Origin of the sequence: Streptomyces sp. NRRL F-6676, from assembly GCF_000725625.1 — a bacterium.
Classification (GTDB): domain Bacteria; phylum Actinomycetota; class Actinomycetes; order Streptomycetales; family Streptomycetaceae; genus Streptomyces.
Map to the genome: position 1 here is coordinate 1 of NZ_JOHS01000035.1, position 56,604 is coordinate 56,604.

The 56,604-nt window shown below is 69.8% G+C and carries 55 protein-coding genes (1 of these 55 only partly in view); 10 read left to right on the forward strand and 45 right to left on the reverse strand.

The window, feature by feature from the left end; all coding sequences use genetic code 11:
* Positions 1–151 precede the first annotated feature (151 nt).
* Positions 152–1,387 (forward strand): IS701 family transposase, encoded by a 1,236-nt coding sequence (locus tag IO29_RS21025; protein WP_078618375.1) that lies wholly within the window; start codon positions 152–154, stop codon positions 1,385–1,387.
* Between the two features lie 206 nt (positions 1,388–1,593).
* Here IO29_RS21025 and IO29_RS40380 read toward each other — a convergent pair whose 3' ends face one another.
* From IO29_RS40380 to IO29_RS21115, 20 genes are all read right to left on the reverse strand, one after another.
* Positions 1,594–1,899 (reverse strand): DNA glycosylase family protein, encoded by a 306-nt coding sequence (locus tag IO29_RS40380; RefSeq protein ID WP_051707811.1) that lies wholly within the window; start codon positions 1,897–1,899, stop codon positions 1,594–1,596.
* Between the two features lie 93 nt (positions 1,900–1,992).
* On the reverse strand, positions 1,993–2,316 hold the full coding sequence (locus IO29_RS40385; RefSeq protein WP_411572614.1) for a DNA glycosylase family protein: 324 nt from the start codon (positions 2,314–2,316) through the stop codon (positions 1,993–1,995).
* The gene (locus IO29_RS39570; protein WP_233435921.1) at positions 2,303–2,542 is read right to left on the reverse strand and encodes a hypothetical protein; all 240 of its coding nucleotides are present in this window, start codon (positions 2,540–2,542) and stop codon (positions 2,303–2,305) included. The genes IO29_RS40385 and IO29_RS39570 overlap by 14 nt, the downstream gene beginning before the upstream one ends.
* A 116-nt stretch (positions 2,543–2,658) precedes the next feature.
* On the reverse strand, positions 2,659–4,101 hold the full coding sequence (locus tag IO29_RS21035; RefSeq protein WP_030381020.1) for a DUF2637 domain-containing protein: 1,443 nt from the start codon (positions 4,099–4,101) through the stop codon (positions 2,659–2,661).
* 195 nt (positions 4,102–4,296) lie between these two features.
* Positions 4,297–8,127, reverse strand: coding sequence for a LysM peptidoglycan-binding domain-containing protein (locus IO29_RS40065; RefSeq protein WP_267881993.1), 3,831 nt, complete (start codon positions 8,125–8,127; stop codon positions 4,297–4,299).
* A gap of 5 nt (positions 8,128–8,132) precedes the next feature.
* Positions 8,133–8,570 carry a TadE/TadG family type IV pilus assembly protein gene (locus IO29_RS21045; RefSeq protein WP_030381018.1) on the reverse strand — a complete coding sequence of 146 codons (438 nt, stop codon included), beginning with the start codon at positions 8,568–8,570 and terminating at the stop codon, positions 8,133–8,135.
* A 12-nt stretch (positions 8,571–8,582) separates the two neighbouring features.
* Positions 8,583–9,020: a TadE/TadG family type IV pilus assembly protein gene (locus tag IO29_RS21050; RefSeq protein ID WP_030381017.1), complete on the reverse strand. Its 438-nt coding sequence runs from the start codon at positions 9,018–9,020 to the stop codon at positions 8,583–8,585.
* Positions 9,017–9,439, reverse strand: coding sequence for a TadE/TadG family type IV pilus assembly protein (locus IO29_RS21055; RefSeq protein ID WP_030381016.1), 423 nt, complete (start codon positions 9,437–9,439; stop codon positions 9,017–9,019). The genes IO29_RS21050 and IO29_RS21055 overlap by 4 nt, the downstream gene beginning before the upstream one ends.
* Positions 9,436–9,633: a hypothetical protein gene (locus IO29_RS21060; RefSeq protein ID WP_030381015.1), complete on the reverse strand. Its 198-nt coding sequence runs from the start codon at positions 9,631–9,633 to the stop codon at positions 9,436–9,438. The genes IO29_RS21055 and IO29_RS21060 overlap by 4 nt, the downstream gene beginning before the upstream one ends.
* 27 nt (positions 9,634–9,660) lie before the next feature.
* A complete protein-coding gene (locus IO29_RS21065; RefSeq protein WP_051707810.1) occupies positions 9,661–10,560 on the reverse strand; it encodes a type II secretion system F family protein in 900 nt (299 codons plus the stop codon).
* Complete coding sequence (locus tag IO29_RS21070) at positions 10,557–11,486, reverse strand: type II secretion system F family protein (protein ID WP_030381013.1); 930 nt, start codon at positions 11,484–11,486, stop codon at positions 10,557–10,559. Before IO29_RS21070 ends, IO29_RS21065 begins: the two co-directional genes overlap by 4 nt.
* Positions 11,483–13,048 carry a TadA family conjugal transfer-associated ATPase gene (locus IO29_RS21075; RefSeq protein WP_030381012.1) on the reverse strand — a complete coding sequence of 522 codons (1,566 nt, stop codon included), beginning with the start codon at positions 13,046–13,048 and terminating at the stop codon, positions 11,483–11,485. The genes IO29_RS21070 and IO29_RS21075 overlap by 4 nt, the downstream gene beginning before the upstream one ends.
* The gene (locus tag IO29_RS21080; protein ID WP_030381011.1) at positions 13,045–13,866 is read right to left on the reverse strand and encodes a CpaE/TadZ family protein; all 822 of its coding nucleotides are present in this window, start codon (positions 13,864–13,866) and stop codon (positions 13,045–13,047) included. Before IO29_RS21080 ends, IO29_RS21075 begins: the two co-directional genes overlap by 4 nt.
* Positions 13,866–14,555, reverse strand: a complete 690-nt coding sequence (locus IO29_RS21085) for an SAF domain-containing protein (RefSeq protein ID WP_030381010.1) — start codon at positions 14,553–14,555, stop codon at positions 13,866–13,868. The genes IO29_RS21080 and IO29_RS21085 overlap by 1 nt, the downstream gene beginning before the upstream one ends.
* A gap of 17 nt (positions 14,556–14,572) precedes the next feature.
* The gene (locus tag IO29_RS38590; protein ID WP_030381009.1) at positions 14,573–15,538 is read right to left on the reverse strand and encodes a hypothetical protein; all 966 of its coding nucleotides are present in this window, start codon (positions 15,536–15,538) and stop codon (positions 14,573–14,575) included.
* Positions 15,532–16,113: a hypothetical protein gene (locus tag IO29_RS21095; RefSeq protein WP_030381008.1), complete on the reverse strand. Its 582-nt coding sequence runs from the start codon at positions 16,111–16,113 to the stop codon at positions 15,532–15,534. The genes IO29_RS38590 and IO29_RS21095 overlap by 7 nt, the downstream gene beginning before the upstream one ends.
* 61 nt (positions 16,114–16,174) lie before the next feature.
* Positions 16,175–16,396 (reverse strand): hypothetical protein, encoded by a 222-nt coding sequence (locus tag IO29_RS21100; protein ID WP_030381007.1) that lies wholly within the window; start codon positions 16,394–16,396, stop codon positions 16,175–16,177.
* Positions 16,397–16,565: 169 nt separating this feature from the next.
* Entirely contained in the window at positions 16,566–17,096 is a 531-nt protein-coding gene (locus IO29_RS21105) for a hypothetical protein (protein WP_030381006.1), read from the reverse strand.
* Between the two features lie 306 nt (positions 17,097–17,402).
* Positions 17,403–18,374, reverse strand: a complete 972-nt coding sequence (locus tag IO29_RS21110; RefSeq protein ID WP_033226118.1) for an MBL fold metallo-hydrolase — start codon at positions 18,372–18,374, stop codon at positions 17,403–17,405.
* A gap of 69 nt (positions 18,375–18,443) precedes the next feature.
* Complete coding sequence (locus IO29_RS21115) at positions 18,444–19,316, reverse strand: MmyB family transcriptional regulator (protein ID WP_030381004.1); 873 nt, start codon at positions 19,314–19,316, stop codon at positions 18,444–18,446.
* 98 nt (positions 19,317–19,414) lie between these two features.
* Between IO29_RS21115 and IO29_RS21120 the strand changes: the two genes are divergently transcribed.
* Together IO29_RS21120 and IO29_RS21125 are read left to right on the forward strand one after the other, a co-directional pair.
* Complete coding sequence (locus tag IO29_RS21120) at positions 19,415–20,293, forward strand: helix-turn-helix domain-containing protein (protein WP_234307581.1); 879 nt, start codon at positions 19,415–19,417, stop codon at positions 20,291–20,293.
* Positions 20,294–20,337: 44 nt separating this feature from the next.
* A complete protein-coding gene (locus IO29_RS21125; RefSeq protein ID WP_030381002.1) occupies positions 20,338–21,042 on the forward strand; it encodes a beta-ketoacyl-ACP reductase in 705 nt (234 codons plus the stop codon).
* Between the two features lie 289 nt (positions 21,043–21,331).
* Here the strand turns inward: IO29_RS21125 and IO29_RS21130 are convergent, their stop codons facing one another.
* Complete coding sequence (locus IO29_RS21130) at positions 21,332–22,576, reverse strand: IS110 family RNA-guided transposase (RefSeq protein WP_051707809.1); 1,245 nt, start codon at positions 22,574–22,576, stop codon at positions 21,332–21,334.
* 693 nt (positions 22,577–23,269) lie between these two features.
* Here IO29_RS21130 and IO29_RS35625 point away from each other — a divergent pair.
* Positions 23,270–24,514 carry a helix-turn-helix domain-containing protein gene (locus IO29_RS35625; protein WP_030381000.1) on the forward strand — a complete coding sequence of 415 codons (1,245 nt, stop codon included), beginning with the start codon at positions 23,270–23,272 and terminating at the stop codon, positions 24,512–24,514.
* 107 nt (positions 24,515–24,621) lie between these two features.
* On the opposite strand, the gene IO29_RS21140 is transcribed toward IO29_RS35625, so the two are convergent.
* The 6 genes from IO29_RS21140 to IO29_RS21160 form a co-directional block, all read right to left on the reverse strand.
* On the reverse strand, positions 24,622–24,999 hold the full coding sequence (locus tag IO29_RS21140) for a hypothetical protein (RefSeq protein WP_051707808.1): 378 nt from the start codon (positions 24,997–24,999) through the stop codon (positions 24,622–24,624).
* Positions 24,992–25,987, reverse strand: a complete 996-nt coding sequence (locus tag IO29_RS39010; protein ID WP_051707807.1) for a hypothetical protein — start codon at positions 25,985–25,987, stop codon at positions 24,992–24,994. Before IO29_RS39010 ends, IO29_RS21140 begins: the two co-directional genes overlap by 8 nt.
* Entirely contained in the window at positions 25,984–26,697 is a 714-nt protein-coding gene (locus tag IO29_RS21145; RefSeq protein ID WP_030380999.1) for an HNH endonuclease family protein, read from the reverse strand. Before IO29_RS21145 ends, IO29_RS39010 begins: the two co-directional genes overlap by 4 nt.
* 242 nt (positions 26,698–26,939) lie before the next feature.
* A complete protein-coding gene (locus tag IO29_RS21150) occupies positions 26,940–27,497 on the reverse strand; it encodes a hypothetical protein (RefSeq protein ID WP_030380998.1) in 558 nt (185 codons plus the stop codon).
* Between the two features lie 32 nt (positions 27,498–27,529).
* Entirely contained in the window at positions 27,530–27,976 is a 447-nt protein-coding gene (locus IO29_RS21155) for a hypothetical protein (protein WP_030380997.1), read from the reverse strand.
* A 73-nt stretch (positions 27,977–28,049) separates the two neighbouring features.
* Complete coding sequence (locus IO29_RS21160) at positions 28,050–28,262, reverse strand: hypothetical protein (RefSeq protein WP_030380996.1); 213 nt, start codon at positions 28,260–28,262, stop codon at positions 28,050–28,052.
* Between the two features lie 438 nt (positions 28,263–28,700).
* On the opposite strand from IO29_RS21160, the gene IO29_RS21165 reads away from it, so the two are divergent.
* A complete protein-coding gene (locus IO29_RS21165; protein WP_030380995.1) occupies positions 28,701–30,191 on the forward strand; it encodes a hypothetical protein in 1,491 nt (496 codons plus the stop codon).
* Between the two features lie 489 nt (positions 30,192–30,680).
* On the opposite strand, the gene IO29_RS21170 is transcribed toward IO29_RS21165, so the two are convergent.
* The 8 genes from IO29_RS21170 to IO29_RS21205 form a co-directional block, all read right to left on the reverse strand.
* On the reverse strand, positions 30,681–31,799 hold the full coding sequence (locus tag IO29_RS21170) for a hypothetical protein (protein ID WP_030380994.1): 1,119 nt from the start codon (positions 31,797–31,799) through the stop codon (positions 30,681–30,683).
* 280 nt (positions 31,800–32,079) lie between these two features.
* Complete coding sequence (locus IO29_RS21175) at positions 32,080–33,066, reverse strand: hypothetical protein (RefSeq protein ID WP_030380993.1); 987 nt, start codon at positions 33,064–33,066, stop codon at positions 32,080–32,082.
* A 289-nt stretch (positions 33,067–33,355) separates the two neighbouring features.
* Positions 33,356–33,610, reverse strand: a complete 255-nt coding sequence (locus IO29_RS21180; RefSeq protein WP_030380992.1) for a hypothetical protein — start codon at positions 33,608–33,610, stop codon at positions 33,356–33,358.
* 88 nt (positions 33,611–33,698) lie between these two features.
* Positions 33,699–34,055, reverse strand: a complete 357-nt coding sequence (locus IO29_RS21185; RefSeq protein ID WP_030380991.1) for a hypothetical protein — start codon at positions 34,053–34,055, stop codon at positions 33,699–33,701.
* A 28-nt stretch (positions 34,056–34,083) separates the two neighbouring features.
* On the reverse strand, positions 34,084–34,482 hold the full coding sequence (locus tag IO29_RS21190) for a hypothetical protein (RefSeq protein ID WP_158709360.1): 399 nt from the start codon (positions 34,480–34,482) through the stop codon (positions 34,084–34,086).
* Positions 34,483–34,590: 108 nt separating this feature from the next.
* Complete coding sequence (locus IO29_RS21195) at positions 34,591–34,971, reverse strand: hypothetical protein (RefSeq protein ID WP_030380989.1); 381 nt, start codon at positions 34,969–34,971, stop codon at positions 34,591–34,593.
* 47 nt (positions 34,972–35,018) lie between these two features.
* Positions 35,019–35,633 carry a TetR/AcrR family transcriptional regulator gene (locus IO29_RS21200; protein ID WP_030380988.1) on the reverse strand — a complete coding sequence of 205 codons (615 nt, stop codon included), beginning with the start codon at positions 35,631–35,633 and terminating at the stop codon, positions 35,019–35,021.
* A gap of 493 nt (positions 35,634–36,126) precedes the next feature.
* Positions 36,127–36,585, reverse strand: a complete 459-nt coding sequence (locus tag IO29_RS21205; RefSeq protein ID WP_030380987.1) for a hypothetical protein — start codon at positions 36,583–36,585, stop codon at positions 36,127–36,129.
* A gap of 211 nt (positions 36,586–36,796) precedes the next feature.
* Here IO29_RS21205 and IO29_RS21210 point away from each other — a divergent pair, with 211 nt between their 5' ends.
* Complete coding sequence (locus tag IO29_RS21210) at positions 36,797–37,999, forward strand: IS110 family RNA-guided transposase (RefSeq protein ID WP_030380986.1); 1,203 nt, start codon at positions 36,797–36,799, stop codon at positions 37,997–37,999.
* A gap of 108 nt (positions 38,000–38,107) precedes the next feature.
* Here the strand turns inward: IO29_RS21210 and IO29_RS21215 are convergent, their stop codons facing one another.
* From IO29_RS21215 to IO29_RS39015, 10 genes are all read right to left on the reverse strand, one after another.
* Positions 38,108–39,856 (reverse strand): hypothetical protein, encoded by a 1,749-nt coding sequence (locus tag IO29_RS21215; protein WP_030380985.1) that lies wholly within the window; start codon positions 39,854–39,856, stop codon positions 38,108–38,110.
* Positions 39,857–40,095: 239 nt separating this feature from the next.
* On the reverse strand, positions 40,096–42,156 hold the full coding sequence (gene ligA / locus IO29_RS21220; RefSeq protein ID WP_030380984.1) for an NAD-dependent DNA ligase LigA: 2,061 nt from the start codon (positions 42,154–42,156) through the stop codon (positions 40,096–40,098).
* A gap of 89 nt (positions 42,157–42,245) precedes the next feature.
* The gene (locus tag IO29_RS21225) at positions 42,246–42,644 is read right to left on the reverse strand and encodes a hypothetical protein (RefSeq protein ID WP_030380983.1); all 399 of its coding nucleotides are present in this window, start codon (positions 42,642–42,644) and stop codon (positions 42,246–42,248) included.
* Positions 42,641–43,489: an IS5 family transposase gene (locus IO29_RS21230; protein ID WP_030380982.1), complete on the reverse strand. Its 849-nt coding sequence runs from the start codon at positions 43,487–43,489 to the stop codon at positions 42,641–42,643. The genes IO29_RS21225 and IO29_RS21230 overlap by 4 nt, the downstream gene beginning before the upstream one ends.
* Positions 43,490–43,770: 281 nt before the next feature.
* On the reverse strand, positions 43,771–44,739 hold the full coding sequence (locus tag IO29_RS21235; protein WP_030380981.1) for an SAV_2336 N-terminal domain-related protein: 969 nt from the start codon (positions 44,737–44,739) through the stop codon (positions 43,771–43,773).
* Between the two features lie 346 nt (positions 44,740–45,085).
* Positions 45,086–45,745, reverse strand: a complete 660-nt coding sequence (locus tag IO29_RS21240; protein WP_030380980.1) for a hypothetical protein — start codon at positions 45,743–45,745, stop codon at positions 45,086–45,088.
* Positions 45,746–45,814: 69 nt separating this feature from the next.
* Positions 45,815–46,720 (reverse strand): N-6 DNA methylase, encoded by a 906-nt coding sequence (locus IO29_RS21245; RefSeq protein ID WP_030380979.1) that lies wholly within the window; start codon positions 46,718–46,720, stop codon positions 45,815–45,817.
* On the reverse strand, positions 46,717–47,280 hold the full coding sequence (locus IO29_RS21250) for a hypothetical protein (RefSeq protein ID WP_234307580.1): 564 nt from the start codon (positions 47,278–47,280) through the stop codon (positions 46,717–46,719). The genes IO29_RS21245 and IO29_RS21250 overlap by 4 nt, the downstream gene beginning before the upstream one ends.
* A 369-nt stretch (positions 47,281–47,649) precedes the next feature.
* Positions 47,650–48,231, reverse strand: a complete 582-nt coding sequence (locus tag IO29_RS21255; RefSeq protein ID WP_051707805.1) for a hypothetical protein — start codon at positions 48,229–48,231, stop codon at positions 47,650–47,652.
* 103 nt (positions 48,232–48,334) lie between these two features.
* Complete coding sequence (locus IO29_RS39015) at positions 48,335–48,856, reverse strand: hypothetical protein (RefSeq protein ID WP_199808929.1); 522 nt, start codon at positions 48,854–48,856, stop codon at positions 48,335–48,337.
* A 578-nt stretch (positions 48,857–49,434) separates the two neighbouring features.
* Between IO29_RS39015 and IO29_RS21265 the strand changes: the two genes are divergently transcribed.
* The 4 genes in view from IO29_RS21265 to IO29_RS21280 are tightly spaced (at most 49 nt apart) and all read left to right on the forward strand, a layout consistent with a single transcriptional unit that may run on beyond the window.
* The gene (locus tag IO29_RS21265) at positions 49,435–50,589 is read left to right on the forward strand and encodes an ATP-binding protein (protein WP_030380975.1); all 1,155 of its coding nucleotides are present in this window, start codon (positions 49,435–49,437) and stop codon (positions 50,587–50,589) included.
* Positions 50,586–53,822 carry a helicase-related protein gene (locus tag IO29_RS21270; protein ID WP_234307579.1) on the forward strand — a complete coding sequence of 1,079 codons (3,237 nt, stop codon included), beginning with the start codon at positions 50,586–50,588 and terminating at the stop codon, positions 53,820–53,822. The genes IO29_RS21265 and IO29_RS21270 overlap by 4 nt, the downstream gene beginning before the upstream one ends.
* On the forward strand, positions 53,819–56,539 hold the full coding sequence (locus IO29_RS21275; protein WP_030380973.1) for a DUF1156 domain-containing protein: 2,721 nt from the start codon (positions 53,819–53,821) through the stop codon (positions 56,537–56,539). Before IO29_RS21270 ends, IO29_RS21275 begins: the two co-directional genes overlap by 4 nt.
* A gap of 49 nt (positions 56,540–56,588) precedes the next feature.
* On the forward strand, positions 56,589–56,604 hold the beginning of the coding sequence (locus IO29_RS21280) for a DUF499 domain-containing protein (protein WP_030380972.1). 2,987 nt of this gene lie beyond the right edge of the window; 16 of the gene's 3,003 nt are visible here — the first part of the coding sequence; the start codon lies at positions 56,589–56,591; its stop codon lies off the right edge, out of view.

Genomic DNA, 56,604 nt, shown 5'->3' on the forward strand with positions numbered 1-56,604 from the left:
AACGAAGATCCCAAGCCGTTCATCTGGACCAAGACCGCCGAGGAAATCCTCGACTCCCTCGCCCGCTTCTGCCGACGGATCTCCGGCGCAGGACACTAGTAGTGCTTCGTTACGTTGAGTGATCTCGGCTGATCGCGGGCAGCTTCCCGGAATGAGGTTGGGGGAAGTGGAACGGCTCCGGGGCGAGTTATCGGAGTTCGTTGCCGATATGTTCGGGTCGTTTCCGCGGCGGGATCAGCGGCGGTGGGGCGAGTGTTATCTGCGGGGCCTGATGCTCGACGGCCGGCGCAAGTCGATCCAGCCGATGGCCGAGCGTCTGCCGGACGGGAACATGCAGGCCCTGCAGCAGTTCGTGAACCAGTCGCCATGGGATCCGCTGCCGGTCAGGCAGCGGATCGCCGAGCGGCTGTCCGGAGTTGTCAGGCCCGAGGTGTGGGTGATCGACGATGTGTCGTTCCCCAAGTGCGGCAAGGCGTCGGTCGGGGTGGCCCGCCAGTACTGCGGAGCGGTCGGCAAACGGGCGAACTGCCAGGTCGCGGTCAGTGTCCATGCCGCCACCGACACGGCCTCGTGCCCGTTGGAGTGGCAGTTGTATCTGCCGCGTGAGTGGACGGACGAACCGGAGCGATGCCGCAGGGCAGGTGTCCCCGACGACGTGGTGCACCAGGAGAAGTGGCGTCTCGCGCTCGGCCTGCTGGACACACTCGCCCAGTGGCAGTTGAAGGCACCGGTCGTAGTCGCCGACGCCGGCTACGGCGTCAGCACCCCCTTCCGACTCGGCCTCGAGGAGCGAGGGCTGTCCTATGTCCTGGCCCTGACCGGGAAGGAAGTCGCCCACCCGGAGGATGTTGAGCCGTACCAGCCTGCTTACGGCGGACTCGGACCGCCCACCCTTCCCCGCTACCGCACCCCACCGCGAACCGTCTGCGCCCTCGCAGCGGAGGCCGGTGCCGACCGGTTCACCGAGGTGACCTGGAGGCAGGGCAGCAAAGGCACGATGACCTCACGCTTCGCGGTCCTGACGGTCCGGCCCGCGGGCAAGCAGTCCCTGGCCGCAGCGCAGGAGGCGGGTGGCGGCCGCAACCGGTGGGACGGCGTCCTGCCCGTCCAGACACTCCTGGTCGAGTGGCCGGACGGCCAGGACGCTCCGACGGACTACTGGATATCGAACCTGCCCGCCACCACACCGGCCGCTGACCTGGTGCGGTGGGCCAAGATGCGCTGGCGGATCGAGCACGACTACCGTGAGCTCAAGCACGGCCTGGGACTGGACCACTTCGAGGGCCGCACCTGGCGCGGCTGGCACCACCACGTCACCCTCGTCACCGCCGCCCAGGCATTCCTCACCCTCAGGCGGCTCGACCCAAAAGTCCACACACCGGCCTGACTTTCTACCAGGTCCTCGACGTTATTCAGGACCTGCTGAGGTGCTGGACCGGTACCTGCACCACCTGCGGACGACCTCTAGCCAACCCGCGAAGCCGCCGCAGACAGCCCAGAACCTAACGAAGCACTACTAGGGGCTGGTCGCGGCAGAACGCCCCCGCGCCGTCTCAGGCCTGCGCCGGCTTGCGGCCGCGCCCGCGCACACCACTACAGGCGGACGATGCGTCCGAGCGGGGCCCGTGGCTCGCGGCGGGAGGGGATGCGCTCGGTGAGCAGGATGAGGCGGGCGGCCCGGTGGCGTTGCCCGGCGTAGGGGGCCAGGAGTTCCAGCATCTCCGCGTCGCCAAGGCCGCGGCGGCCGGTGAGGACATAGCCGATGTGTCCGGGCAGGTGTAGATCGCCCGTGGTGAGGGCGTCGGGAGCCTCGTTGGAGCATTGCAGTACCTCGGCGGCGGTCCATGGCCCGATCCCGGGCACGAGCTGGAGACGTCGCATGGCCTCCGGCAGGTCCATGTTGGCCGCTTCTTCGCGGCGCGGCGCGTAGCGGCAGGATCGCTGAGGCGCGCTTGTCGTCGGCGCCCGCCTGGTGCCACTCCCATGACGGGATCATCGACCACTGCCGCGGCGTGGGCGAGACGCGCATGCCGTCGGGTGCGGGCCCGGGAGGGGCCTCGCCGTAGCGCAGCAGTAGTCGGCGTCAGGCCGCGAACGCTTCCCGGTGGAGACCTTCTGTTCCAGCACGCTGGCGACCAGGGCCTCCATGACGAGTCCGGTCCGCGTCAGGCGCAGCCCTGGGTTCCGGCGCACGGCCTGGGCGACGATCCGGTGCCGTGCCGTGAACTCGCCGGGCTCGTCCTCGGTGCCCAGCAGGGCCGGCAGTGTCTCCAGCGCGCAGTCGGCGCCAGGCCCCCACGCCTCACCGATGACCACGCGCGATCCGGGCGACCGGCAGTCGCCGGGGCGGACGCCGGTCGGTGAGGTGCGCACGCAGCAGCGTGCTCGCGCTGCGCAGATAGTCGGTCTCGGCCGTGTAGGAGATCGCTACAGCAGTCGTGCGCTCCTCGCTCGGAGCGTCGTCCACGCGCTGGGCGGTGGCCCGGGCGGCATGACCCTGGGCGCTCAGCTCGGCGATCGCTCGATGCCAGCGGCTGCTCACCGGCCGCCCCCTTCTGTACCCGGTGTGGTGTCGCCCAGTGAGGCTACCCGCATGGTCCGACACGCCACGCTCCCCGGCTCGGTCCTACCGGCCGGGGAGGTGCGAGTCAGACCAGTTCAGGCCGCCACCGGTTCGAGGGACCAGTTCAGGTCGACGTGGGTGGCACCCTCGCGGACCACGATGGGGCCGTGCTCCCTCTCCAGGCGGCGGTACTCGTTGCCGCCGGAGTTCGGGTTCTTGTACCCGGCCCACTTGCCGAGGTCGACCTGCGACAGGGCGACGCCGGCGGCCTGGTGGGCGATGTAGATCCGCTCGGCGCGCTGCCGATGGGTGAGGTTCTTCGGCAACACCGAGAGGTCGATGTTGATTCTCAGCTCCTGAGTCTCTTCGTCTTCCTCGTCTTTCGGCGGGGTGTGCTGCTCGGCGGCGGGCTTCTCGCGCTCGCGCTTCTCTTCCTGCTCCTTGTCTTCGTGCGCATCCTCGCCACCACCTGGCCGTGACTTCTCATCCGGCTCGCTGGCGGGCGCGCCCTTGGCGGCAGCCTCGACAGGCTCTCGCTCAGTTCCCGGCTCCGGCTCCGGCTCTGCCTTCGGCTCCGGAATGGCCGCCGGGCGGGGCTCGGCCGTGGGAGCTTCCGGAGTCTCCTCCGCGACCGACGCCTGTTCGCCCTGCGAGCTGATGGCCGGCGCGGAGGCAGCAGTGGCCGGTGGCGTCACCGCGCTCACCAGGGGCTCTTCGATCTCCTCGACGGTGGCGGCATACGGGGCGCCGGCTGTCAGCGCGTTCACCGACGCCATCTCGGCCGGGGCGACGCGTTCCACGGTCACCTCCGCCGGGCCGGACGGTCGGGGGCGCTGGGAGCCGATCACGCGGACGTTGTCGACGGTCGCCAGAAGCTCGGACCGCCACGCCTTCCACATCTTGACCGGTGCGCCGATCGGCCAGGGCAGCCACAGCAGCAGGCTGTAGCCGCGGTCCTGGTCGTCCTTGCGGCGCTTCTGCCGGCCCATGATGACCTGCTCGATCTTGTAGAGCAGCATCTCGAGCAGGATCGCGTACACCAGCGGCGGCACCACGGCGAGGAACGCACTGCCAGCACCCTCCCCGGGGGCGTGGAGCAGGTTCATCGCCGCCGAGGCGGACACGAATGCGAGCAGCAGGATCCGCGTGATCGCGCTGGACCGCAGGGTCAGGGCCTCGAAGAAGCGGATGAGGGAGAGGCTGAGGGCGCCGGCGTCCAGGAGCAGCGCGAAGCCGGTCGCCGCGTCCCAGTCGCCGCCGTTGTGCGCGTGGGCGTACTCGCGCTGTGCCCCGAAGGAGAGCCAGGCGGCGATGCCCGCGAGAACGAACATCATCAGACAGCCGATGCCGAGCGCGATCACGGCGAGGCGCCGCTGCCAGGCGTTGCGGCGCTGGAGGGCGAGCGCGGCGCGCTCCTCGGCGGTGGCGTTCTGCTCTGCGGCCCGGCGGCGGCTGCCCAGCAGCAGTGCAACGGTCGTCGCGGTCCCGATCCCTGCCACGGCGAGGCCGGCGAACAGCGACCACTGGAAGGTGGTCATCGGCAGCTCCCTTCCCTGGAGCGGGCCGCCGGGGTGGTGGGCCCGGCGGGCGGGACGGCGGCGTGCTGCCGGCGGCGGCTCATGTGCGCGGTCTCCTTCGTCGGATGGACGGCCGAAGAGGCCCTCGCTCTCTACAGGTGTGATCGAACGGTGCGGTGTGACACCGGAGGTCGGTGAATCTCGGACGGATCATGGTCATGAGGCGGCGGACCCCAAAGGGGGCTGGATCCTCTCCCCTTTGAGGAGCGTGCGCAGCAGCCCGACGGTCTCAGGTGAGGAGTCGACGCCCTCCTCGGCGTTGATCCGGGCCAGTTGCGCGGCGGCGCGCTCCAGGCCCTCGCGGTCGCCCATCTCGTGGCAGATCGTGAAGAGGTCCCGGTAAAGCAGCTCCGACTGCGCGTCGACGAGCATGCCCTTGGTGACGGCCTGGGCCGCGGCCCGATAGTCGCGGACATGACGGCGGCGTTCGGCGAGCTCGTGGGCGACGTCGACGATCGCGCTGATCATCTCCTGGATGTCGGCCTCCGCCCAGGTGTACTTGGATGGGTCGACGTCCGCGAAGGGGCGGCCGCGTACGAGGGCCAGGGCATGGGCGAGGGCGATGTCAGCGTCCTGCCCGTCGTGGTGCATGCCCTGCTGGTACAGCTCCTTGAACCGGTCCCAGTCCGAGGTGACGGCGGGGTTGAGCTGGTAGACGCCGTCCGTGACGTCAGGGAGGTAGGCGCTGCTGGGGTCGTCGGCGGGCAGGTGGGGATCCCGGCCCAGCCAGGCACGCAGCCGCGAGATGGCGGTGTTGCGGGTGCTGGCGGTCCGGCGCAGCCCAGGCCAGATCGCGTTGTCCAGGTCCTGACGGCCCAGGCCCGGGTGGAGCACGAGCCAGGCGGCGATCTCCATGAGGTGGTTGCGCCGGCCGCTGCTCACGCGGCCCTGCGTTCCCGTCAGCGCCACCGGGCCGAGGACCTGGACCTGAGGGCCGGCGGGTTCGGCAGGCGGAGTGGCCAGCGCAGCTAGGACGGTGGAGGTCGCGGCGCTGGGCCGGGGGATGATCCGTGCGGCCGGTGCCGTTCCGGACGCCGTGTGGTCGCCGTGGGTGGCCGGGGACAGCCCGGACTCCGCATCGTCCTCTTCGCCGGACGGCGCCGGACCCGTCTCCGATGCGTCCAGGTCCTCGCCGAGCGCCGCTGCGGACAGGCCGGAGCCTGCCTCGTCGTCATCCGCCTGGAGGGGCGAGGCGTCTTCCTGTTCCGCGAGCACCTCTTTGAGCACCGCGTCGGAGTCTTCACCCGGCTCGGATCTGTCCCAGACGTCCTCGCCGAGCGCGGAGGCCGCCTCAGAGTCCTCCTCCGGCTCGGGTTCGTTGTCCCAGCCGGAGGGCTCGGCCGAGGCATTGTGGGCGGTCTGCTCGTCGTGCGCCTCATCAGCGGCAGGCCCGGCGACCGCGGGGGACAGAGCGCTGCCTTCGTCCTCCGGGCGGTCACCGTCGATTCCGTCGTCGGACGAGAGGTGGTGGGAGGGGGCCGTGAAGCTCGGCACGGCGGTCGCCAAGCTGCTGCCTTGGACGGCAACCGTGGTGCTCACCCGGGGAGCGGCGGTGGTTTCCGGCGCGAGCGCGGAGGCCTCACCCGCCGGGGTGGGGCGGGGGCCGTTGATGTCTGCCGGGCCGGTGTGCCCGGTCCACGGCGGCGGGGGGACGTCGTCGGTACGACTGGACGTTGCGATCAGCTGGACAAGCCGGTCGTAGGAGTCGGCGTCCAGGTGCTGGAGCTTGACCGCGAGGCCCAAGTCGGGCAGTTCGACGCTGCTGCCGGGCTGGGCGGGCAGAGTCCAGGCGCCCGGCACGTCGAGTTCACCGCCCGCGGCGGTGACGACCGCGACCGCGGTGCGGGGCCGGGAGGCGAGGAGGTCCTCGAGTTCGGCGGCCGCCGCGCTGGTGGGCGGCGCGGTGGCGATGAGGATGCGGGGAATCCAGGTGTCGCCGCCGTCCTCGCTGAGCCGGGCGGCCCGCAGGTGGTCGTGCCCGCCATCGGTGAGGGCCTGACGCTGGAAGGCGTCATGCGCCTGGAGGTCGGTGGTGGCGGTGCCGAGATCTGCGTGGTGCTCGATCTGGTCGGGGTAGAGGTAATGCAGGTCGCTGCCGGCGCCGGCGAGGACGATCTGCGTGTCGGGCGCCAGCCGGGAGGAGGCAAGTTCCACGGCGAGGGCGAGCATGACCGCACGCACGTCGGCCGGGCTGCCGGCCAGGCGCAGCAGGCTAATGGCCTCCAGGTTGACCAGGACCGCGTCGCCGTCCTCGGTCTCGCCCAGGCTCACCAGGGCCGGATAGGGCACCGTGACGTCGGCGGCCTCGTCCTCGTCGAGGAGGGCGGCACCGCGGGCGGGGCAAGTCCACACCGTCGGGTTGCCCTCGTTCTCAGTGAACGGCGCAACGGGCGGGGTGACGGCGGCCAGGTGGAGCTCGATGCCGCGTGCGGTGATGCACATCGCCTCGACCTCGGGCAGAGGCCGGCCGGCCTGGAGGCAGTTGGCGGCCAGGGTGCGCAGGGCGCGGTCGGCGAGTGCGATGCCGGTGATGTCGGACGCCACGCGCAGCTGCTTCTCGAAGTCGGCGGTCGCACCGGAAGGCATCGGGATACGCCGCTTGGGGCGCCGACGGCGCTGCTGGCGGGCGCGACGGGTCGCGACGACCGAGAGGACGGCCGCGGCCAGGATGCTCCCCGCCGCGGAGATGGTCCGCACGCTCTGGTCACCGCTGTCGGCGGTCTCCGCGGTTTCGTGCGTCTCGGGTGTCTGGGTGGGCGTGCCGTGCTGCTCCCGCTCACGGTCATGTGCAGGGCTCTGCACGGCCGGCTGCTCCGTCGGGGTGTCCGGCCGGGCGGTCGGCTGCCCACCGCCCTGTCTGTCCTTGTCCGCGCCCTGACCGGGGGTCTGGGCAGTCTCGCCCTTGTCTCCCTTGTCGGAGCCCTGGCTGGGCTTGTCCTGGGCGGGCGGCTGCGTCTGCTCTGCGCCGGGCCGCTCCTCGGCCTTGTCCGGGGCGGCGGGCTGCTCGTGCGGCGGCTGCGCCTTGTCCGGGGTTGAGTCGCTCTGGTCGCTGTCGTCGGTGCTGGCCGCGGCGGGAATCTGCAGCTTCCAGCCGGGGTAGATCTCGTCGGGGTCGGCGAGGACGCGCCCGTCGTCCTGCTTCACGCCCTTGTTCGCTTCGACAATCCTCGGATAGGCGTCGGCGTCACCGAGCTCGTCCTCGGCGATGCCGGTGAGAGTCTCGCCCACGCGGACAGTGTGGGTCTGGTCGGTGGCGGCCGTGGAGCCGGAGGTCTGCGGAGGGGCTCCGTCCTGATCGGTGGAAGACGCGGGCGAGGCGTCGGCCGGCAGGCGCAGAATCCAGCCGGGCTGCAGGACGGTGGTGTCGGGGGTGACGAGGGAGCCGTCCGCCTGGCTTACGCCTTCGTTGGCATCGAGGATCCGGTGCCACTCGATTCCGGCGCCCAGACGCTTCTCTGCGATGTCCCAGAGGGTGTCGCCGTCCTGAACGTGGTGGACGGGGCCGTCCCAGGCGGCGGAAGAAGAAGCCACGGCCTTGATGGCGGTTGCCTCCGCAGAGTGGGCGTCGGCGGTAACGGTGGCCGTGGCCACGGTGGCGGGGGCGGCGCTGGCAGGTGATGCCATCGCCGTGCCGGTCGGCAGCAGGACGAGGATGCCGCCGACGAGGGCGCCGGCGAGCTGCTGGGATCCGCCGAGCATGCGGATCCGGGGCGCGCGGACGTTCCGCAGCGCGGCGCCCGTTTCCAAGACGACCGAGACCACGAAGCTCAGCCAGCCGTACCAGCCGATGAGGGTGACGGTGCCCAGGAACAGCTGGCCGGAGTCGGGGCTGGTGAGCGCGGCGGTGATCTCGTCGAAGCCGGGGACGTGGTCGGGGAGGACCCCGATGCTGAGCAGAACGGCGGGCACGCCCGCCAGGAGGGCGACCAGGGCCACCAGGGCGAAGAGGGCACGTATGAGTCGGGCTGCGGTACTGCGGTTTCTCATGATCGTCACCCTCGGTAGACCAGGTTGGCGCTGCCGTGGCCGGTGACGGTGCCGCTGGCGCCGCCTAGGAAGAGGGCGCGGTACGACTCGGTCACGGTCACTTCCAGGGACCCGCCGTCCTCGCTCACGCTCACCGTGCCGCTGACACCTTCGCGGCTGAGGTAGTTCCGCGCGGCGGCGACCGCGGCGTTGCGGTCGACGGTGATGCCTCCGCCGGAGATGGCCTTGCCCGCATCGACGGCCTGGCCGCCGGCCCGCGCGGCCTCGTGCGCGACGCCCTCGGCGTGGGTGAGGGCCCGCAGTTTGCCGGCGCCGTCGTAGACGAGCGCTGCCACGAGGAACAGCGCCACGACGGTGACGAGAACGAACAGGCTCATCGACCCGCGGTCGTCGCGCAGGGCGCGACGGATCCGGCGGGTGAACGCGAAGCGGGCGGGTGTCATGCGATGGTCCTGTCAGCCGCGCTGGCGGTAGGAGTCGATTGACGAGGTAAAGCTGCTGGTCAGAGTCTTGGAACCGGGCAGTCCAGGCAGTCCGATGTCGGAGAGGCGGACCGTGCACGTCACCGTGGCGGTGGTGGAGGCCGGCTCGCCAATCCGTGCGGAGAACCCGCCGGTGGAGATGGAGATGGACGTGGAGGTGCACTCCAGCCCTTGCTGGCTCAGGACGCTGCGCGCCACCTGTGAACCGGCGCTGCTGGCCGAGCCGCCGCTGCGTTCCAGCGAGGCGGCGCGGGCGGCGTTGCGGGCGGCGGTGTCGACGGCGTTGCTGGCGGATCCGATGCGGCCGAACGCGATGACCAGCAGGAGCACCATGATGAGGACGGGAAACAGGATGACGGCTTCCAACGACAGCGCGCCGCGGTCGTCCCTGAGCCTTCGGGCGATGGTCACCGGGCCTCCGTGATGCGCTCGGTGGCCGCGTCCGCGTGCTGGTCGATCTTGAGCTTCAGGCCGGGGATCATCGTGTCGACGTAGCCCGTGACGCGGATCCGCACCGTCTCCCCCTTGCTGCCGCTGACGGACAGACCCGAGATGCTGCTGCCAGCCCGGGAGAGAAAGTCGCGGGCCTCGGCGGTGCCGGTGCCTGCGGACGCCCCCCGGACGCGGGCCGATTCCACTCCCAGCTGGGCGGCCGACATCGCCACATTGCGCGCGTGCCACCACAGCCCGACGTGCACGACCAGCAGGATGGCCAGGAGCACGACGGGAAAGACGATCAGCATCTCCAGGGACAAGGCTCCGCGGTCCCGCACGTCGCGTTCTGCGAGCGCGCGGGACCAGCGCCGTACGGCCTTGCGGAGGCGGGTCACTTGATCGTTGCCGCCTTCTCGCTGACCTTGGTGGCGATGATGGCGACGGCCACGCCGGCAGCGACGACGAGACCGGCGATGATCATCATGGTCTCGATCGATATGGCGCCGCGGTCGTCGCGGACGTTGCGCAGCCGGTCGATCCGGGCGCTGAAGAATGCCTTCAGGAAGGTGAAGTTCGGGTCGGTACCCATCGTGAATTTCCTTGTCTCTTAACGGAATTAGCTGGCCATGATCCGCGAGAGCGCGGGGTAGCCGATGTAGACAGTCATGATCAGGACCAGCATCGCGACGGGCATCACCATTTTTTCGGATGCCATGTTCGCCTGGGCCTTCGCGGCGGTGACCAGGGCGCCGGAGAGCGACTTGGCCTGCGCGCCGAGGGTGTCGCCGACGGCCGCGCCCTCCTCGCCGGCGATCGCGATGATGTCGGCCGGTGCTCCGAGCTCGGGGACATCGAGCTCGAGGGACAGACGCTTGAGGCCTTCCCACGGGCTGATGCCTTCGAGTTCGGCGCGCGTGATGGTGTCCCGGATCTTCGCGAAGACCCAGCCTTCCCCGACTTCGGCGGCCTTCTTCAGGGCCTGGGTCGGGGCCGCGTCCGCGGCACGTTCGAGCTGGACCAAGCGCAGGTAAGCCTTGACGGCATACCGGAAGTCCTCCTTCGCCTCCACCGCCTGCTGCTTGAGCTGGAGGTCGGGCAGGAGCCAGAAGACAACCGCGAGACCGAGACTGGCGATCGCCGGAATCGCGAATGGCAGTGGAAAGCCGGCCAAGGCCGCCAGGGTCACCACCAGGAGGGGCAGCAGCAGCCCGTACAGGGCGAGTCCGAGCTTGCGGCCGAGGTGGGCGGCGGGGGACCGGCCCACGAGTTCCAGCTGCTGGCGGGGCAGGCGCAGGGTGCCTTCCCCGGCGGTGCGCAGCAGGAACGCGCCGGCCTTCTCCATCAGCGTGTTGGGCTGGCTGTCCCGGTTACGGTCGAGGTTCTCGAGCCGGGTGGCGTCCATCCGGTTAAGGACGTCGCCGAGGTCGGGCCGGCCGGGAAGGATGCCGCGGGCGGCGATCACCAGGCCGAGGCCGGCGACGGCGCCGCCGACGACGGCATAAGGGGAGAAGATCACGGCGCCTCCTCGGCGATCGGGCCGCCGGAGCGGTCGGCAGGAGACAGGAACCGGGGCGCGGGCTCGATGATCGCCATGCGACGCATCCAGATCTTGACCAGAACGAACGCGACGCCGACGAAGGCCAGCACGAGCTGCCCGGTGAGCGTGTTGTAGGGCTCGACATACGTCCCGGAGAACGCGGTGATGCCGAAGATCCCCAGGCAGAAGATGGTCACCCAGCGGTCGTTCGTCCGCGGCTTCTGCCTGTCGGCTTCGACTTCGCGGCGCGCCAGGACCTCGTGCTGGAGGGCATCGGCGAGCTCGCGCAGGGCCTTGCTCAGGCCGCTGCCGCGGTCCTCGACGTGCAGGATCAGCAGGGCGGCCACCTCGTCGACCATGGCGTCGTTGAGGTCGTCAGCGAATGCCCGGTAGGCATCCTGGGGCACCCAGCCCGACTGCTGACGCGAGACGAGCAGCCGTACGTCCTCGCGGATCGCCTTGGGGACGGTTTCCAGACTGCGCTGGATGGTGGCCTCCAGGCTCACGCCGACGGTGTGGATGTCGGACATGCGCCGCACCCACTCCTCGATCGCTTCGAGCTTGTCGATCTGCGACTTGCCGCTGCCGGAGGTGTTCAGCAGCCAGGGCAGACCCAGCACGACGGCGAGGGTGACGAGCCCACCGGTCAGCCAGCCGGTGAACAGCCACACTCCCAGGCCCGCCAGGACGGCGCCGGCCAACCGGGCCTGGCCGCGGGCCCACCAAGAGGTGGGCGTGCGGGCGTCCTTGACGAAGAAGGCACGGACCTTGCGCTCCAGGCGACTGCGGCGGCGCACGGTGGTCGAGGGTGCCCAGCCGACGCCACCGGCCACAGCCAGGACGAGGCCGCCGACGGCGGCCAGTCCGCCGAGCGCGGCGATCAGAGAGCTCAAGGTGAGCGTCACAGCGGCACCACCGTCTCCAACGGAGCACCCCAGCTTCCCCACGGCCGCTGCAGGACGCTGCGGTCCAGCCCGGCCCGCACCAGGTCCTCCAGGCAGGCCTGGGAGATGTTCCCGTGCGGCACGGCCCGCGGCTCACGGCGGCCGTCCTGCTCGCGCGGGGCGAAGACCATCTGGTACGAGGGGCGGCCGCCCTCACCGATGCCGGTGATCTCCATGACGTGCGACACGAAGCGATGCTTGCGTCCCGGCTTGCCGTCCGGGCCGACGAGTTCGGTCTCGTCGACCAGACGTACGTAGACGACGAAGTCAACGGCCTGCGCGATGAGCCGGTAGGCCAAGGCCTCGGTCATGCCGATGCCCGCCTCCAGACACAGGGTGGCCAGACGCTCGATCGACAGCTGGGGGCTGCGGGCATGGAGCGTGGCCATCGACCCGCCTTCGCCCTCGTTCATCGCGTGCAGCATCGGGACGACTTCCTTGGAGCGGACCTCGCCGACGATCACACGCCGCAGCGACATACGCAGCAGCTGCGGGAAGAGGTCGGACAGGGTCAGCTCACCCTGGAGCTTGCCGTCCGCCCCGCGTTCGCCGTTGGACTCGCGGCCCTCGTAGGCGACAACCTCCGGGCCCTCGGGGTCCTCGTGGAGGTGGAGCTCGTACTCCGACTCCAGCGTGCCCACCCGCTCGTTGCGCGGGATCTCCCGGGCCATGGCACGCAACAGGGACGTCTTTCCTACGCCCTGGGAGCCGACCACGATGATGTTCTTGCGGCCCTTGACCGCAGCCCGCAGGAAGTGGGCGAGCGAGGCGTCGATCGTGCCCCACCGCACCAGGTCGTCCAGGCCCTGGCCGCGGGTGCGGTGGCGGCGGATGACGATGCTCGGCCGCGGCGTGACATACGCCGAGGCCGCCAGGCGGGAGCCGTCGGCCAGCCGGAGGTTCAGGTTCGGCGTGGCGGGCGTCAGCGCACGCTCGCCCTGCCCCTGCATACGCGCGAGGTGGTTGATGAGGTTGATGAGGTCCCGGTCGGTCTTCGCGATCGGGTCCCAGGTGCGCGTTGGACGGTCCGCATAGTCGACCCGGACCTTGTCGCCGTAGATGATGATGTTCTCGACGTTCGGGTCGTCCAGGAGCGGCTGGAGACGGCCGGCGCGGAACAGCTCGTCGAACACGGCCTCACGAACGGCACGCTCCTGCTGGGGCGTCAGGTCCTGGCCGCTGGCGGCGTACTTCGTCGCCCATTCCGAGACGACCTGCCTGATGATCGACTGTCCGCGCTGCCGGCGGTCCTGCTCGGTCATGGACGCATCGGCGCCTGCGGCCTCGCCGATCTTCACGCTGGCGCGAGAGCGCAGCTCGGCCAGCACCTCGTGCCCGACCGGGAGCGTGGCCGGGGCAGAGGCGTCGGCGAGGGCGGCGACGCTCTGGGGCAGGCCAGCTGGGGACACCTGTGCGGGAACCGGCCGAAGGACCGGCGCGCCCTGCGCGGAGTGCTCGCTGAGGGCCTGGGTGAAGAGGGCGGTGTAGTCGGTGGCCGGGGATTCCGGCCGGGTGTCGGTCATGATGCCCTCCCGGCGAGCGTCGGCACTGCGGCCGGCTGCAGCTGAACGCGGCGCCTGGTCACCAGCTCATTGATCGTTTGGTGGGCCGTACGGGCTGAGCGCAGCAGCGTGCGCGGCAGCTTCTTGTAAGCCCCGTGGGTGAAGACGTCGGCGCTGTCGGGATCCCACGCGAGCATGCCGACCACGGGGGCCTGGAGGTACTGCTGGACTTGGCTGCTGTTGAAGGGCCCTTCCTCGATCAGCAGGAGGCCCAGTGCATCGGAGCCCGTTCCGTGGTGCGCCAGCTCTTCCCTGAGGACCCGCATGGCCGGCGCCGCCGCCGTGATGGAGGCCTGGGTGGTGCGCACCACCATGAGCACGGCGTCGGCACGGTGGAGCAGCGGTGTCGGGTAGCGGGTCGTGGACAGCCGGGTCTCCGACTCCGTCAGGATGCGTCCGGCGTCGATGATGACGTCGTGGCCGGTCTGGTCCATCACGCCGAGCAGCCGGGAGATCGGCTCCCAGGTGCGGCTGAGCGAGGCGGCCTGGGTGGGGTCGGTCAGGCCCGGCAGGAGCAGCCGCTGCCCGGTGTTATCTCGGTCCAGGCTCACGAAGTGCTGGCTGAACTCGCGGGCGAGCGTGCCCTGTCGGTCCGCGGCCGCCAAGCGGTGCAGGCCGGTGGACGCGTTGCCTTCGCCACCGAGGTAGCCGGCCCGGATCGTGCCGCCCGCCGGGTCGGCCTCCACCAGCAGGGAGGGCTTCGGCGAGGAGAGCGCGAGGGCGAGTGCGGAGCAGGTGACGCCGGCGGACTTGCCGGAGACCAGCGCGATGACCGACATCAGCCGGCCGCCTTCAGCACGACGGTGACCGCGCCTCTGGCCGCCCAGGTGGCCAGGGACGGGCTGTCCGTTCCCGCAACGGCGACGTCCACGACGACGGCCCCGTTCGCGTCGGGGGACGAAAGGCCGACGACCACCGCGTTGATGCTGTCCGGAGCCCTCTGTGTGCCCGACTTCGCCGCCTCGGCGTCGTCCTGCGGGGTGTGGACGAGCGCGACCGCGTCGCCGGTGCGCAGCCGCTGCGCAGGGAGCTGTCCGGGCTTGGCCAGGATGCCCACGGTGTCACGGCCCTTGGCGACAGGGGTGCCCTCGTGGACCGAGGCGTCGGTGACGAGGCTTCCCTTGGGCAGGTCGGCGGCCGCGGTCTTGCCGACGATGTCGCCGCTGCGGCTGACCGGCACCGGTGCGAGCGCGGCGTCGGGAGCGATCTGCGCCACGACCAGGTCACTCTTCTTGACGGTCTGGCCCGCCTTGACGTCGTGGGCCAACGCGATCACGGGAACCCGGTTCCCGGCCTCGTCGACCTGCCACACGGCGAGGAGCGCGCCGACCGCGGCCAGCGCCAGGCCGGCGCCGACGACGACCGGCCGTCGCCGGCGGCGGGGGGCGTCCTGGGATATCGGGAGCGGCCCGGGGGCTGCTGCGGGCGCCTTCTCGGCTGGCTTCTTGTTCGCGAACGTCGTCGCCATGGTTGCTGTTTTCCTCGTTAGTTGACGACCTGGAGCTCGCCGATGTTGATCGCGGTTCCGGCGGTGCGTGTCTCGTTCGGCAGCGTGCCCGTCTCACCGTTGGTGGCGGTCCAGTCGATCACCCACGTGCTCGTCGCGGTGATCTTGTAGGAGCCGCCGTCGGGCACCTTGGTGTAGGTGTGGCCGCAGTCCGGGGACTCCTGCTTCCCGTAGGACTTCTCGTACGGCGTTCCGGGCTTCGTGCAGGTCACGGACGTGCCGTCACCCATGGCCCAGGTGATGGACTTGACGCGTGCGGTCGCCGTCACCGACAGGCCGCCGGCCGACGCGGTGGTCGAGAGCGGTCCCCACGTGTTGGGCGTCTGCTCGGTCCACAGCCACACAGGCATGCCGATAAGACCCTTGGAGCCGGCCGGGGGAGCGCTGCCGATCTTGGCGCCGTCCAGGCGCATCATGCTCAGCGCGCGCTGGGCCAGCTCGGCTGCCGACGGACCGGTCTGCCCGAGCGGGTCCGTCTCGGACCACCGGGCGAATCCGTCGGTGGGAGTGGGGCGGGCGTGGATCTGAGACATGCATGCGAAGGCGTAGATCGCGCCGGTTGTGTGGCCTTCCCAGATGGGGTCGGACTTTGGCGGCTGCGGGTCGAGCTTGCGGATGTAGCAACCGTAGGATTCGCTCCAGGTGCCGACGCCAGGGATGTAGCACTCCCAGCCCGGGCTTCCCGGGCGCTCCTTCGCGCCGGTCTCGCAGGTCTTGCCGTCGCCCTTGCCGCCGCCACCTCCGCCGCCGTTGTGGCCGCCACCGCCACCGCCACCGTTGCCTCCGCCGTTTCCACCGGGGACTTCCACACCGGCGCAGATCCAGGCGCTGTTGCAGGAGCCGACGTCCGTGTCACCTCCATCTGCCCAGGCCTGGGAGGGGAGGAGCAGGTAGATGATGCCGGCGAGCGCGGATATGACGGCTGCGGTCTTGCGGGTCAGCATGTGCGGTCCTGCTGCTGCGTCTCGGTGATCATCCACTTGTCGCCGACAGTCCGGGCGTTGATGGTGGTGACGAACCGGGTGAGCCGCTCCTTGGGCAGCTTCACCTCTTCGCCGGTCTTCTCCTTGACCAGCTTCCAGTTGCTCACGTCGACGCAGTCGGTGATGGTGGCCTTCTTCGGCGTCTCGTCAAGGCTGACCGCGGTGACCTCCGGGGAGAGCTTCGGTTCACCCTTGATGACGTTGCCGTTCAACTTGAGCGCGACGAGTTCGGACTCGGCCTTGCCGAGGGCCTTGTCGAAGGCGTACTTGTCCAGGCCCGTGTCGACGGGGCTGGCTTTCGCGTATGCCTTGACCTGCGCCTCCCAGTAGTTGCGGTAGACCGCCAACACCTCGGCCTTGGCCGTGGCCTGTGGGTCGGAGCTCTTGGTGGCGCTGGGGCTGGCGGAGGCCTTCGGCTTCTTCTCCTCGCCGCCGCCTCCGCAGCCAGTAGCCGTGACCGCGACGCTGAGAGCCGTGGCAGCAACCACCGCTCGGCGCAGCCAGCGAGTCGTGTCGTGAGCGGTTGAGATCGACACTGGCGTATCCCCCTTGTGAGTAGTGGTGACGGCTTGGATCGTAGGAAACGGAGGAGCTGCCTCAGGCCAGGGCGCGGCCGGAGCCGGTCGCGGCACCTGCAGCGCGTACGGCGAGGCTGGACTTCGCCGGCCACTGGGCGCCGGTCGGCAGGCCGGCGAGGTGCCGCGGCGCTGCGGGCGGGGGGCCGTTTTCGGGCACGCCGAAGGGCACGACAGGAATGGCGCCAGCCGTCTCTGCGAAGCTGACGTTCCAGGTCGTGAAGCCGACGGTGGTCTGGTTCAACGCGAAATCCCCCTCGCGGTCTGGGACTGGGCGTCTCCCACAACGCGATCAGTCCGAGCCTGATTCTGGCCAGAAAGATCAGATGCAGCCAGGTCCCGTTTTTTCCTGTAGCCGCACTTCCGGTATATGCCTCCGGCGTAGGTGGTTTGGGAACGCCTTGATCAGGGCCTCAGGGTTTGATCATGAGGGCCGGACCGGAAGCCCTAAGGGCCCTTTCGGCGGCCTCGCGGTCTGAGCCGGTGATGGCGTTAAGTCGACGTTCGACGAAGGGGGTGGAGGGGTGGTCCTTGCCGTAAACCGACTGCAGCAGCGCCAGAAGAGCCGTGCCGGTTCTGACGGCGTCGGGCGCGTGGGTGATGGTGAGCCAGGAGGCGGCGCCGTTGCGGGCCTGCCGGCGGATCTGGCGGTGCTTGGGTTCCAGGACCCGCTGCCAGGCTGCGGCGGTGTAGACCGACACCTCGGTAGCCATGGTGGGGTGCCCGGCGAGCTGGGCGCAGAAGGCGACGAGCTCGAGGGCGTGGAGCGTGTAGTTGTGCAGGGGGCCATGGCTCTCGGCGAGTTCCTCGCTGAGGATCCGCGCGAGAGTGAGGGCTTCCTCGCGCCCACCGGCGAGGAGGGTGTGGCGGAGGTTCTCGATGCGGGGCGCGAGGAACTCGGGGACGGCGGCGGGGACCGGCAAGGTGCTGGCGGCGGGCGTCATAACTCTCCCTGGTCGAGGCGGCTGCGAGCGGATGCCGCCGCCGGGGGGCCAGCGGCGGCATCCGGAATCGAGTCCAGCAACGCGTGCTGCTCGACCGCGCACGTCAACGGGCGTGGGAGGGCCCTCGGTGCCTGGGCGGCGCTCCCCCGTGCGTGCACGGCGCGCCGACGTCGGTAGTTGACCGGCCCCGGGGAGCGCAGTGCAAGCCCGCACGCCGCGCAAGCGGTTCATATTTCAATGACCGGAACGCTGGGGCCGCGCTGTTTCACCTGCCGGAATAGGCGAGGTGCGGCTGCCGGGCAGGGCTCAGAGCGTGGTCGGGCCGGTGGAGGAGCGGTCCCAGGCGATGTGTGCCGCGTGATTCATCAGCTCTAGCAGGTCCGGGGCGGTGGAGTCCTGGTCGAGGTGGCGGTACTCGGTGCTGAGGGTGATGGCGAGCCGCTCGGGGAGACCGAGGCCAGGGTAGCGGTCCTCCTTGATCAGGATGCGTGCCGCCTCGACGGCGGTCCGGCCCTGGCCGTGCATCACGTAGGCCTGGTCCGCGAGGTCGTCGAGGTAGGCCACGTAGTCCTGGAGGCCGGCCGGGGTCATGAGCGGGCCGTGGCCGGGGACGATCCACTCGGGGTCGAGGTCCAGGATCCGGGCGCAGGCGGCGGAGACGTGTTCCAGCGGACCGGCCCAGTGCGAGGGGTGGTCTCCCGCGAAGACGATGTCGCCGGCGAAGACCACGCGCTGCTGGGGCAGATGGACGATGAGGTCGCCGACCGTATGGGCGGGACCGACCTCGTGGAGCTCGACGGGCATCTGGCCGACCGTGAGGTCGTGGCGTCCGGTGAACGTCGTGGTCGGCGGCAGTACCTGTATGCCGGTGAAGTCGAAGTTGCCGAAGTGCTCCCGGAAGTACCAGCCGAGCGGTTGGCCGGGGTCGGTGTCGTGGATGAGTGCCTGAAGCTGCTGAGGCTTCGGCTCGAGGCACTGGTGCTCAAGAGCGGCGCGAGTGGCGAAGATGTCGGCGCCGGGCAGCTGCTGGAGGCCCCAGGTGTGGTCGCCATTGGCGTGGGTGACGGCGACCCGGTCCAGTAGGGCATCCGGCCCTGCGGCCGTGCGGGCTGCAGTGAGGAAGGCGTCGGTCAGGGCGGGGGTGTAGGGCGTGTCGATGACGAGGGCCTGGCCCCCGGAGACGACGAGACCGCAGTTGGCCATGCCCCAGGTCGCCTTGTTTCCCGGCTGCCAGGCGAAGACGCCGGGGGCGATCTGCTTCAGGTCAGTGGTTGCCATGGGCATGCATTGTGCGTGCCGCGGCCGCCCCGAGGAAATCCCTCCGCCAGGGCAGCCGCGGGCGCGACCTCAGTGGTGGGGTGCGAACGGCAGGAGGAAGAACCGGGCGCCCGGGCTGCCGAACGGCTGGGCGGCGCACATGGTGACCGTGCCCAGCTGAGACGGTGCGTGGCGCTCGCAGCAGCGGCTGCGGTGGTCCTCGCCGTCGCGCGGCGGCGTGTAGCCGGCGTGCCGCATCGGCCGGGCGTCGCCGTCGGGGTGGATGTACGCGAGGCTGTGGTCACGGTAGATGGGCCCCGCCACCGGGTCGTCGTTGACCTCTTTGTCGAGCAGCTGGAGATCTTCGTTCTCTGGGTGCGCGGCGACCGCCGTGCGCAGCTGGGCCGCGACCTGTGGGGCCCATCGCGTGTCCCAGTCGACCAGGTGGTGCTCGCGCGCGTCCTCCCGTAGGAGCATCCACCGGATCAGGTTGCGCTCGGGCAGTTCCGGGGCCTTGCCCTCGACCTGCGGGAACATCCGCTTGAAGTCGTCGTTTGCCGCCAGCACGTTCCAGGCGACGTCGTTGATGTAGCAGGGCTGCCCGGAGACGCCGTTTACGGCCAGCTGCCATGCCGGGTCGACGTTCGTCCCCGCGCACGGATCCATGGGGAACGGGGGCTCGTAGCCGAGCGCGTAGACGTAGAGCACGTTCCTCTCGCGCTCATTCATCTTGAGTACCGTGGCCACGTTGTCGAGGAACTCGGTGCTCGGCTGGGGTGTGTTCCCGCGCTCGAACTCGGCGTAGGTCCTCTCGGTCACGAACAGCGCCTGCGCCACCTGCGCCTGCGACAGTCCGCGCGAGCGCCGACCCCGGCCGACGCGCTTGGGCCAGCCGAGCTCGACCGGGTCTATCTGTCCCCGCTTCCATTGCAGCAGCTGCTGCAAGGCCTCCTTCTGATTCAACTTTCAACCCTTCCCCGTGGTGCCATCCCCGTACCAAGCACGCGATATACCGGAAGTGCGCGCTCCTGAAATTCAGGGACCGGAAAATTCAGAGCCTGGTGGGCGAGATCTTGGCCGGGAAGAATCGGCCATTGGATCGCATCCGCGTTGTGGGAGACGCGAGGGTCCTCCACAACCGCGAGGGGGAGTTCGCGTTGCTGCAGCCTGTTGCCACCCCGCCCGACCGCGCCGGCGGCGTCGGTGGAGCCGTGGGACGCACCATGGCGGTGCTCAGAGCACTGATCAGCCTTGGGCCGGGTGAACATCCCCTGGCCGCGGTCGCCGAGTCCGCGGACCTTCCCGCGGCGACTGCCCACCGGTATCTGCAGGCCTTGATGCGGGAGGGCGCCGTGGAGCAGCTTGGGCCGCGCGCTGGCTACGCGCTGACTGACGCGCTGCACGGTCCCCCCTCGTCGACACCCGCCCAGCCCCTCCAGGCTGGCCCGCCCTCTCCTGCTGTGAGGGCCGAGATCGTCACACTACAGTCGCGAACCGGCCAGCTCGCATTTGTTTACCGACCCCACCTGATCGGCACTCCGATGAGGATCTGCGCGGAACGGGCATACGGGCCACACGCTGACGAGGTCCTTACTTCGCCTCAGACCGCCTTGCGCTCTCTTGAATCTGCGCCCCTGGAGGATGACGCCGCCGGCCTGGCGATCTTCGCCTGTCTCGGCTCCGTCGGCGGTAACAAGATCGACGTCGCACAGATCCGTGAGGAAGGTCACGCCATCGGTCCGTCCCCGCTGGCGGGTCGCACCATGATCGCGGCGCCCATTTGGTACGGCTCGGCCGTCGCCGGATCCGTCGCGCTACTGGCCAAGGAGGTGCCCATGCGCCGGGCCGCCACCCGAGCCCGCTACGTGACCGCCGTCATGGACACCGCCGCGGCGATGAGTGGACACCTCACCCGTTCCGGCACTCGCCGGGCCAGTTAATTCACGACAGATACCCGCAAAGCACTACAGAAAGGCGCCATCCCGTGTCCCGTTCAGTCCTGGTCACCGGCGGCAACCGCGGCATAGGCCTCGCCATCGCCCGTCACCTCGCGGAGTCCGGCGACCGCGTCGCCGTCACCTACCGTTCGGGCGAGCCCCCCGAGGGTCTGCTCGCCGTCCGCTGCGACATCACCGACACCGACCAGGTCGACGCCGCCTTCAAGGAGGTCGAGGCGCAGCACGGCCCCGTCGAGGTCCTCATCGCGAACGCCGGCATCACCAGGGACCAGCTCCTGATGCGCATGAGTGAGGACGACTTCACCTCCGTCCTCGACACCAACCTCACCGGCGCCTTCCGCGTCACCAAGCGCGCCTCCCGCGGCATGCTCCGCGCGAAGAAGGGCCGCGTCGTCTTCATCTCCTCCGCCGTCGCCCTGCGCGGCGAGAGCGGCCAGGCCAACTACGCCGCCTCCAAGGCCGGCCTCGTCGGCTTCGCCCGCTCCATGGCCCGCGAACTCGGCTCCCGCGGCATCACCTTCAACGTCGTCGCCCCCGGCCTCACCGAGACGTCCATGAGCGAGCAGTTGACCGCGGAGCAGCTCGAGAACCTCAAGACCCAGATCCCCCTCGGCCGCCTCGCCCGCCCCGAGGAGATCGCCGCGACCGTCGCCTTCCTCGCCTCCGAGCAAGCCGCCTACATCACCGGCGCCGTGGTGCCCGTCGACGGCGGCGCCGGCATGGGCCACTGACCACCGCGACCGCCCGCCACCTTGGAGCCCCATGAGCGCATGACCTGACAGCAGGCAGTCCCCCGTGGGCTGCCCCGCGGCAGCAAACCCTGGTGTGTCCAGCACCTCGGCCTGCGCGCCGCATCTCTGCCACCACCCGGCGAGTGTCCAGCCCGCCCGGTGAAGAACCCGGTCCGAAGACCGGGCAACACCGCCCCTGCCAGGGCGGATCACCTTGGTTCCCGAAGAACCCAGCCCCACCGAAGAGGGGCTCGCGCATGCCCGAAAGACACCTCAGGCGCTCAACGCGTCAAGCAACAGCGGCGAGTTCGACGGGGAACGCGGTCTGTTCATCGAACAGGGTGCGGTGCCGGAGGCAGTAGTAGAGCTGGCCGAGCATGCGGTTGAAGAGGTTCCTCTGGGCGGCCGCGTGCCAGTCGCCGTGTTCGTCGCGGCGGCGTCGGTAGTGGGCCTTGGCGCCGGGTGAGGCGGTGATGGAGGCGAAGGCCCAGAGGTAGCCCGCATGGTTGAGCCGGTCGTTCTTGATCCGCCTGCGGGTGATGCTCGACTTCTTCCCGGAGGCCCTGGTGATGGGCGAGGCGCCAGCGTAGGCCTTCAGTCCTCGGGCGTCCGCGAAGCGGGTCCTGTCGTCACCGACCTCTGCCAGCACCCGGGCTCCCAGCTGGACGCCGAGCCCCGGGAAGCTCAGCAGAATCTCGGCGTCCGGGTGCTGAGGGAAAGCTTCTTCCACCGCCTCGGCGAGATCGTCGGCGGCGGTGCAGGCTGCCTCAAGCTGGACCAGGAGGGCGAGCATCTGCTTGCCCAGCGCCTCCTCGACCAGCGGCGGCTGGTGGGCCCAGTCGGCGCGGAAGACGTCACGGAGCCGGTCGGCCTCCTCCTCGATGCCGCGCTTGCGGCCGGCTCGCTTGAGTGCGGCGGCCAGCTGGGTGCGTGTCAGCTTCGCCGCGCGGGTCGGTGTCGGTGCCGTCCGAAGGATCTCCCGGGCCTCGGGCCGGCACAGGCCGTTGCGCCAGGGCTCGAAGGCTGCCAGCGCGGACGGGTAGTACTCCCTCAGGAGGGAACGCAGCTGGTTGGCGAGCTGCTGCCGGTTCCAGAGAGAGTCCTGCTGAGCCCGTGCCAGAACGGCGATCGCGCGGCCCAGGTCGCTGTCGTTGGGCAGCGGCCGGTGCATCGCCATGTCGGTGCGGAGAATGTTGGCCAGGACGAGGGCGTCGCCGGGGTCGGACTTCTTGCGCGAGACGGAGTGCCGGTCGCGGTAGCGGGCCGCGGCCATGGGGTTGATCGCGAAGACCTGGCGCTTGCCGGTCCGCAGTACGGACACGAGCAGGCCGCGGGAGGTCTCGATCGCCACGGGGATCGGGTTCTCCTCGGTGTCGCCGTACTCGACGAGCAGATCCAGCAGGATCTTGTAGCCGGCGGAGTCGTCGGTGATGTGCCGTTTGGCCAGTAGCTGGCCGCTGTCGTCGACCAGGGCGACGTCGTGAGTACGTTCGGCCCAGTCGATGCCGCAGTAGATCAAGATGTTCCTCCCCATGTGCAGTCTGCGCTGGTCACGAGCGCAAGCGGGCCACGCAGCTCCCTAATCCCAGGACTCGGCGCGAGGCCGGTCCGCCACCTCAGTAGCAGTTCGTGGCACCAGCGCACCCCACGGGCCTCGGTCTTACCGGGAGCTCGAAACGGCTCGGGGTTCGTGAGAGGTCACCGTGCGGTGGGCTCGTCCCACCAACACCAACGAGTGATCTTCCGGAGGGTGTTGACGTCCGGCGACGCTGGACGGCGCCGATCTTTCGGTAGGCGTCTTACACCGGGAGGGACGTCAAGCGTCCGTCCAGCGCCGGCGGACGCCAGCACCCATCGCGTGAAGGGCGTGGTGGTGGTCGCGGAGGTGCCGAGCAGCACCGCTCTGTCACGAGGCCGAACCGGCTGGGGAGCGTGTAGGTGCCTTCTCGGCACCCGCGCGACCACCACCACTGGACGATGGTGGCGGCCGGAGAGACACCGAGACGTGCTCGGTCTCATAGAAGGCCTCAGGGGCCGGGCTGTGAGTAGACATCATCTCGATGCCCGTCCGGCCGCCACCATCGTCAGGGCCGCCTGCCGCTCTATGGGAAGGCGTACAGGCCGGGATTGGCCCAGGCATGACGGACCCTGCTGTTCGAACAGCCCGGGTGCTTCTCTACCGGCCCGGACCGTCCGTACATGGGGATTAGGAGGGCGTGCCCTGCCCATGATGCAGCATGCCCACGCGCCGGTCCACGCAGCCGCCGCTCCGCCGTGCCCTACGCGCGGAGAAAACCGAATATCCCTGAACAACCGATTCGACCTCGTCTATGAGCATGCAGACCAGGAGGTCGACACGACCGCGTCCCGACGTACCCGGCGCGGGGACTTCCTGCGCGCGGCCACCTGGGCCATTACCCATCGCCTGCACCCCAAGGCCGGCGACACCACGCTGCGCGTCGCCCGCGATCTCGCCGCCCGCCTGAACGCGGACGGGCACGTCGCCTACTGCCGCGACGCGATGTGGCGTCGCCTGGGTATCAGCCGACGCACCTTGGAGCGGCACATCGCCGTCCTGCGCGAGCTCGGCCTGCTCGTCTGGGCTGTCCACGGAACCCGGACCAACACCCGGCCTGCCGGAAGCGGCGAGTGGGCAGGCACCGCCACCATCTACGCCGCCGTCGTCCCCCGTGCCTGGGACGACGCCCTCGGCCACCGTGTCAGCGGCCACGGCTACCACGCCCGGCACATCGGGTTCACCGAACACGGACGGCAGCTGGCCATCGCCGACGCCCGTCGCCGCGCCCGCCCGACGCGATGCCGTGACACCCCTTCCTGTAAGACCAACCACCCACGTCCTACAGCTGAGATGAGAGGGAAGAAGAACAACACCAGCGCGCCCCGCGGAGCGCGGCCGCGCCCCCGCAGCCGGCACGAGATCCCGGAGCCCTACCAGGCCAGCCCAGACCAGGCCGCCCACGCCGTCTCGGTCGCCGCCTGGGTACGCCCCCGGGTGCCCTGGACCCAGGGCGAGGGCCTGCGCCGCCTCGCCTTCGCCCTGCGCCCCTGGATCGCCACCGGCCTTTCCGCAGCTGACATCGCCGCCGACCTGTCGGTCTGGCGCGTGCCCCGACGGCCGGCCTCCCCAGCCAGCTTGATCATGGCCCGCTGGAGCGAGACCGAGGGCCGGAACAAGCGCGCTGCCGACCCCGACAGCCGCGAGGACACGGCTTCCGCAGTCCCGCCCAACGCGGCCTTCCTGGCGGCCATGGCCGCGGTCCGTGCCCGCCTCACCAGGGTGTCGCCGCCCGTCGAGCCGGAACCCGATCCGCCCGGCTTCGTCATCCGCGACAGGATCCTTGCCTCCCTCGCACAGGCAGACCGGGCCCGCCGCGCACGCACCGCCGAGCAGTGCCTCACCTTCGCCGAGTGGGAAGCCGTCTGCGACGCCAGAGAACGAGCCCCCTGGTGACCCCGCGCCGACCCAGGCCACGCACGTACGGCACGCACCAAGCCACGGCACCGATGACGAACCCGACCGCGAAGCTCTCGAACCGGAACACGACATCCTCTTCCCGTTCAGGGCGACCCCGCCGCTGTGGCGGCGCACTCAACGGACTCCTCGACGGTCTCCCCCTGAGCCTTGCCCTCAGCGTCGCGCCGGCGCGTGCGGACGACCGCCCTCACCGAACGGAACAGGGCACGCACCAGCCGCCACAGACCGACAGCTGCGCAGCCGACCGCCGCCGTGCTGGCGCCCAGGCGCGCGGACGTCTCCAGCCACCCCGGCCAGTGCAGGTAGCCCAACGTCAGCGACGTACCGATCAGGCTCAGGCTGAGCACCATCAGGACACTGCTGTGCCCGATCACCCCCCAGGTGCGCTTCAGCTCGGCATAGGCCTCCGGATTCGCCTTCCGCCAGGAAACACGTCGACCGGTCCGCTCGTGCTCACGCATTGCTCTCTCCGCTCGTCGCATGCCGAGTTCCGTCGTCGTGAGCCCCACCCAAAACTTCCCGGGCATGGCGCAGCCCCTCTCCCAGCTCCTCCAGCTCCAGCCGCACTTCATCCAGCAGATGTTGGGGCAGCAGCCCTTCGGGCAGCGCGGGCCTGACCGGCGCGGCGGCCGCGCCGTCTTCGCGGATCGCCGACTCCACCGCTTCCTCCTGCCGCTCGACTTCGACGGCCTGGTCGACCAGGAGCGCGAGCGACTGGGCGTATCCGAGAAGAAGTTCACGGGCTTCCACGTCGTTCGCCGCCAGCGGCACCAGCCCGGCCGTGTCCCACACCAGCCGCGGCAACGCCGCCGCCGCGCGCGTCAGCTCGTAGCGCCCGCTGCGCTCGGCAAGCATGCGCAAGCGCTGCTCGTCGGCCAGCAGCCGGAAGAAGACCGCCGCGTACGCCTCCTCCGACTCGACCACGCGCACGCGATGCCGGGTGAGGCGCCGGACGGCCGCCGGCAGTCCGACGGCCGCGGCCAAACCGACCGCGCCGGCCGCGAGGAGACCGATTGTCGCCGGCAGCAGGGAGGCCGCCGGGCCCAGAGCGGCGAAGGCGACCACGGTGAACAGCGCGGTCCGACCGACCGGGAGGGGGCGGGGAAGCTCGAGGCCTCCCAGCGTCCAGATGTGCAGGGGAGCACGGCGCCCCCACACGGTCCGACACGCCCAGCGCCCCAGCCGGTGCTGCCCCGGGTCGAAGACGCCCGCCTCGCGCAGCACACCCCCCGGGTGCGGTCCGAAGACGTCCCAGCGCAGCCACCCACCCCGGGTCCGCTCCCGTATCAGCAGCAGCGCCTCCATGGCGGCCCGAACGGCGGCCGGGGCCGAGAGCCTGCCAGCCAGCTCGGCGCGCACGGCGTGGTGAAGCCGGGCTGCTTCCCGGACGGCGTGGGTCCACCGGTCTCGGTCCGCATCGAAGGGCAGCGGCTGTGCGGACGGCCTCATCGCGGGCCCGCCTCGGCCGGGCAGGATTCCAGCGCGGCGCGCAGGGCCGTCTTCTCCGCCGGCGTGACCGACAGGCGGTACTTGGTCTTCACGCGGACCTGCGCGGTCGCGTACCAGCAGTGGGCCTCGGCCTGCGGGGGCATCCACGCGGCGGCGTCCTTGGCCCCCTTGCCCGCGTTCGTCGGACCATCGGTCGCAATCAAATTATCCGGGTCGTTCGCATAATTCAGCCTTTGCTCGGCAGTCAGCTCCCGGGCCCCCGATCGCCATCCGAGCGCCAGGGGCACGATGTGGTCGATCTGCACGGCCATGGATGTGCGGGGGCCGCGCTTGAAGTTGATCGTCCGGCCCGTGTACCGGTCGTGGAGAACGCCGGAAAGCACGGTGCAGCCGTCCTCGGCCCTTGCGACGTCGTCCAGGTCGCGGGCCAGGACGTCCTGACGCGTGGGGCACGAGTTTCCCGACATCTCGACGGTGCCCTCATCGCTCCATGCCGGTCCGAAGGCGTCGCGGCTGTAGCCGGCGAGGGGGACGCGCTTTCGGACCGTCAGGTTGTTCAGCTGGGTCAGCGCCGTTCCGTCTCCAGCCGCGACTGGTCCGTGAGCGGGTGCGGCTTCAGCCGCAGAGCCGGGAGCGGGCAGTGGGCCGCAGGCGGAGGCAGCGAGCGCGCCGGCGAGCACGAGGGCGGCGGCCGAGATGCGAGGGGCCATGGGCAGAGAGTCCTGTTCGTGTCGGAGGAAACACCGTTCACCTGCTACAGGTGCGGCGCTGGCTGACGGTGTGACACTCGGTCCGAAATTTCTGCCCGTGTGCAGCCTGGCCTCGGCGCTTCAGGGTCTGCTGACCGCTTCCAGCAGTGCCGCGGCGGCTCATTGCTTGGCTGACTACTTGGTGGACGCGGTGAAGACGCTGGTGAGTATCTGACCGTCGTAATCGGCTTCCGCCTTGCAGTTCACGGCTGGCTGCGGAACCAGGTGAGGAAGTCCTCGGCGTGTGCCTGGTCGAGCCGCATGGTCAGGTCACCACCGTCCAAGTCCTGGGTGATGCCGTCGGCCTGTCCGTCCGCGGTGATGGAGCCGGGCCAGCGGGCTACCAAGGAGAGCAGAGCCCCTGCCGCCGAGCCTGTGGCGGTCATCTTGAGGATGACCGCCAGCGTCTCGTCGTCTACGTCGAGTTCGATCAGACAGCCGGGGACGACGGAGCGCAGCCGGTCGAAGAGGTGCCGCTGGTCGGGAACGGCCGCGCCGAAGGCGTCGGCGTTCGCCTGGGCCCGCGCAGTGCGCTCGTAGAAGGTGCTGATCAACTTCTGTGCGCTGGCGCGCAGTCCGGGATCGGCAATCTCCGACAGCGCGCCCACGGTGCGGTCGGTCGTGCCCGGCGGGGTAAGGGGAGAGAAGCCGATCTCGCGCTGGACTCCGGCATCGTCGAGGAGGGTGAGGATGGTCAGGTTGGCGACGGGGTGGAGATTGATCGTCCACTGATCCGGCAGCGGCTTGGGCGAAGAGGTCACCAAGGTCTCCAGGTAATGGTGTACGGACGGGGTCAGGACGTTGTCGGAAGTACGGCGGGCTGGGACGGCGTAAGCGGAGCGGCATTGAGGTCCGAGTCCTCCTCCCCTGCGCACTCGACGGCGTACGCGCGGTCGGCACAGTTGCCGCACAGGCCTTCCCAGCCTTCGCCGTCGGCGCTGTAGTCGTCGCAGTCCTCCCCCGAGCAGAAGTACTCCTCGTAGGTGCCGGCCGGGATGAACCGCAGCGCCGCGGTGGAGCTGGCGAGGATGAGGACGCCGGATTCGAAGACGTGGACGTTGGCCCCGTAGTGGGGGGAGCGTCGGATGGCGTGCCAGACGTCGATGCCGTGCAGTGTGCGGTGCTCGGCGTTCTTGGGGCGTGTCCAGACGCCGTCCTCGCGGACGTGGAGGACGTATTCGGACTCGAAGTCGATCTCGGCGCGGAGGCCGGCGGCGGTAGCGATGGTGCTTCGGAACATGGTGAGTCGGTTCTCGCAGTGTTGGAGGCGGGGCTGAGGCGCTGCCGGGCGGCCGGGGCCGCCCGGCAGCCGGTCAGAGGCGGGCGACGCGGTCGCCGTCGCCGACGAGGGTGAGCATCAGCCGACGGTGGGCGTGCGGGGCGTCCCATGCGATGCTGAGCTGACGGACCAGCGGGTGGGGGTTCCAGTGGGTGACGGTGCCGGTCGCTCCGGCGGAATAGGGGTCGTGCTCGTCGGTGCACAGGACGACCTTGATGCGGTCTCCGACACTGAACTCGGGTTCCACGGATTCTTCTCCTTGTGGCTGAGGGACGGCTCGACAGACATGGGGCCCAGCGACGGATCGCGGACGAATGCATGGCGAGCGAAGGCAGGGGAGTTGGCGATGTCCGGTCCCGCCGCGGGTGCCGGTCTCGACGGGCGGGAGCCGGTGAGTGTGGTGCTCGACGTGCGCGTTCGGGACCGGGTGGTAGACGCTTCGGTGCCCGCGCGGTCCGGGCCCGCCTGGGCTCTGGGGCCCCGGCGGGGCTCAAAGACTACCGAGACTCATAGAATTAAGCAATCTCTTGCAGGATGCGCCCCCGCGGCTGGATCGGCTGCGCCGCCGGGAGTTGCTTAACTCTATGAGTGTGCGTATGTTTGCGGTACGCCCTACTGGGCCGCATCCCGCAACATCGCTGCAAGCCGCGCAAGTTGAGCCGCGCAGCGGCAATGGAAGGACAAGATGTCTCGCACACTCTCCGTCGCGGAATACCGGACGCTGTTGCACGACGCACTGTCCGCAGCCCATGCCACGGACGCCCTCACGCTCCCCATCCCGATGATGTACACCCCGGACGCCCACCGGGCCGCCCTGTACGCGAACAGCACCGTGGTCCGCGGAGCGGTGGGGGAGGGCAAGACCTTCTGGGCCCGGGCCCTGACCGACCCCAAGCTGCGCGCGGTTGCCGCCCGGGAGTACCGCCTGCCCCGTCTGGAACGGACCGAAGCGGCCACCGGTTTCGGTGCCCGGCCGGATACCTTCCAGCCGTCATCCGGGGAACTGCGGGCTCTGACCGCGTGGGGCGTCCAGCCGACCACCCTGTGGACCACGGTCGCCCTGACGGCCCTCGGCGTGCCTGACCTCGCCACCCTGGCCACGTGGACCGAACGCGTCGACTGGCTGGTTCGCAACCCCGGGGCCACCGACCGCTCTCTGGCCGAGATCGAGGCGTCCGCGCGCACCGCCGACACCGTCCGCATCGTCCTGTTCGATTCTCTCGACCAGTTCCACCCCGACCGCACCGTAGCCGAACACCTCGCCTCCGGTGTGCTCAACCTCGCCGCCACCCTGTCCCGGCGCACCACCCGGCTGCGGGCGAAGGTCTTCATCCGCCCGGACATGCTGGACGGCGCTTTGAATGGTGTCCCGCGCGCCGACCGCGCATTTCTCACCGCGCGGGCCGCTGAACTGTCATGGAGCAGGACTCATTACCTCCACCGATTCGACAGGGCCGACCTGTTCGGACTGCTCTTCCACGTTCTGGGCAACCACCCCAGTGCCGAGGCGGCCGCCTTCCGGGCGGCCTGGCCCACCTGGCAGCAGGACGCCGACGGCCGGTTCCTCGCTCCCGACGAACTCAGCCGGGACCGAAAGGCGCAGGAAGAGGTCTTCACCACCCTCGTCGGCAGATACATGGGCGTGAACGCCCGCAACGGCTTCACCTACAACTACCTGTCCTGCTACCTCCAGGACGCCCTGGGCACCATCACCCCGCGCCCCTTCCTCGCCGCCCTGGCTGCCGCGCTGGAGAACACCAGCCGCAGCCACTCCGGGCACGACCGTCCGCTGCACTACGACGATCTCCGTCACGGCGTGAGCTGTGGTGCGCGGGCCGAGGAACTCCACCAGTCGCTGCCGTGGGCCCGGCTGGCCCTGGAACCGCTGGCCGGGCAGCAGCTCCCGATGCGGGAGGAGGACGTCTTCGAGCTGTGGGCGAACATCGGTCTGGCTGACCGGCTCCAGGAGATGACACGACGGGCCGTGGCGGATGCCAGCCGCTCCCGGACCGGACCGCGTCACCCGACCAGCTACCCGTTTCTGCTGGAGGAACTGGTCGACGCAGGCGTGCTGGACCGCCGTACCACTGGGGAACTCGACATGCCCGACGTCTACCGGACCGCACATGGACTGGGCCGCCGTGGCGGCGTCCGGCGCGCCCCGACAGCGGCGTAACCCGCCCGGACAAACGCTTTCGCGCCCCGGCGTGACCGGCTCCCCGGCCGTGTCGCGCCGGGGCTTTGCGCAATCCGCTTCCCGGGCTGGCTACGCAGCGAGACGCCAGGCACATTCAGGTATGCGACGGAGAGCGCGGCGAGCCGATTCCACGCTGGTGCGTGGCCGGCTGGCGAGTACGGGGCGCAGGTGCCGCAGTCCAGCGTCACCCAGGCGGGGCGGCCGTCGCGAGCGGCCCGGTGAGGTCCGGCTTCATGCCGGTGTGGCCACCGCGGCCGTGGGGCCGGTGCTTGCCTCGTCGGCAACCACCGGGTCGGGCCCGATGAGAACCGCCTCGACCCCCAGCGCCGCGGAAAGGCGAGGACGTACTGCCGTCGTTCCTGCGACCCCACCGTGGAGGACAAGTCCGTCAAGGCGTGCCGAAGCTCGCAGCTCCACTTCCTGACGCATCCGCCCACGGTCGGCGGTGGCCGGGCATCGAAGTGCGGGTCATCTGCGGGATCCTCCGAGTTGTCCCGGCCGGCGGATGAAGCGGTAGGCGGTGGACCGGAACCACATGGGCTCGTCAACGGCCGGCTCCTGGCCGTCGCCAGGCGTCCGGTCCGCCTCCGCCAGCAGTCCGTTGTACAGGTACGTCCGCATCGACGAAACGGTGGTGGCTTTGCCGCGCCCGCGCGCCTTCCCGTCGAGCTCGCCGATCTGCTGCAAGGTCAGCAGGTCGTTGTCCGCCCCTTTCGGGAGCTTCAAGTCCTCGCGCAGCGGCTCGGAGGCGTCGACGATCTCGCGTGAAGCACGTGCCGCTGCTCCCAGGCGTCCCGGCCGGCGGATGAAGCGGTAGGCGGTGGATCGGAACCACATGGGCTCATCGACGGCTGGCTCCTGGCCGTCGCCAGGCGTCCGGTCCGCTTTCGCCAGCAGCTCCTGCGACTGGTAGTTCTTCAACGTACCGACGGTGGTGGCCTTGCCGCGCCCGCGCGCCTTCCCGTCGAGCTCGCCGATCTCCTGCAGGGTCAGCAGGTCGGTGTCCGCGCCGTCCGGCAGGTCCAGGTCGAGCAAGGCGCCGGCCGCCCGCTGCTTCGGCGCCGACTTCCTCCCGCTCGGCTGCTTCGCCTCAACAGGCGTCGTACGGCGCGTGCGGCGAGGTCGGCAGATGTAGGTGTAGGCGGTCTCGCGGAACCACATTGGCTCCGAGACCGTCGGCTGCAGGCCGTCGCCCGGCGTTCTGTCGGCCGGCGGGAGGACTCTCTTGGACGGGGACAGGTAGGTACGCAGGGTGGTGATCGACGTGGGAGGCCGGTTCAGGGCCTGTCCCTCAAGCTCGCCGATCTGGCGCAGAGAGAGGAGGTCACGGGGCCCGCCCTTGGGCAGATCCAGCGGGTTGTCCTTGCCTTGCCGAGACCGGAACCACGAGCCGAAGTGGTGATCGCGAACCCAGGCGTCGACATCTTCCGCGTCGTAGACATGGAGGCCGCCCTGGCCCTCGGTGAAGAGGAGGTCGGGAAACCCCTCCTCGCGGGACCACTTGGCGGACGTTGTACGGTCCACGCCGTACCGCTCCGCCATCTTGTCGAAGTTCGTATACGTGCGATCGGTGCCTGCGGGCATCATGTCGCTCCGTCCGTGGCCAGCCGGGCCGGCGAGTCATGCCGGTCCGCCCATGTGGGGCGCCGGGTTCTGCAGTGGTCGCGCGTCGCGGCTCCGTAAGCCGGATCCAGAGGCGCTGGCCGGCAAGTGCAGGGGGCGGCCTCGCAAGCGAGATTAGCCAAACTCATAGAATTCCGCAATGTGATCGGGGTTGTCCTCATCGCTACCGGGCCAGCACTTGAATCGCGGGCTCGGGTGTAGCACGACGGTCCTGCTCGCGCCGGCACCATCCAGCCCCTTCTCATCACTGTCCGAGGACGCCTTCGAAGGTGACCCGGGAGCCGGCCGCGTCGACGGCCTCCACCGTCACCGGGCCGCCGACGGCCGCGTCGGGGACGGTGAAGGAGACGGTCTGCGTGGCGGTGCGGAACGGCGCGATCGCCGCGTCACGGTACCCGTACACGGGACGGGCGGTGGCGGCCAGACGCAGGTCCTCGCCGGTCAGGATGCGCAGCGTGGTGCCCAGGCCGGGCATCGGGTCGCCGGAGCGGTTGACCACGCTGAGCTCCAGGCTCGCAGCGCGCGAGGCCCCTTCGCCGCTCACCGTCACCTTGCCCACGCGCACGTTGCCGTTCCACTGCCCAAGCGGTGTGACCGACTGCCTGGCCGGCGCACCCTGCGGCGGCGTCTGCGGGGCCGGGGAGGTGGCGGCGCTGCCCGGCAGGGCGCCCTCGAAGAACAGCAGCTCCGGCTCGGCCAGCCCCTCCTCGGTCGCTTCCACGGTCACCGTGACCGGCAGGCCCTGGGCCTGGTCGGGAAGCACGAGCTTCAGGTCCCTGTCGACGGACCCGTTGGGGCGCACCTGCTGCGGCTCGTCCGTGGAAGAGGAAGCGCCACTGTCGGTGGCCTCCACAGCCGTGCGCCCGAGAGCTCCGTAACGGGCGGTGACGGCGGTCCGCGGCGCGGTGGCGACCTGCGCCCGCTGGTTGGCCACGGTCACCCGCGCCCTGTACGCGCTCGAGCCGGCCGGCACGCCGAGCTCGGTGTCGGCGGGCAGGCGCTCGAAGCCCCGCAGTGTCACCGTCCATGCCCCATCGCCGACCGGAAGGGCGGTCCCCGGCTTGGCGATGCCGTCCGGCAGCACCGTGGAAGGCGACGGCCTGGGCCCCGGGGCGCTGTTCGTCGGCTTGCCGTCGGCCTTGGGCCCGCTGTCGGAGCCGGCGCAGCCGGAGATCACGACCGTGCCGGCAAGGAGCACGGCCGGAAGGGCGTGGCGCAGGCGCACAGACATGGTTCCCCCTCGTCAGGTACCGGATCTCGGTTGAGAGGGATCATGCCAAAACGCGCCCGGCCGGGGCCGGGCGCGTTTGTGGGGGGTGTCCGATTCAGCCAGTCACGTGCCTGCGAGCCCCGACGAACTTCCTGACCCGGGTCGCTGTCATCGGACGGCAGGGGTGTTCCTGGGTGTTCCCATGCTGAGCGGGTCGCCTCACGGCGGCCGCGATGGCTAGCGGGTGCAGATGATGGCGACGGCATCTCCTGAGGCCAGGACAGCGGCTGGTGAGCGGCTGTCCGAAGTGTCATCGCGGCGGGTCGTCATGCTGAGGCAAGAAACCGCATGCCAGGAGGGCATCGTGAACGCGCGCCGGGATGGCATCGGCACCCAGGCGCTCATGGGGCGCCACGCCGATCTTGATGATGATCTCTCCGTTGGAGGCCCACGTCTCAACCTCCGGCACCACGGGCAGCCCCGGGTGGTCCTCAGCCTGGCGCAGGCCTGCGTTCCGCAGAGCGTTTCGTACGTCGAGCGACGGGGCGGCGCTGGTGGCGATCATCGGCAACTCCAATCCTGAACGCCGACCGTATCGGCCTTCGGCGGTGTTCGGAGTCGTTCCCTCGGCGCCAGCGGGGCTGGGCGGCGTCTCACAGCGTGATGGGGATGGGGACGAGGAAGTACTCGGTGTCGCCGACGCGGACCCGCAGAGGGTGTCCGGGCGGGAGGCTGAACAGCTGATGGTGCACGGTCGCCGGGGAGTTGCGCACGGACAGCGCGGGCTCCAGCGCGGTACGGACGGCGGCGCGGGAGGTGTCGGACAGGGGGTTGCGCTCGGCGATCACCGCGCACTGGTCGAGCTGGGCGTCGGTCAGGTCGGGCCCAAGGCCCTGGCGGAGGGCCTCAACGGCGACAGCCGGGGCCAGGACTGCCCGGTTGTGGTCGCGGCACACGTGGCCAGGCGTGCCGTGGGGCTGGAAGTGACGGGCGGTGCCGATGGAGGTCATGCGGGACTCCCAGGGGTGGAGGGCGGCGTCAGTCGAGGCGGATCTTGGCGGTCTCGGTGATGGTCAGGACGTGCGCGGGCAGCGTCGGGTGTCCTTCGGTCATCGCTCGGTACATGCGGTGCACTCCGTCGATCAGCAGGCGAGCCGGGCCGCTGTCGAACTCCAGGGTGGCGATGATCACCGGCTGGTCGAGGTCGGTGCCCATGGCGTGTTCGACGTCGAAGTGAGACTGGTCCGGGCCGAAGATCGGGCACCAGGACGGGCCGTTGTAGTCCGGCCTGAGCAGGCTCAAGTGGTAGGCCGCCGACCAGTCGGCCACGGAGGTCTGCTCGACGGCGCGGGGGTGCTCCTCCAGGAGGCGCATGGCCCGGTCGATGTCGAACACCCAGCCTCCGTACTTGAACATCTGGCGGGAAGGGGTGGTCACGGTTCCTCGCTGTCGGGTCGGGGATCGGGGATGGGAGAGGGCGGCTGGCGTCCACGGCAGGCCGGTCGGACGCCGCCCCGGAGTCGAGCGGGGGCGGCGAGATCCGGGTCAGCGCGAGCTGAGGGGGATGACCAGGACGCCGACCTGGGGCAGGTTCATCTCGGCCAGCAGTCGGGCGGCCTTGCCGCTGGGGCTGCTCGGGTCGCTCGGGTCCAGGCGTATGGCGCCCCTGTGGGGCCCGCGTGCGGGGTAGAGGTGCACCGTGTTCTCCGGTGAGTTGTGCTCGAAGACGCTGACGGTGGCGTAGTCGAACCCTCCGAGGTTCGGGTACCGCTCGGCGACGGCCAGAGACAGTGCGGTGACGAGTTCGGGGCTCGGCGAGGCGACCGAGAGGGGGACCTGCGGGCTGCGCGGCCGGATGCGCAGTGCAAGGGCGCGGAGCAGGACGCCGAGCGCGAAGCCGATAGCGAGAGAGGCTGGCTGGATCAAGGTGTTCCCCCTGGGGTTGCGGCCGGGCTGGTGGTGAAGCGGGAGGCCTAGGCGTCGGCCGTGGTCACGGCGGCGTGGACGAGGCGGGCGAGGCCCCGGCGACGCTGGCGCTTGGACAGCCCCTGGAGGCTTCCGGCGTTCTCGTGTCCGGCGGCGCCGGTCAGGCTGGACACGAGGGCGTGGACCAGTTCCTTGCCCTCGGCGTTGGGCGTGGCCGCCGTCAGGGCCCTGACGATGGGCCTGGTGGCCGCGAAGTACGCCTTGACGAAGCGGGGGTCCCGCTCGGCCGCGACGGCGGTCAGTACACGCATGAGGGGGAGGTAATCGCTCCAGCCGTCGAGTACGGCGTCGACGAGCCGGGTGGCGCCGGACAGCCCGTCCGAGGACCAGGAGCCGTCCTCGAAGCTGTCCAGTGCCGCGTTCGTCTCCTTGACCAGGAGCCGGGACGCTTCGAGGACGACGCCCTCAATGTCGGGGAAGTACTGGTAGAACGTCGCGGGCGACGTGCCTACCGCCTGGGCGATGTCCAGCACCTTGATGTCGCGGTAGGACTTCGTGGCAAGAAGTTCGATCGTCGCGTCCATCAGCTTCTGGCGGGTCTGGAGGCCGCGCTGGCTGGGCACGCGGCGGTCGGGGGTGCGGGTCACGACACGGGTGGGCACAGTCGTCTCCTGGGCTGGAGGAGGGGAAGGGACGTGGTCCGGGTCTGGGGCTTACCTCCGGACCCGACGTTCAATCACATTACACATTGAAACATGAATAGGCAACGAGCGGCGTGGGGCATCTCAGCAGTCACCGCCTTCGACTTGCGCTCGCGCGGCCCTGCCGCGTCCCTCCGACTCAGCGTGGAAGGTGTCGATCCGCCGGCCCACCCGAGTGGCGACGGCGTCCGCCAGCGCGCCGGCGTGGTCGTCTCTCAGCCCGAGGACCATGAAGATCTCTTACGCGCCGGGCGGCTCGACCTTCGCAGGGGGCGGGCCGGCTCCGCGGCCTCCGGCGGCGCCCGGGACCGGCATCGCGCAGGGAGCACCATACGCGGAACAGGGGTGCCGCGGCCGAGCCGTTCGGGGTGAAGCAACACCGCGGTCACTCCGCGGGCTTGAGGGAAGGGGCGTGCCGGGCGATCGGACGGCACAGTGCGACAGAAGGGACTTGTCACGCCCCGGACTCCTCTGTCTCCCGGGCGTGGGCGGACATGCAGTGAGCGAGCGCGTGGGCGCCGGCGAACACCGCCCCTGCGCCGAGGACCAGATAGTCCGCTGCCCGTCCGCGCAGGACGAGAGCGTCACTGTGGCCGAGCAGCAGCACGGCGCAGAGGGCGAAGGCGCCTACCACGAGAGCGGCGTCCAGACCGGCCGCAGCAGCGCCCCACACCCAGCTGGGTGCTGGTGCGGTCTTGCGTTCCTCCCGCCTGCGGAGGGCGGTACAGGCCCGGTTCCAGGCGAGCCGGCGGGTTCCGACGACAAGGACAGCGAGCGGGACGACGAACAGCCACATGACGGGCTGCTCCAGCAGGACGCCGCAGCCGGCCAGCAGTGCCACCAACCCGTAGACGGTGTGCAGCGGCTGGCAGCGGCGGTGCTGGACGGTGCGGGGACGCAGTTCTTCGGACATGGCTCTCCGTAAGTTGTTGGGTGGCCCGGGAGGGCCGGGTGTGGCTTATGGCTTCTTGCCTTCAGTGGCTTCCGAGGAGTGGCCGCCCGGTTCTCCGGGGCGCCCTGGCTGCTGATTGAGATGTGCGCGCTTCGTGCGGTCGCTGATTACGGAGATGACAGCGGGGTGTTCCTCGGGCCGATGGCAAGCCGTGCGGAACGAGGAGGGGCGAGTGAGCGAGCGACAGGCCCGGGTATGGGCCGGTGTCGATGCCGGTAAAGGCCACCACTGGGCTGCGGTGGTCGATGAGACCGGCGCGACCTTGTGGTCGAAGAAGATCGAGAACGATGAGACGGCGATCCTGACCGCCATGGGCGAGATCCTGGACCTGGCCGACGAGGTGTCCTGGGCGGTGGACATCTCCGGCACGGCCTCCGCGCTGCTGCTGGCCCTGCTCGCAGCCCACGGCCAGCGGGCCGTCTACGTGCCCGGCCGCACGGTCAACCGGATGTCCGGCGCCTACCGGGGCGAGGCCAAGACAGACGCCCGCGACGCTTACGTGATCGCCGAGACCGCCCGCCACCGTCGGGACTTCGCCGCCATCGACGTGCCTGCCCAGCTGGCCGCCGACCTGGCCCTGCTGACCGCCCACCGCTCCGATCTGGTGGCTGACCGGGTGAGGATGATCAACCGGCTCCGCGACGTGCTCACCGGGGTCTTCCCCGCACTGGAGCGGGCTTTCGACTACTCGGCGCACAAGGGTGCGCTGGTGTTGCTGACGGGCTACCAGACCCCGGCGGCGATCCGGCGCCGCGGACGAGCGAGGCTGACGGCCTGGCTCGCCAACCGCAGTGTCCGGGGCGCTGATTCGGTTGCCGCGACCGCGCTGGAGGCTGCCCGGGCCCAGCAGACCGCGCTGCCTGGCGAGGATGTCGCCGCGCAGATCGTCGCAGACCTGGCGGTCCAGATCCTGGCCCTGGACGACCGACTGAAGCGGATCGACCAACAGATCCGCGACACGTTCCGCGCCCACCCACAGGCCGAGATCATCGAGTCCCTGCCCGGCATGGGTCCGATACTCGGGGCGGAGTTCGTAGTTGCCGCCGGCGACCTGTCGGCCTACGCGGACGCCGGCCACCTCGCCTCTGCGGCCGGGCTCGTGCCGGTCCCGCGCGACTCCGGCCGCCGCACCGGCAACCTGCACAGGCCCAAGCGCTACAGCCGCCGCCTGCGACGGGTGCTCTACATGTCCGCGCAGACCAGCATGATGCGCGAGGGTCCGAACCGGGACTTCTACCTCAAAAAGCGCGGTGAGGGCTGCAAGCACGTCCAAGCCGTCATCGCCCTGGCCCGGCGACGGGCGAGCGTGCTGTGGGCCCTGCTGCGTGACGGACGGGTCTTCACCTCCGCCCCGCCGGTCACGCAAGCGGCTTGACTTCATCATTGAGACTCCTCGGCTGAGGGCGATGGGGATGTCGGCCTGATGCAGCAGACCGCGTGGCCTGTGGCCGGGCGGGAAGGGGCCGCCCGGCCACAGGGGCTGTCAGGTGTCTGAGGTGCGCCGGGGCGCCGAGGGGCGATGCCGGGCGTGGCGCAGCCGGTCGGACCACGGAGCGTCGGCGGGTCCGACGGGGTGCTCGGGGATGGTGATCTCGTAGTGCGGGCAGCTGCCGGGCTTCACCGCCTCAAGGGCGGCGTGCTGGTGAGAGTTCGGGCACTGCTGGCGCTCATGCTCATCCCGCCAGTAGCGGACGGCCAGCGTGCGGCCGGTTCCGCCCTCGCGCGGCTGGCGCGGCTGCTGCTCCTGGTAGCGCTCGCCCGCGTCCGGGTCCACCCACCAGTTCTCGACCTGGCCGGAGTCGGAGATGCCCCGTCGCCGTTCGGCATCGCGCTTGCTGGGCTTGAGCTGGTGGACCTGGTGGGCGAGAACCCGCACTGTGGACCGCTTGTGCTGGGTCAGCAGCTCCCACAGGGCCCGCACGTGGCGGAGCATCAGTTCCTGGCAGCCCTGGCGGCCCGAGCCGCTCAGGTAGCGCTCAGGGTTGGCCGGGTCGCGATGCCGGGTCTCGGGGTCCAGAACGTCGCCGGGGCGCGCGAGAAGGGTCTCGTACGGCGAGAACGGCAGCTTCAGCAGCGACTGGTCGCACGTCAGCGCAGTGACCCATGTCCAGGGGGCGTCGTCGTGCGGAGGGTCCACCGGCTCCAGGAACTGGTCCGGCCGCACGATGCACCAGCCTTCTTCGGCCCTGGGCGACCACGGGCCCCACACATAGCCGACGATGCGGCGGCCGGTGGGCAGTGCGAGGGGAGTGTCGAGGAACAGCATGCCGCGCGAGGTCGGAAGGTGGGCGGGATCGAACGGGGTCGTCGTCTTCTCCGCCCGCCGCATCACGCGGCGCCAGGCCATCCGGCCGAGGGAATCGTCGATCTGGAAGAGACGGGCGGAGGCGGCCCGGTCGGCTTCCTGTCGGAGCTGCAACACGACGGCCGCCTCCAGGCCGTCCGGGTGCCCGTAGGGAGCAAGCCGCTCGCGCTCCCAGCGGTACTCCTCCGCCTTCGCCCGGGCCCAGTCGAGACTCTGCCTGTGGGCCTCCACGTACCGGCGCCGCCAGGTTCGGATGCGGTGCTGGTCGGGGACCTCCCAGGTCGCTTCGTCCGAGCGTGCCAGACTCCGGCCCGGGTGGGCGTCACCGGGAATCAGGCCGAGTTCGCGAAATCGGCGGATCTCGGCGTCGGCGTCGTTCACGACGAAGTCCGGCGGGGTCATTCGCTGGTGCCTGTCGTCCGGATCAAGCGTCCACTCCATGCCCGCGAGCTGGGCCAGCACCGCGCGGATCGTCTGCTTGTCCGCAGTTCTCAGGAAGTCGACGACGAGCATCTGGACCGTGTTCGCGTACGCGTCGGCCACCGCGAACCGCAGCATGCGCTTGAGGAACGAGCCGCCCGGACCGTGCTGGCCGCTGGACAGCGCCAGCATCCGGTCGGCCACCTGGCGGTCTCCTGCCGCGAGGGCCAGGTGGTCGTACATCTGCCGGAAGACGGCCATCTCCTCTTCCTCGGTGAGGATGCCGTCGATGGCGCTTCGCACCCGCGCCGAGGATGACGGTGAGATCTCGGCCGGGACGGGCGGCCGTACCAACTGACCTACTGATGCGTGCAGTTCTCGGTAGAGCTCCAACTGGAGCTGGGTGAGGATCAGGAGATCGTTGGGCTTCTTCGGGGCCCGCTTGGCGGCCCGGGCCGCGATCGCCAGAAGTTCGGAGTCCGACAGCTCGGGCGTGTTCGAGTGCATGCCATCCCTACCTGGACACGGGGGAGTTGGGGAGAAGGTCGCGGGTGCCGAGCACCAGGCGATGAGATGACAGTACACATTGAAACGGGAATACGCAACATCGCGCGGAGTGGGAGCCTCGCCCGGCCGGTACCCGGTCAGCGGGCACGTGTCCTGGCTCGGCCGTTCGGTGCGCTGGGCCGCGCAGGCGGCGAGGCGGGGCCGCCCCTACTGTGCGACGCCCGCCCCGGTCCCTTGCGTCAGGCCAGGAAGTCGGCAACCAGCTCGGCGAAGGCCTCGGGGGTGAGGACCGTGACGCCGAGTTCGGCCGCCTTGACTGCCTTCGAACTCGGCTTGCCTCCAGTTGACGGGGCAGCGACGAGGATGGATGTCTTCGTGCTTACGCTGCTGCCCGGACGGCCGCCGGCCTTCTCGATCAGGGTGTTCATCTCGGACCGTCCGTAAGCCTCCAGCGGTCCGCTCATCTTGCCGGTGACCACCACGACCTTGCCCGCCAGCGGACCTGCACCCTCCGCCGCCGACGCCTCCTGGGGCTCGGTCATGTTGACGCCCGCGGCGATCAGCTTGTCGATGACGGGTGCCAGGGCGGCGACCTGCTCGACGATGACCGGGGCCTTCTCAGGGCCGATGCCCTCGACGCCCTGCAGAGCGGTCGCGTCGGCCTGCCGGATGGCCTCCATGGTTCCGAAGTGCCGGGCGATGCGGCGGGACATGCTGCGCCCGGTGCCGAGCACGCCCAGTGTGCAGAAGACCCGGCTGAGCGGAAGGGCCTTGGCGGCCTCGATCTGCTCGGCGAGTTTGGCGGCCCGCTTGGCGCTCTTGGCCGCCTTGGTGAGCTGCTCGACGGTCAGGGTGAACAGATCGGCGACGTCGCTGACGTCGCCGGACGCGACCAGGGCCGCCACGTAGGTCTTCCCGAGGCCGTCGATGTCGAGCATCTCGCGCTGCGCGGCGTACTCGATGAGTGCCGGGAGCGCGCACGCGGTGCCCTTCGCGCACCGCCACCGCTCCTGCGCTTTGTTGATCTCACCGCCACAGTTCGGGCAAACCTCCGGCAGCGGCACCTCCAAGGCCCCCTCCGGACGCAGCTGGACCACGGCCCCCTGCACCCGCGGGATGATGTCGCCGGCCTTGTAGACCGTCACGGTGTCACCGATGTGGAGGTCGCGCCGGCGAATGTCGGCGGGGTTGTGCAGCGTGGCCCGGGTGACGGTGGAGCCGTCGATCTCTACCGGAGCGAGAATCGCGGTCGGCGCGAGGGTCCCGGTGCGCCCGGTCTCCCACACGACGTCCTCCAGCACGGTGTGCCGTTCGACCGCCGGAAGCTTGAACGCGATGGCCCAGTGAGGAAAACGGGTGCCGACCCCGACCACGGCCTGCTCCGCCGTATCGTTCATCTTGATCACCACACCGTCGATCCCGACGGGCAGGCCCGCACGCATGGCGGCGATCGCGTCAACCCGCTCCTGGGCGGCGGCCAGGTCGGCGACGACGTGGAGTCCGGCCGGGGAGTCCGCGGTCGTCTGGATACCGGCTGCGGCCACAGCGGCCAGCGTCTCGGCGTGCGTGGCTCCGGCGGGCAGGAACGATACGCCGTCCAGTTCGACTGCGCCGTAGGCCCAGAACGTCATCTGAAGCCGGTACGGACGGTCCTTAGCCCGCAGCGTCCCCGACGTGCCGTTGCGGGGGTTGGCGAAGACCTGCGCGTTGTGAGCGGCACGGACCTCGTTCGCCTTCTCGAACTGCTCCTGCGTGAAGGCGACCTCACCGCGGACCTCGACGGTGGCAGGCACGGCCAGCTGCTCGGGAAGACCGTCGATCTGGCCGATGACGTGGCTGACGTCCTCGCCGTGGCTGCCGTTCCCGCGAGTGATGAGCTGTACCAGACGGCCGTCACGATACCGAGCGGCCACGGCGGCGCCGTCGATCTTCGGCTCCACGGCGTACCCGCCCTGCGGCGCGCGCCCCAGACGGCTCTGGAGCGACGCCCCCCACTTCATCAGGTCGTCGGCGTCGAAGGCGTTGTTCAGGCTCAGGAGAGGCGTGGTGTGTGCGACGTCGCCGCCCGGTACCGCGCCGTCGGCGACCAGCTCGATAGGGGAGTCGGGGGACACTTCACCGGGATTCGCCTGCTCCCAGGCCTGCACGGAGCGCCGGAGCTGGTCGTACGAGGCGTCGTCCAGGACGCTGACGCCCTTTTCATACGCCTGAGAGGCTTCACGCAGACGCTCGATCGCAGCCTCGTACTGGGTGCGGCTGGACACGGCAAACTGCGCCTGAACGGCGGGAAGAGTCGTCATGAGGGTGATTCTCTCTTAGTGGGCGGTTCGTAAGGCGATGTCCGTTTCTGGCTGAGGTTGGAGCAAGGCCGCTGGTGGAGGTTCGTCGGTTATTGCTTCCTGGTGAAGTGGCCGGTGTCGGCCTCGGTGAGGATCCCGAGTTTGACCAGGCGTTTCAGCTTGGCGCGGGTGCCTTCGACGTTCTTCGGCAGCAGTTCGTGGCCGAGGGCTTCGCAGACGTCCTTGGCCCGTAATGGTCCGGTCGCGTGGTTGAAGGCGTCGAGGATGCGGGGGTAGTCCGGGTGCTCGGGCAGGTCCGGCGGGCCGGCGGGGAGCCGGTCGGCGAGGCCGGTGACAGTTGTGCGGGTGATCGCGAGGTGTTCGAGGTGGGTCTCGGCCTCCCGCAGCCGGGTCTGCAGGTCGTCGATCTGTGCGCGGAGGTCGTCGGCCAGGGCGCGGGCGGCGTCTTCCTGGAGGTCCAGGGCGTCGAGCAGGGGCTGGATGTTCATGCTGCCGCCGTCTGCGTCTCGCGCCAGGTGGGGGCGTTCGCGCCGGTGAGGCGTCGGGTCATGACGTGGGTCATCGCCCAGTAGACGCGGGAGGCGGAGGAGGAGGGGTGGTGCTCGTAGTCGCGGACCAGGCGCCGGTGCAGTATCAGGATGCCGTAGGTCTGCTCGACCCTCCACCGCTTCGGCTGCGGCACGAACCCCTTGACCTGCGGGTTGCGTACGACGATCTCGACGTCGATGCCCAGGCTGGCGCCGTGGTCGACGACCTGGTTCTTGAAGCCCTGGTCGGCCAGGGCTTTGCGGACGGTGCCGCCGGCGTGCTCGGCGACCTGGTCCAGCAGGACGATGCCCGCGGTGTTGTCGTGGGTGTTCGCGGCGAGGACGACGACCGCGATGACCAGGCCGAGGACGTCCACGGCCAGGCCGCGTTTGCGGCCGGGCACGCGCTTGGCCGGGTCGTGGCCGCTCGTGGTGGCGGGGACCCCGGCGGCGACGTGGACACTCTGGGTGTCCAGGACCACCAGGGTCGGGTCCTCTAATCGGCGGGCGCGTTCGCGGACCTGGCAGCGCAGGAGTTCGTGGATGACCTGATCGGTTTCGTCATCCCGCCATGCGGCGAAGTAGTAGTAGGTCGCGCTCTTGGGCGGCAGGTCGTGTGGGAGGTAGGCCCACTGGCAGCCGGTCCGCCCCTGGTAGAGGATCGCGTTCACGATCTCCCGCATGTCGTAGGCGCCCTGGTGGCCGCTGACCGAGCGGTGCCGGTCCTTCCACGCGGTGATCACCGGCTCGATCAACGACCACTGCTCGTCCGATAAGTCACTCGGGTACGGCTTGCGTTCACTCACCCGGTCACATCACCAGATCAGCACCCGTGGACCGGCGGATTCCGCCCTGCCGCCACACCATCAGGCGACAGCAGAACCACTCAAAGACTCACGAACCGCCCACTTAGGGGTCTGACAATGGCCGCCGGCCCGGATGCGACGGCGGGCAGGGCAACACGGGCCACCGGAGATGGGCGGCTGACTTCGCTCCGGGGCGGCCGTTTACGCGGGACGCCCCAAGCGCGTTGAAGAGGGAAGGGAGGCAGCAGCGGAAGATAGTGGTGGATCGGGAGACCGCACGCCTAGCCGGTAGGTCGCGAAGCCTCCTCGCTCACCAGAGCGCGCCGCGTTGACGACTCAGCTTCCCTGAGCCGAGCCACCGTGCCGGCGAGCGAGGAACGCGGCACCGTGCGCAGCAGCACGGAGGCAACGCCCTTTCGGAAGGCGTAGCTGCCGGGGGAACCGGGGACTGCGCGGAGCATGCCGCTCAGAATCACCTCGGCCAGGTGGCTCGGGCACGGAGTCGTCTCGACAGAGCTGTGCACGATGTGCATCGCGGGCAACTGGGGGACGCCTGCCGCCAAGTGCCCCGCGAGACGGAATGCCTCGGGGGAAGCAGTGGCGCGGAAGCGGAGGACCAGTTCCTCGGCGGTGAGTGTCGTCGGGGAGGTGGCCCCTTCGGCCGGGAGTGCGGGCGGAACGAACGCGACTGCCGCCGGGACCTCGGCACGGCCATCGATCAGCGCGAGCCAGTTGTCCAGCCAGGGAGAAGCGGGCTCCAGGACAGGAACAGGAATGCTGTCCGCTCCCATGTCCGGCGCGTTGTCGTACGCCGTGAAGCTCAGTTCGGAGTTGGCTGCTGTGGCGGCCGGGGCATGGATGAGACCGGGCATCACGGGCAGTGCAGTGCGCTGCCACATGCGCTCCGGCAGCGGCTGTACCACCGCCACCGGCCGCACACGCGCCCAGGCGCCCAAAGTCCCGTACCAGCGTTCACCAGCCGGGCCGGGGTACCACTGCGGACCGGAGCAGTCGCTGAGCACGAGGGTAACCAGTCGGTCGCCGGCACCCTCTCGCCCGCGCACTGTGCCGTCGGCCATGAGGACGGACACCGTCACGCTCTGAAAGTGGCCGCTCTGCGCCAGGGACTGGCGCAGTTTGCGCAGCAGCGGCCGCCACATCGGCATCGTGGGACCGGCATCGAAGACAAGCCGCAGTCGGTACCCCGAAGCGCTGTTCAGGGCTGCGTCTGTGTCCGTCCCTATGGTCACGTCGTCTCCTTGGGGCCTGTGGAGGGGGCGAGGCCCGGACCACGGAGGGAAGTCGGTCCGGGCCTCGCGGCCCCGGCCGCCGAGGGGAGTGCCACGGCCAGGGCGAGCCGCGTGAGCGGCTCCTTCGGATTGGCTTGAACGAGGGCACTTCCCGCCCTCACGACAACTACTATACATATTGAAGCAGTAATACGCAACAGACTGTGCGTCGCTCCCCTGACCTGAGTCCGTCACGAGCGCCTGATCGCCGGGGTGGACCGTGGCTCCTGCGCTCTCCCGGACTCGGCCGTCGGAGAATCCCAGAAGCCACGGACGCCGCCTTCCGAACGCCGGCCCCTGCGTCCGCTTACGCCACGCCGTCCTGGGGCGTGCTCTCGGCGCGACGCAGCACGTGGGGGGCGACCAAGTCGGCTCCCACGTCGTCCCAGCGCACGGCCTGGTAGGCGTACGGGGCGGCACCTTCCGCCACACCGAAGGTGCGCCCAGAGCGCTCCGTCCCCCGTGCCCGCATCACCACGTGCGTTCCGTCCGCGTAGTACGTGAGCGCGGGATCGAACATGGTCGCGGGGCGGGTCACGTCCGATGCCAGGGGGCGGGCACGGATCACGATGTCGGCGACCTTGTCGTCGTCTACCCCGGGGATGTTCATGCGCCGGTCGGGCTCGACCTTCCAGGACAGGCCGGGGAACAGGCGGTTCACCTGCGCGCAGACCCACTGCCACGCCTCGGCCGAGGCCTCCTCGGTGGGCTCGTTCGCAGAGGAGTGCCAGCCCTCGGCGCAGTGCGCGCCCTGTTCGCCGAGGAGGGTCATCACCTCGGAGCGGGTGATCTCGTCCGGGAGCGGGGAGCCTGCCTGCAGGCGGTGGACGTACCGGTGGAAGAGCTGGAAGGCCAGGGACTCGCCGTCCAGGTGATGGGCGTAGACGATCCTCAGAACCGTGCCGTGCCCCTCGGAGTCGGGAACCAAGGTGGCGATGGCGGGCGAGGGTGTGGTGTTGATGACCATGAGGAGGCTCCGTATCGAGCAGGGGTGAGGGTGGCCGGCGGCGGGATGCGGCACGGCCGCCGGGTCGGATCAGGAGGGCGGAACGAAGTTCCACGGCCAGAACGGCGGGCGAGTCGTGGTGGGGTACAGCACCGGCCGGGCCTTCTGCTTGGACGTCGCCCGCTCGGCGCGCTCTCGTACGGCCTGCTCCAGGAGCCGAGGATGGTTCAGGGCGTCGCCGCAGGAGACGGTCACCTGCCTGCCGAGTCTCCACAGCTGGGCGTTCACGGCGCAGCAGGCGGCGTTGAGCGGGTCGAGGTCGTTGAGCCACCAGTGGTAGAGGGCGGGGTCGGTGCCGAAGAACCGCATCGTGGCGGCAGCTGACCGGGCCATCGCCCCTGTGCCCGCGGCGGGTTCGAGGAACAGGTCACCGGGCTTGCGGTCGGCGGAGAACAGCGTGTCGCCCATGAAGTTGGTGACGACGGCCGGGGTGAAGAACTCACCGGTGCTCTGCCGTTCGCTGTAGCTGCGCATGCGGGTGATGAGCAGGCCGAGGACATCGTCGGCCTCGGCGCGGGCGGTGTCGGAGCAGTACTCCAGCAGTCCTGCGCGCAGGAGGATCCTGGCGTATTCGGCCAGGCCGCGGATGGCGTTGTCGGTGGGGTGGGAGAGCCAGTCGTGGAGCGGGCGGGCGGCCTCGGTCAGGTCCGGGTCGTAGGTCCAGAACGAGTTCCAGCCGGCTCGCAACGTGTCGACGAGCTGTTCGTCGTCGAGGGGGAGCAGGAGCGGGCCGTAGTCGGGTCCGTCCGGTCGTGAGGGCGCGCAGAGGGCGAGGGCGGCCAGGGTGCCGACCGCGATGGCGCGGTCGCTGGAGCCTCCGCGGTTGGAGGTCCACCAGGCGTGCGCGGCCTCGGCGATTGCGTGGGCGTGGTCCCGCCCGCTTTCGGGCGCCACGGCGCGGCGCATACCGGCGGGCGGGATGCCGTATAGGGTCACGCCGCGCTCCCAGGCCCCTGCGCGATGAGACGGTCGAGCTCGGCGACGAACGGCGGCAGGAGGGTCCGCTTGCCGCTTCCCGGGCGCCGCGAGCCGAAGGGCCGCAGCATCCCGGGATGGCCGCTGGGCAGGAAGTCGCTGTCGATGATCCAGGTCGGGTCTCCGGGCATCCGGGACAGGCGGTAAGCGGCCTTGTTGAGCCGCGTGCTGTGCTCGAAGAGGAGAAGCTCGGCGTACCAGCCGGTGACGGCTCCGGCCTGGCGCTCTTCAAGGACCGGCACGACACCGGTGTGTTCTAGGGCGTTGTCCTCGTCGGTGACGGTGGCGGTGAACATCTGGGCGGTGTGCAGCGGGGCCAGGACCAGTTCTGCGGCCCGGTGAGCTTCGGGGTAGCCGATCGGGGCGGCGATCAGGCACCGTCCGGCGAGGGAGAGCGGATCGTGAGTAGCGGCGGAGGCGGGGAGCCCCAACGAGGCGAGCTCCCGCACCAGCGCCTTGTGACCGAGGGTGGCGAGGTACCAGTGCTGCTGAGCATGGGTGTCCGGGTGAATGGTGTCCATGGGGCCCTTCCTGGGGGCGGCGGGATGCTGGCGAATGGTCCGTGCCGAGCGCGTCAGTTCGTGGGTGCGGCGTGGCAGCGAGGCCGGGCGCGGTGAAGGCCGGTGCCGGTGCCGTAGGTGAGGCCCAAGACTTCGGCCATGCACCTGCGAGTTTCGGCGCCCTGCCAATCACGTCCGGGCACGTAGAAGGCGTCCCGGGTGAGGCGGCTGGTGATCTCGGTAGTGGCCTCGTCGCGGTGACTCGAGTGCGGAGACGCGTCAGTGCTGCTCGAAGGTAGGGATGGCCAGCTTCATCAGGTGTGTCCTGTGGGCGGCCAAGCCGGGGAGCGAACGCAGCAGCCGGGGCCCGCCCTCGCTCCCCGGCGGGACTCAGGCGCGCGCCGCCTCGGTCTCCACTTCTCCCTCCTCCTCGGCCTTGAGGGTTTCGAAGTAGGCGCGGGCGCTGTCGACCAACCCGGGAACGTCACACCCGAAGGACTGGGCCGCGTCCAGGAGCGCCGCGAGCATGGCAGCTTCCCGTTCAGCCCCCGCGGCAGCGACGGCGCACAGGACGTCGAGCTTCACGGGATATGCCTCGCTGCGCAGTCCCTCAGCAGCCTGGTGGAGCTCATGGGCAGTGACCCGCCCGTCCGTCAGGCAGAAGACCTGAGCGACCAGATCTCCGATCACGCGATCGGCGCTTTCCTGGTCGTTCACGACCCGCTCGTCGGGGCGGTGGAAGGCGATCTGGGCCATCGTCTCGGCCGCGAGGACGCCGAGCCGTACCCGCTCGGCGAGCTTGGGGACGGGCAACAGAGCATTGGGGGCCTGCCTGTTGTAGGCCTCCAGCGCCGCACTGGCCCATGCGGCACGGTCCGCGAGGGTGCACTCCCGCGCGGAATCCATGTTGACGCCGGCCTCCAGCGCCGCGGCGTAGCGAGCAGCCTTGCGTTCGGGGATGGAAGTGTCCACGGTTGTTCCTCGGGGTGACGGTCAGAGATGACGGTGAGAGCAGCGCGGGCGCCGCTCGATCACAACCATCACATTACACATTGGAACACAAATAAGCAACAAGCTAGGCAGGGAGACGGGCGTCTGCCCACTTCGGGTACGGGAGTGCGGGCATGCCGAAGACTGCTCTCGACCGTTCTGCCCGATTACGCCCCACAGGCAGGGCGTAGCGGTGAGTCCCAGGGTGCCGCGAGCGCCGTGCTCCGATCTGCTCCAGCGCGTTGTGCAGCCAGGCCCGTCGGCCAGCACCCGCAGGTCGCTCCGAGGCGCCCAGGGCCACGATGCGCCGCTCGAACCCGTCGGCACCGCGGTCACCGGCGACAAACTTCGCGATCGACCGCGCTGGGAGCACCTGGCCGTCCGGCAGCACGATGACCGTCCGCGCCGTGCTGCGGCCGGTGTAGGTAGCGGAGAGGGCCTGGTAGATGATCCCGAGGTGCCCTCGGGGCGAGCCGGCCGTGCGTCCGTCCGACAGGGTCCGCAGCCGTGGGACGGGGTCCGCGTAGGTGACCACTCCCCGTACGCCGTGCCCCGCGGCCAGGCGCAATGCCGCCGCGACCGCGAAGCTCTCCCCGTTGCTCGCCACCGAGGGGGACAAGCACACCCGAGACATCTCAAGGGCCTCGGTATAGGGCTCCTTCTGCGCACCGGGCGTAGTCGTCGTCGCAGGTCAAATTGCGTGCCATCTATGAGTCAATGCATTGATGGATTGGGAACGCCTTCGGCCGAGCTCCGATCTCGGGCTTCCAGTCGTGGGTTTTACTCCTTCGGGTGGTTCAGGTCGCGGTTGTCGCCGTCGTCGTCCGCACCGTTCTGTGAGCTGGTGACGTCGGATCGCTCGAACTCGCTGCGGTCGTGCGCGGTCACCAACTCTTCGCTGCGAGCAGAGGCGCTGGACTGGCCCCAGCTACCTGCGTGGACGCCCTGCCTGCCGTTTACGGTCTCTTTTAAGTCGTTATCACCCAGTCTGATGTGAGGAGCGTGCGCCCTCGTTCGCCGGTGCCGCTACGCCTGCGGCCGGAGTGAAGCGACTGCCATGTGGGCTTCGCGGCCTGTGGGAGGGGTGTCGACGCTATCGGCGAATCACGTTCTGGGGCCGATGCGGCGGATCGTCAAATACGTACGCCGGCGGCGTACCGGACGGGTACGCTGTCGGCGTACCTTATGGAGATCTCTGCGGCATACATCTTGGAGTCGGCGATGCGGGACACCGCGAGCCCGTTCGCGTTCGACGGGCCAGTCCCTCTTGACTGCATGATCAACCGGCGGGCGGAGGCCGACACGATCAGGGCATGGACTCACGAGAGCCAGCTGATGACCCTGGTGGCTCCGCGGCGCTACGGCAAGACGAGCCTGATCCGCAAGATCGCGTCCGAGGGTGAGAAGGTCGGGCTGATGGTGGTCACCGCCGACCTCTTCGAGGTTGCCAGTCTCTCCGACCTGGTGCTTCGTCTGGAGCGTGCGTGGGCCCAGCACACACCTGAGGAGCTCCGACCAGCGGCAGGCAAGATCCTCAGCAGCGCTCAGGCCGGTGTGTCGATCTCTGGGGCTGGCTTCGCGCTGACTATGGCCGACAAGCCCACCACTAACCCGGAGCCGGCGCTGCACGCGCTGCTGGAACTGCCCGCCCAGCTAGCTCAGCACAGGCCTGGACGGATCTTGATCGTGCTGGACGAGTTCCAGTCCGTCGCCGGGGTCCCGGAGGCGCAGGCCCTGATCTGGCAGCACGCGTGGCAGCAGCGGCAGACAGTCTCCTACCTCTTCGCCGGCGGCGGACCAGGCATGCTGTCGACTGCGCCGGACGACAAGGAGCGCCCCATAGGGCAGACGCGGACGCTTCAGTTGGACCGGCTGCCGGCCGCGGAGCTTAGCAAAGTGATCAAGGACCGGTTCGCTGCGAGGAACCGGGACGTGTCCGATGTTGTGGACGGACTCGTGGCGGCGGGCGAGCGGCATCCCCAGAGGACCATGCTGCTGGCCCACCTGCTGTGGCAAGAAGTCCCTGCGGGGGAGCGGGCCACCACCGATGATCTCGAAGCAGCGATCGCTGTCGCCCTGCGACAGGTCGACGCGGAGGCCCGCGCCACGATGAGCGGGCTCACTGTGGGACAGCGCAAGGTATTGCGGGCGGTGGCCGAGTACGGCACGCCCATGGCGGCCCGGGCCTTGCGGGCCCTGGGGCTCCCCAAGACCACGGCCCAGAAGGCAGCCCCGCACTTGGTCGCCACCGGGCTCATCGAAGACACAGACCAGGGGTGGCGCGTGATTGATCCGCTGTTGGCCCGCTGGATCCGGACGAACTACGGGACACGCGCATGAGCATGCAGCCTGACCACGAGGTGGTGTTCGAACGCGGACAGCGAGTGCGAGTCCGGGCCGCCGGAGTGCCCGAGTTCGCTACCATCCGCTTTGCCCTTCCGGGCGACGAGCCGGGTTCGTGGGATCTCATCCTTGTCGACGACCAGGACCGTCGGCACGAGGTGAACCTGGCGGCCGGAGACACCCAGACCGTGCGCCCGCTGGTCAGTGATGGCCGAGCCGACTCTGCCCGGGTGCTGGCCGCCATGTGGACCCAGTGGATGTACGCGGCGGCCACGAACGCAGAGTCGAGTGCCATGGCGGCCACGCCGCTGAAGCCGTATGCCCACCAGACCACGGCCGTGTACGGCGCGATGCTGCCGCAACCGCTGCTGCGCTTCCTGCTCGCCGACGAGCCGGGCACCGGCAAGACGATCATGGCCGGTCTCTATATCCGGGAGATGCAGCGGCTGGGCCTGGTCAAGCGCGCCATCATCGTGTGCCCTGCGAACCTGGCCACGAAGTGGGTGGACGACTTCGAGCGGTTGCTGGGCGGCGGGCTGCGGCAGCTCACCTCGGCGACCGTCCGTGAGAACGCGCTGAACTCCAACGACCTGTGGGTGACCTCCCTGGAGCTGGCCGCGGTCAACCCTGCTGTGCAGGACGCTATTCGGCCGGACAAGGCCGGCTGGGACCTGGTGGTCTTCGACGAGGCACACCGGCTGACCCCGACTGCGGCCGGGTTCCATCAGGTTGGCCGCCTGCTGGCCAAGAACACCCCGCGGGCCCTGCTGATGACCGCGACCCCGCATCGGGGCAAGGAGTGGCTCTTCCGGCATCTTCTGCATCTGGTCGACCCGGAGATCTACCCGGACCCGGGTAGCGATCCCAACGTCGAGCTCAGCGCGCTCCGGCCGGGCCCGATCCACTTCCTGCGACGGATGAAGGAAGACCTGGTCGATTACGACGGCAAGACGCGCCTTTTCAAGGGCCGTACCGCCCACAACCACAGCGTTGCCCTGTCGCAGACCGAGTACGGCTTCTACCAGGCTGCGCTGGACATGGTCGACCGGTACTTCGCGCCTTCGGCCCAGCCGCTCGCCCGCATGGTCTACGGCAAGCGGGCGGCGTCCAGTCTGTATGCGCTCGCCGAGACGCTCCGGCGGCGCCACGACCACATGGGCGCCATGAGCGAGGCCGAAGCGGCCCTCATCGCCGACCGCGAGGGCCAAGGTGACGAGGCGGAGATCGACGAGGCCAAGGTCATCCACACGAGCTCGACGTCCACGCGAGCCGAGCGGGCGGCGATCAAGAACCTCGCGGACCAGATCAACGCCACGATCGGTAACCCGGCGTGGACGCCGTCGAAGTGGAAGCGGCTGACCGAGGACTGTCTGGCCAAGCACGGCATTCTCCCCGGCAACGGCGAGCAGGCCGTGGTGTTCACGGAGTACGCGGACTCGGCCGAGTGGATCGCCCGGCGCCTCGAAGCCGAGGGGTTCACCGCCCGTCTCTACTCCGGACGGCAAAGCAAGCCCGAGCGCGACGAGGTGCGCCGGGCCTTCATGCGAGGCGAGTTCCAGGTCATCGTCACCACCGACGCCGGCAACGAAGGCATCGACCTGCAGGCCGCCCACGTACTGGTCAACTACGACATCCCCTGGTCACTGGTTCGCCTCGAGCAGCGCATGGGGCGCATCCACCGCGTCGGCCAGCTCCGAGACGTTCACCTGTACAACCTGGTTGCCACCGACACACGCGAGGGCGAGACGCTCCTGCGGTTGCTGGACCACTTCGTCACCGCGGCGAACGAACTGCGCGGGCAGATGTTCGACAGCCTGTCGGCCGTCGCCGAGATCACGGGCATCGACTACGACAAGTGGCTGTCCGACCTGTACGGCAACGACGAGATCAAGAAGCAGCAGGCGATCGATGCCGCCCGCGCCGTCAAGGCGCAAGAACTCACCCGGGCGGCCCGGCAGGTGCGCGACAACGAGCGTCGCCTGGCCAGCCAGGTCGACGCAGTGGCTGCACTGACTCTGCTCCAGCGCGACCTGTTCGCCCGGATCAACCCCGCCATCGTCGAGGCGTATCTTGACCGGCTCGCCGCCGCCGGCGTGCTGCGATCCGCCCCTACCGCCGCCGGCACCGGATTCCGGAGACTGTCGCTGACCGGCGGGGCACGGTTCCCGGCCACGCTCGGCAGCATGAGCGAGGTCCACATCGCCACCAGCGGCGACGCGGTACGCGAGGCTGCGGAAAGCATCGACGTCGGCGACACCATCACCCTCGGGCCCGGCGAACCGGGCTTCGCCGACCTGATCGGCATGGCCGAGCACGCCCTGGCCGAGGACCTGCACCAGTCTGGCGCCGCCGCCGACCCCACCAGCCTCACCCCGTACGACCTGTATGCGTACACGGCGACCATGACCGAGAGCGACGGCAAGCGCGCCAGCATCTGGGCGAGCCTGGTCAAGGTCGACGACAGCGGCAACGCCCGTCCGGTGCGGTGGGAGACCCTGGCCAACCTGGTGCCCACCGAGCACCACGGGACCGCGCCTCATCCCGCACGTGAAGGGCATGCGCTCACGACGGCCCGCGAGGTGGCCGCCGCCACGGTCACCGAGCACCGGCGGGTACGGGCCGACTGGTTCGCCCAGGCGCGCCGGGACCTGACCAACCTGCCACTGAGCCTTACCGAGGACATCGACGACCGGACCAGGCGGGTTGAGCTGCGGCGCCGTCTTCAGGCCCAGACCGCCCAGCGGCTTGACGAACTCGAACGGCTCGCGGACGTGCAGCTGACCGACCCCAAGCTGATCGGCCGGATCCGCGTCCTGGCCGCGGCCGACGTCACCGTCCAGGCGGAGATCGATGCCGAACTGGTCTCCATGCGGCACGTCCAGAACCTCCTTGAAGACGACGGGTGGACCGTGGAAGACGTCCACACAGAGAGCCGCGGCTACGACCTTGAGGCCCGCCGCAACAGCCAGATCCGGCACGTCGAGGTCAAGGGCGTGCTGGGCAGCGCGGCCAGTGACGGCATCCGGATGACCGGCAACGAGGTCCTGATCGCCACTCAGCACCGCAAGGACTACTGGCTCTACGTCATCGACCAGTGTGCCGACGGCCGGGGCCGCTTCTTCGGCGCCTACCAGGACCCCGCCACCCTATTCGCCAACGACATGACCGGGAACGCGGTCTTCCGCGTCCCGGGCAGCAGCCTCAAGAACGCACCGGGGAGCAACACATGACCAGGATGATCGAACGATGGTTTCCCAGCGCGGAGGTGTCGGCCAACAGCGACAAGGGCTGGGGCTCCGGCAACAGCGAAATCTCCCTGTTCATGTGGTTCGCCAAGCGACCCACCGCCCAGGCCAAGGCCGCCACCATCTGCTCGCTGCTGCCGTGGCCCGATGACGCCGAGGAGCAGACGCGGCTGCAGAATCTGGTCCGGGAGGCGATGACAGGCCGCTACGCCGCTTGGAACGAGCTGCAGGCCGAGATCGCCAAGACGAATCCCGAAGGTGCGACCACGCTCGACCCGTTCTCGGGGCGGGGCATGATCCCCTTGGAGTCCGCGCGCTTGGGCGTCCAGGCGTCGGCCGTCGACTACAGCCCGATCGCGGTACTCGCCAGCCACCTGCTCACCTCCGCACCGTTCGAAGACTGGAGCGAGGAGCCCGAGCTTCCCTTCGGGGAAGAACGGGACCACCTCCTGATGTCCCGTACCGACCGGCTGCTCGGCGACCTCGAATCGCTGTTCGCGGAGATCCAGACCCGGCATGCGACCGCCATGAGTGACGTCTACCCCCGCCACAACGGTGCCCTGCCGTGGGGCTATCTGTGGTCCGTCACGATCCCCTGCCAGGAATGCCACCACCGGTTCCCGCTCATCGGGTCCTACGAGCTGATGCCGGCCCGCGGCGACAGGGAGGCCGTGTCGTTCTACATCGACGCAGACCGGGCCACCGGCACGTGGGAAGCGGTCGTGACCCCCGGAAAGCCCACCCGGACGCCCACACTGACCAACGCCGTGGTGAACGGCAAGAAGGTAGCGGGCAAGAGCGCGATCTGCGTGTTCTGCAACCACGTCCACCCGCTCGCCGTGCACCGCCGCCTGCTGCACGAGGGACAGGGCCAGGACGCTTTGGTCCTCGCTGCGGACATCGACGCCAAGAGCCAGAAAACCTTCCGCCAGCCCACAGACGCAGAACGCGAGGCGGTCGCAACGGCCGACCGTGCACTGGCTGCGGAGCCGGCGTTCAGCCCGTTCCTGCCCGCTGTCCCGGACGAAGGCATCGCACCGGGCAACAACAACATCATCGGCCCGAGCATCTACGGGGCGAAGACCTACGGCGACTTCATGGTCACCCGCCAGACCCTGTCGTACGTACGGCTCGCACGCATCATCAACGAGCTCGGCGACGAACTGACCGCCGCCGGAATGTCACGGGACTACGTGCGGGCCCTGACCGGTTATGCGACCGCGGTCGTGGTGAAGAAGCTGCGCCGCTCCACACGCGGCGCCCGGTTCCAGAGCAAGGGCGGTGCACAGGTCGGGGATCTGTTCGTCAACGAAGGGTCGATCACCTTCTCCCACGACTTTTTCGAGGCCGGCATCGGGGACGGTCCCGGAACGTGGAAGTCCATTGCGGACAACGTTCTAACCGCATGCCGCAACCTGTTCGCCGACCTGCGCGGCGCACCGACCTCCGTACAGCGGGGAACCGCCACCGCCCTGCCCTTCCCACCCCGCGCCTTCACTGCGGTCGTCACCGACCCGCCATACGACCAGATGATCGCGTACGCGGATGCCTCCGACCTTTTCTACACGTGGGCGAAGCGGTGCCTGCACAACACCTGGCCGGAACTCGCGATCACGGCCGATCCACACGGCTGCCAGGACAAGAGCCAGGAGATCATCGTCAAGCGAGTACGGGGTGAAGCCCCCGACGAGCACCGCACCCGCGAGCACTACGACACCCTCATCGCCGATGCCTTCGCCCAGATGCGGCAGGTCGTCCGGGACGACGGTGTGGTCACGATCGTCTTCGGCCACGGGGAGCCCGAGGTGTGGCAGCGACTGCTGCACTCGATCGAGAGAGCCGGACTGGTGATGACCGGCTCCTGGCCGGCCAACACCGAGTCCGGTGGCCAGCAGGGCAAGGCCAACATTGAGACGACCCTGACCATGGCCTGCCGCCCGGCTCCGGCAGGTCGTCCTGCCGGCCGTAAGGGCGCCGTCGAGGCGGAGATCAAGACGGAGATCAAGCAGCGCTACCCCGACTGGGAGCGATGGGGCCTGGCGCCTGCGGACATGCTGATGGCCGCCGCTGGCCCTGCCATGGAAGTTGTGGGGCGCTACAGCGAAGTCCTCGACGCCAAGGGTGAGCCCGTCGACATTTATACGTTCCTGCCGCTGGCGCGCGCCGCGGTCCAGGAGGCCATGGCGGTTGAGGTCAACCGTCAGCCGCTGGCAGCCTTCGACGCCCGCACCCGGTTCGCCTTGTGGTGGATCAGGCTCTACGGCCGTCAGGTCCAGGCGAAGTCCGAGCTGCGGTGGCAGGCACTTGCGTCCTCCCTCGACCTGGCCTCGGTGCGCAATCTTGTCGCAGACGCCGACAAGGGCGTCCGCTTCATCACCTCCCGCGAATACAGCGGCAAGGTCGACGGGGATTCCGCTTCCATCGACGTCGCCTTGGCGCTCGCCGCAGCATCCGGCGAAGGACTGCAAGCGATGGGTCACGTGCTGGCGGCTTCGGAGCGAGGAGTCGACGACACCTACCTGTGGTCGACCGTGCAGTTCCTTGCCGATCGGCTCCCCGACAACGACCCGGACTCCATCGCCTTCACCCGCGTCCTGCGCACCCGTCCCGGAATCGGCAGCGCCGCCGAAGCAGCCGCTGCCAGCGTCCTCGAGAGCGCCCGCCGTCAGCAGGAGCAGGACGCCCAGCTGAGGCTGCACTGATGACGAACACCGTACGAGCATCCATGACCACCAGCCCAGGAGACCAGCAGTGACGACGAGCGTGA

Excerpts from the sequence above, each read along its gene's own strand:
- IO29_RS21085 (WP_030381010.1), bottom strand. The coding sequence starts at position 14,555 with ATGGCGACGACGTTCGCGAACAAGAAGCCAGCCGAGAAGGCGCCCGCA.
- IO29_RS21265 (WP_030380975.1), top strand. The coding sequence starts at position 49,435 with ATGGAGATCTCTGCGGCATACATCTTGGAGTCGGCGATGCGGGACACC.
- IO29_RS21155 (WP_030380997.1), bottom strand. The coding sequence starts at position 27,976 with ATGTTCCGAAGCACCATCGCTACCGCCGCCGGCCTCCGCGCCGAGATC.
- IO29_RS21110 (WP_033226118.1), bottom strand. The coding sequence starts at position 18,374 with ATGGCAACCACTGACCTGAAGCAGATCGCCCCCGGCGTCTTCGCCTGG.
- IO29_RS21140 (WP_051707808.1), bottom strand. The coding sequence starts at position 24,999 with ATGCGTGAGCACGAGCGGACCGGTCGACGTGTTTCCTGGCGGAAGGCG.
- IO29_RS21180 (WP_030380992.1), bottom strand. The coding sequence starts at position 33,610 with ATGATCGCCACCAGCGCCGCCCCGTCGCTCGACGTACGAAACGCTCTG.
- IO29_RS21080 (WP_030381011.1), bottom strand. The coding sequence starts at position 13,866 with ATGTCGGTCATCGCGCTGGTCTCCGGCAAGTCCGCCGGCGTCACCTGC.
- IO29_RS39010 (WP_051707807.1), bottom strand. The coding sequence starts at position 25,987 with ATGAGGCCGTCCGCACAGCCGCTGCCCTTCGATGCGGACCGAGACCGG.
- IO29_RS21250 (WP_234307580.1), bottom strand. The coding sequence starts at position 47,280 with ATGGACACCATTCACCCGGACACCCATGCTCAGCAGCACTGGTACCTC.
- IO29_RS21270 (WP_234307579.1), top strand. The coding sequence starts at position 50,586 with ATGAGCATGCAGCCTGACCACGAGGTGGTGTTCGAACGCGGACAGCGA.
- IO29_RS21035 (WP_030381020.1), bottom strand. The coding sequence starts at position 4,101 with ATGACCACCTTCCAGTGGTCGCTGTTCGCCGGCCTCGCCGTGGCAGGG.
- IO29_RS21145 (WP_030380999.1), bottom strand. The coding sequence starts at position 26,697 with ATGGCCCCTCGCATCTCGGCCGCCGCCCTCGTGCTCGCCGGCGCGCTC.
- IO29_RS40380 (WP_051707811.1), bottom strand. The coding sequence starts at position 1,899 with ATGGACCTGCCGGAGGCCATGCGACGTCTCCAGCTCGTGCCCGGGATC.
- IO29_RS21045 (WP_030381018.1), bottom strand. The coding sequence starts at position 8,570 with ATGACACCCGCCCGCTTCGCGTTCACCCGCCGGATCCGTCGCGCCCTG.
- IO29_RS21075 (WP_030381012.1), bottom strand. The coding sequence starts at position 13,048 with ATGACCGACACCCGGCCGGAATCCCCGGCCACCGACTACACCGCCCTC.
- IO29_RS21025 (WP_078618375.1), top strand. The coding sequence starts at position 152 with ATGAGGTTGGGGGAAGTGGAACGGCTCCGGGGCGAGTTATCGGAGTTC.
- IO29_RS21225 (WP_030380983.1), bottom strand. The coding sequence starts at position 42,644 with ATGAACATCCAGCCCCTGCTCGACGCCCTGGACCTCCAGGAAGACGCC.
- IO29_RS21130 (WP_051707809.1), bottom strand. The coding sequence starts at position 22,576 with ATGGGGAGGAACATCTTGATCTACTGCGGCATCGACTGGGCCGAACGT.
- IO29_RS21060 (WP_030381015.1), bottom strand. The coding sequence starts at position 9,633 with ATGGGTACCGACCCGAACTTCACCTTCCTGAAGGCATTCTTCAGCGCC.
- IO29_RS21215 (WP_030380985.1), bottom strand. The coding sequence starts at position 39,856 with ATGCACTCGAACACGCCCGAGCTGTCGGACTCCGAACTTCTGGCGATC.
- IO29_RS40065 (WP_267881993.1), bottom strand. The coding sequence starts at position 8,127 with ATGAGAAACCGCAGTACCGCAGCCCGACTCATACGTGCCCTCTTCGCC.
- IO29_RS21165 (WP_030380995.1), top strand. The coding sequence starts at position 28,701 with ATGTCTCGCACACTCTCCGTCGCGGAATACCGGACGCTGTTGCACGAC.
- IO29_RS21205 (WP_030380987.1), bottom strand. The coding sequence starts at position 36,585 with ATGTCCGAAGAACTGCGTCCCCGCACCGTCCAGCACCGCCGCTGCCAG.
- IO29_RS21175 (WP_030380993.1), bottom strand. The coding sequence starts at position 33,066 with ATGTCTGTGCGCCTGCGCCACGCCCTTCCGGCCGTGCTCCTTGCCGGC.
- IO29_RS21240 (WP_030380980.1), bottom strand. The coding sequence starts at position 45,745 with ATGGTCATCAACACCACACCCTCGCCCGCCATCGCCACCTTGGTTCCC.
- ligA (WP_030380984.1), bottom strand. The coding sequence starts at position 42,156 with ATGACGACTCTTCCCGCCGTTCAGGCGCAGTTTGCCGTGTCCAGCCGC.
- IO29_RS21105 (WP_030381006.1), bottom strand. The coding sequence starts at position 17,096 with ATGACGCCCGCCGCCAGCACCTTGCCGGTCCCCGCCGCCGTCCCCGAG.
- IO29_RS38590 (WP_030381009.1), bottom strand. The coding sequence starts at position 15,538 with ATGCTGACCCGCAAGACCGCAGCCGTCATATCCGCGCTCGCCGGCATC.
- IO29_RS21185 (WP_030380991.1), bottom strand. The coding sequence starts at position 34,055 with ATGACCTCCATCGGCACCGCCCGTCACTTCCAGCCCCACGGCACGCCT.
- IO29_RS21170 (WP_030380994.1), bottom strand. The coding sequence starts at position 31,799 with ATGATGCCCGCAGGCACCGATCGCACGTATACGAACTTCGACAAGATG.
- IO29_RS35625 (WP_030381000.1), top strand. The coding sequence starts at position 23,270 with ATGATGCAGCATGCCCACGCGCCGGTCCACGCAGCCGCCGCTCCGCCG.
- IO29_RS21275 (WP_030380973.1), top strand. The coding sequence starts at position 53,819 with ATGACCAGGATGATCGAACGATGGTTTCCCAGCGCGGAGGTGTCGGCC.